This is a genomic window from Pontivivens nitratireducens, assembly GCF_014235845.1.
Lineage (GTDB): Bacteria > Pseudomonadota > Alphaproteobacteria > Rhodobacterales > Rhodobacteraceae > Pontivivens > Pontivivens nitratireducens.
Genome location: NZ_JACJUQ010000007.1, coordinates 56,016 through 112,060, shown reverse-complemented (window position 1 = coordinate 112,060; position 56,045 = coordinate 56,016). Strand labels below are relative to the sequence as shown.

Below are 56,045 nucleotides of genomic sequence, written 5' to 3'. Positions count from 1 at the left end.
CCCACGGTCAGGGGCATGAAGCACTGTTCCGCCGTGCGGCTGACCACGTCGAACATGGTGCCGCGATTTTCCAGAGTCGCCGCGATGTCGAGGAAACACAGCTCATCCGCACCGGCGGCATCATAGGCGATCGCCGCCTCAACCGGGTCGCCCGCATCCACGAGGCCCTCGAAGTTGACGCCCTTCACGACGCGTCCTGCCTTCACGTCGAGACAGGGAATAATGCGGGTCTTCAGCATGGGAACTCCTGACTTCACGAAGCGTTCATATTTCGAGATCAGTCTCAGCGCAAATGGAGGAAATCATGGCACTGAACGCGTTCGCACTCTTTTCGGCCTTCGCACTTCTGGCGACCGTCATTTTCTACTGAGATTTCAGCAGGGCGACGGCCTCGGCCAGATCAATCTTGCCGTCGTAAAGCGCACGGCCCGAGATCGCGCCGTCCAGTGCCGCGCCGCTGCTCTTGAGCGCGCGCAAATCGTCGAGGGATGAGACACCGCCCGATGCGATCACCGGGATAGATACCGCATTGGCAAGCCCCGCCGTCGCCGCCACGTTCGGGCCCTGCATCGCGCCGTCCCGGTCGATGTCGGTGTAGATGATGGCGGCGACACCGGCATCCTCGAACTGGCGGGCCAGATCGGTGGCGGTGATATCGGTCGTTTCCGCCCAGCCCTCCACCGCGACCATGCCGTCGCGCGCGTCGATGCCGACAGCGACCTTGCCGGGGAAGGCTTTCGCGGCCTGTTTGACGAGTGCCGGATCGCGCACCGCGACGGTGCCCAGAATGACGCGGGCCAGGCCCCTGTCCAGCCAAGCCTCGATCGTTGCCATGTCGCGAATGCCGCCGCCCAATTGTGCGGGAACGTTTGTCGCGGCCAGAATCGCTTCGACCGCCGCTGCGTTCACCGGCTTGCCGGCGAAGGCCCCGTTCAGGTCCACAAGGTGCAGCCATTCGCAACCCGCATCCACGAAACTGCGCGCCTGCGCTGCCGGGTCTTCGCCGAACACCGTCGCCTTGTCCATGTCGCCTTTATAAAGGCGCACGCAGGCCCCGTCCTTCAGGTCGATAGCAGGGTAGAGGATCATCGCAGCGGCTCCATTCGCAAGGGTTGCTAGCACGTAACGGGCCGGGCGCGGTTTTGCAAAGCCTGCATGTCCCGTTACGTCGTAGTTGACCGCGCTGTGACAGCGCATCAGATTTCCTTGAAATAATAAACGGGAGGAAAAAATGAAGAAAATCATCTTGGCGACGGCTCTGGTTTTGGCCGCACCGCTGGCCGCGCAGGCGCAGGACATCAACGGAATGTGGCAATCCGAACCGGGTGAGACCGGCAGCTATGTCACGGTCGCCATCGACAATTGCGCCGCCAACACCGCACAGACCTGCGGAACGATCACCGGCGTGTTCGAGGCTGACGGTTCCGCCGGCGATCAGGCGATCGTCGGAAAGCCGATCATCTGGGACATGCAGCCGACCAATCCGGGCAACTGGGCGCAGGGCACGATCTGGGCGCCCGATCAGGACAAGACCTATGATTCCAAGATGTCCCTGTCAGGAAACACTCTGGAGGTATCGGGCTGCGTTCTGTTCATCTGCCGCTCGCAGAACTGGACGCGCATGAACTGATCCGGCGATTTTTGGGGCGGCGGGCGAGGGTCCGCCTCCCTTTTCATGAGCGGTCTAGCCGAAGATCGACCAGCCGGTGTCGCGGGCCAGTGTTTCCACCGCCAAAGTGCCCAGATGCGAGTTGCCGTAGTGGTTCAGCCCCGGCGACCAGACCGCGATTGAGGCCTGCCCCGGCGCGATCACCAGAATGCCGCCGCCCACACCGCTTTTCCCCGGCAGGCCGACGCGGTAGGCGAAATCGCCCGATCCGTCATATTGCCCGCAGGTGATCATCAACGCATTGATCCGGCGCACCCGACCCGGCGACAGCATCCGCACCAGCTCGGGGGAGTTCATGAGGAAACGCCCCGCCCGCGCCAGTTGCGCGGTGTTCATCGCGATGGCGCATTGGTGAAAATAGGTGCCCAGCGTCAGGTCCGGCGCGTGGCGCAGATTGCCGTGGGACAGCATGTAATGTGCCAGCGCGAAGTTGCGGTGGCCGGTCGCGATCTCGGACCGGGCGACCGAATCGTCGATGTGGATGTTCTCATCATCCGCGGCCTCGCGCACGAAGCGCATCAGGCCGCCGAGCGCCTCCGCCGGGCTGTGACCTTCGAGATAGGTGTCTGTGGTGACGATGGCGCCCGCGTTGATGAACGGATTGCGGGGGCGGCCTTTTTCCTGCTCCAGCAGCAGGATCGAATCGAAGGCCTGACCCGAGGGTTCGCGCCCGACGCGGGTCCATAGATGATCGCCCACTCGCCCAAGCGCCAGGGCGAGGGCGAAGACCTTGGACACCGACTGGATCGAGAACGACGTATCCGCATCGCCGCAGGAATATTGCGTCCCATCCGCGAGGCAGACGGAAATCGCGAACTGATCGGGATCAATGCAGGCGAGCTGCGGAATATAGTTGGCGACGCGCCCACGATCAGGCCGTGTGGCCATGTCCTGCGTGATCTCGTGCAGGATCTGCTGAAGGTCCATCTAGGGCGCCCAGTTCAGGAAATTCGCGATGACATGAAGCCCGGTTCGCTGGCTTTTCTCGGGGTGAAATTGCGTGCCGACGATGTTGTCCCGACCGATGGCGGCGGTGACCTTCGTGCCATAGTTCACGTGCGCCAGACGGTGGGAGATGTCGTCAGGGGTCACGTGATACGAGTGCACGAAATAGGCATGCTCCCCCGGTTCCACCCCGTCGAAGATCGGGTGGGGGCGGTCGATATGCAGTTCGTTCCATCCCATATGCGGCACCTTCAGCGCCGGGTCCGAGGGCTGTAATGCCGTAACCGCGCCGGGTATCCACCCCAGGCCGGGCGTGTCGCCGAACTCCCGCCCGACGGTGGCCAGCAGTTGCATGCCGACGCAGATCCCCATGAAGGGCGTGCCCGCCTCGACCCGCTGGCGCAGGACCTCGACCATGCCGGGTACGGCCATCAAGCCCGCCTGACAGTCGGCAAAGGCGCCGACGCCGGGCAGGACGATCCGTTCGGCACGCAGCACGGCCTCGGGGTCGGAGGTGACGGTGATCTCGGGTCCGCCAGCCTCACGCCGCATCCGCTGAAAGGATTTCTCGGCGGAGTGCAGGTTGCCCGAGCCGTAGTCGATGATCGCGCAAGTCACAGCATTCCCTTTGTCGAGGGGATCGCGTCGCCCTTGCGCGGATCGGTTTCCAGCGCGTCGCGCAGGGCACGGGCCACGGCCTTGAACGCGGCCTCTGCGATGTGGTGGGAGTTGATGCCGTCCAGTTTCTCGACATGCAAGGTGATACCGCCATGGGTCGCGAAGGCCTGAAAGAATTCGCGCACCAGCTCGGTGTCGAACCCCTTGATCGCGGGGGCGGTGAAATCGACCTTCCACACCAGATAGGGCCGCGCCGATAGGTCCAGCGCGGCACGTACCAGCGTATCGTCCATCGGCAGCAGGCACGCGCCGTAGCGTACGATGCCGCGCTTGTCGCCCATGGCCTGCGTCAGGGCCTGACCCAGCGCGATGCCCACATCCTCAACCGTGTGGTGGTCGTCGATGTGCAGGTCGCCCTGGCAATTGACCGTCATGTCGATCAGCGCGTGGCGCGACAATTGGTCAAGCATATGATCGAAGAATCCGACGCCGGTCCGGTTGTCGTACCGACCGGTTCCGTCCAGGTCGATTTCGACCGTGATGTCCGTTTCCGCGGTCTTGCGGGTGATGGTGGCGCTGCGCATGGGGGCCTCCGTTGCGATCTGCGCGCCTTATAGGGCAGGGCGCGGCCGGTCGCAAAGACTTCCCGCGTCTTGCAGTGGCGGCGGAACCTTCTGACCGCGAACGAGGTTGATAGTCACATCGCATGGAGGACGACATGGCAGACGACACAAAGCTGGGACGGGCTTACCCGGGCCGCCCGCCCAACAGGCTGATGCTGGGCATCTGTGCGGTATTGGGTTTCGCGGGGATCGTGACGCTGCTGCTGGGCAACATCATCGGCAGTATCGTCGTGCCCGGTCACGATTGGGTTGCCGATACGATCAGCGATCTGGCCGCAGGACGGTACGAGATCATTCAGGACGTGGCCCTGTACGGTTATGCGGCGGGGCTGCTCGGCATCGGTCTGGGCGCGGCGCATATTCACCCAGGCGGGCATCGCTGGACGCTGGGCGTGTTCGCGCTGGCATGCCTTGCCGCCATCGTCGTGGTGGTCGGTGCGCGCAACGAATACGGCGACAGCGATCAGGAGGGCGTCGTCATCCATATCTATCTGGTCTACGGGCTGGGGATTCTGTTTGCTGCTGCGATGATCGCCATGGCCCAGGATCTGGACAAGTATCGTCGGGGAATGGCTATTTTCAGCTATACCTGCGCCGGGCTTTGGGTGATTGGCGCAATCATATTCTTCATGCTGCCGACGGGTTACGACGGTGCGTGGGAACGGGGGCTGGGCCTGGTTACCATGGTTTGGCTGGGGGCCGTAGCAGCGACGATGTGGCGCGAGGTCTCTTGATACGCAATGGTCTGAAACGGGGTCGCACAAGCTGGTTGCCAGATAACTGAACATATGTTCATATCCCCCGAAAGCGGCCATGATCGCATCTGGAGGAAAGCAATGTTCAACGCATCCATGAATTTCGCATTGGGTGAGGAAATCGAAGCGCTGCGCGATATGGTGCACCGCTGGGCACAGGACCGTGTGGCCCCTATGGCCGCCGAGATTGATCGCAAAAATGAATTTCCCGCCGAGCTGTGGCGCGAAATGGGCGATCTAGGCCTGCTGGGCATCACAGTGTCTGAGGAGGACGGCGGCGCGGGAATGGGCTATCTGGCTCATGCCGTCGCGGTGGAGGAGATCGCGCGGGCGTCGGCCTCCGTCAGCCTCAGCTACGGGGCGCATTCCAACCTGTGCGTCAACCAGATCTCTCTGAACGGCAATGCCGCGCAGAAGGCAAAATACCTGCCGAAGCTTATCAGCGGTGAGCATGTCGGATCGCTGGCCATGTCCGAGGCAGGCGCCGGATCCGACGTCGTTTCGATGAGCCTTCGTGCTGAGAAGCGCAACGACCGCTTCGTTCTGAATGGCAACAAGTACTGGATCACCAATTCGCCGCAGGCCTCGACCCTCGTGGTCTATGCCAAGACCGACCCGGATGCGGGACCGCGCGGCCTGACGGCTTTCCTGATCGAAAGGGAAATGAGCGGCTTCAGCGTCGGTCCGCATTTCGACAAGCTGGGAATGCGCGGATCGGACACGGCGGAATTGATATTCGAGGACGTCGAAGTGCCGTTCGAGAATATTCTGGGTGAGGAAGGCAAGGGCGTGAACGTTCTGATGTCGGGACTGGATTATGAGCGTGTGGTGCTGTCGGGCATCGGTGTCGGATTGATGCATGGCATCCTCGACCACGTCATGCCCTATATGCATGAGCGTAAGCAGTTCGGGCAGAAGATTGGCGATTTCCAGCTGATGCAGGGCAAGATCGCGGACATGTACACCGCGATGAACACCGCGCGGGCCTATCTCTATGCCGTCGCGGCAGCGTGTGACCGTGGGCAGGTGACCCGGCAGGATGCAGCGGCCTGTGTGCTGTACTGTTCCGAACAGGGGATGATGCAGGCCATTCAGGGTGTGCAGGCCATGGGCGGGGCAGGGTTCCTGAACGATTCGCCGCTGGCCCGGATCATGCGTGATGCCAAGCTGATGGAAATCGGTGCCGGCACCAGCGAGATTCGCCGGATGCTGTGCGGTCGGGAATTGATGAAGGCCACTGCCTGATGGAAAGCCTTCCCGAACAATCGCCGGGCATTTTGCACGGTCCGTTGTCCGGGTTGGCACACGGGCTGGAATGGATCGCGGTCGGGATAGATCTGCTGGCCATCGCGCTGATGCTGATCGGGGCCGTGCGGTTTGTCCTCGGCGTTGTGAAGGCGGAGTTCAGCAAGCAGTCGGCACGGCGGGTGGACGGCATCAACCATGAACGGCAGGAGCTGGGTCGCTATATCCTGGCCGGGTTGGAGCTGCTGATCGTGTCGGACATCATCCATACGGCGTTGAGCCTGAAGCTGTACGATCTGCTGTTTCTGGGCCTGTTGGTGATCATCCGATCCGCGATCAGTTTCTTTCTCGACCGGGAAATACGGGAGATCAGAGAAGAGCAAGCACGCTCATGACCGTTGCCTTGCGGGGTATGCCTTGTGGGGCGCACTCCCCGATGACATCGTGAAAGAGCTCTCTCTCTTTCGGATCGGAGGTTCGTAGATGGTGAATGATATTTCCACCCCGCGTGAGGAGGAGGTCGCCGCACCGCGACGGACCCCCCTGTCGGTGGAGGCTTACCGTGCCGTCATGGCACAGCAATCGCTGTATCGTGCGCAAAGGCCTGCAATTCTGCCCCGGTTCGCGCGCGCGATCTCTCGCCCTGCGGGCTGGATCGCGTCACGTCTGCTTCCGATCGAGGCGATTGAACTGGCGCTGACCGGCGCGGATTTCGCAGCGAACGCCACATTGCGCCGTGCGCTGCTCGATCACGATTTCAATGATCTGAACGCATGTGACGACGCCGCGCACGAGGCTCGCCGCTGGGCAATCGGCTACGGCATGACATCAGGCGGCGCGGCAGGGGCCGTGGGGGCGGTGGGATTGATGGTGGACGTGCCGACATCCATCGCGCTGGCGATGCGCACCGCACGGTCCGTCGGGCTGTGCTACGGATTCGGCGAAAGCGGCGAGGCAGAGCGCAGTTTCGTCCTGAGCATCCTGTCGCTGGCCGGTGCGAACGACCGCGCGGACAAGGAAAAGGCCCTGCGCTTCGTCGATGCCGTCAACCGTCCCGAGGCGATTCAGGATCACGATTATCAGGCCATCGCCCGCATGGGCGGCCCGGGCACCGCCAGTGTCGCCGCGATCCGCAAGCTGTCCGAACAGCTTGGCGTGAACCTGGCGCAGCGCAAGGCCGGACAAATCGTTCCGATCTTTGGCGCGGTGATCGGGGCATCGGTGAATGCAGCCTTTCTAAGCGATGTGGCACTGGCCGCAAAATATGCTTACCGCGAACGCTGGCTGGCGACACGCGGTTATGCCGAAACGATTGAGGAAACGCAGGAATGAAAGAACGAGTGAGCACATGAGCAGGTTAAGCACGGACGCATTGCCCGGTTCCGACGCATATGAGGCAAACCGCGCCGCCCATGCGGCAGCAGCGGCTGATATCGCCGAAGCAGCCCGGATCGCCGCCGCGGGTGGCGGACAAAAGGCGCTGGAGCGGCACATCTCCCGCGGGAAGATGCCCCCGCGTGAGCGTGTGGCGAATCTGCTGGACCCCGGCACGCCGTTTCTGGAGGTCGGCGCCACCGCCGCGCACGGCATGTATGACGGCGTAGCCCCCTGCGCAGGCGTGATCGCGGGGATTGGACAGGTCGCCGGGCGGCAATGCATGGTTTTGTGCAACGATGCCACGGTCAAGGGCGGCACATACTACCCCATGACGGTCAAGAAGCACCTGCGCGCGCAGGAGATCGCGGAACAGAACCGCCTGCCCTGCGTCTACCTCGTCGATTCGGGCGGGGCGAACCTGCCCAATCAGGATGAGGTGTTCCCGGACCGCGACGATTTCGGACGCATCTTCTTCAATCAGGCGAACATGTCCGCGGCCGGGATTCCACAGATCGCTGTGGTGATGGGATCGTGCACCGCCGGCGGGGCCTACGTGCCCGCGATGTCGGATGTCACGATCATCGTCAAGGAACAGGGGACGATCTTCCTCGCCGGTCCGCCATTGGTAAAGGCCGCAACCGGTGAGGTCGTCACGGCCGAGGATCTGGGCGGCGGCGATGTGCACACCCGCCTGTCGGGCGTCGCGGATTATCTGGCGGAAGACGACGCGCACGCTCTGGCGCTGGCCCGGCAGGCGGTTGGCAACCTCAATCTGACGCCGCCCGCCACGGTGGAATGGCAGCAGCCCGAGCCGCCGGCATTCGCGCCTGAAACGATAACGGGCGTCGTGCCCGCCGCGCTGACCACGCCCTACGACATCCGCGAGGTGATTGCCCGGATCGTGGACGGGTCACGCTTCGATGAGTTCAAGGAGCGGTTCGGCAAGACGCTCGTCACGGGCTTTGCCCATATCGAGGGCTGCCCGGTGGGCATCATCGCCAACAATGGCGTGCTGTTTTCGGAGGCCGCCCAGAAGGGCGCGCATTTCGTGGAGCTGTGCAGCCAGCGCAAGATTCCGCTGATCTTCCTGCAAAACATCACCGGCTTCATGGTGGGCCGCAAATACGAGAATGAGGGGATCGCCCGGCATGGTGCCAAGCTGGTGACGGCTGTGGCGACCACTCGCGTGCCCAAGATCACGGTGCTCGTCGGCGGCAGCTTTGGCGCCGGCAATTACGGCATGGCGGGGCGGGCCTATTCGCCGCGCTTTCTGTGGACTTGGCCCAACAGCCGCATCTCCGTCATGGGGGGTGAACAGGCGTCCGGCGTGATGGCCACCGTTCGCCGCGAGGGGATCGAGCGCAAGGGCGGCACCTGGACGGAGGAGGAGGAGCAAGCCTTCCGCCAGCCGATCCGCGATCAGTTCGAGGAACAGTCCCATCCGCTCTACGCCTCCGCCCGATTGTGGGATGACGGCGTGATTCCACCTGAAAAAACCCGCGACGTGCTGGCGCTTTCCCTGCGTGCCTGCCTGAATGCCCCGATAGAGGAGACACGTTTCGGCGTGTTCCGGATGTGACCATGTTCAGCAAAATCCTGATTGCCAACCGGGGCGAAATCGCCTGCCGGGTCATCGAAACGGCCCGTAAAATGGGTGTCGCCACCGTCGCCGTCTATTCGGACGCGGACGCGCGGGCCAAACATGTGCAGATGGCGGATGAGGCGGTGCATATCGGCGCCTCACCCGTCGGGGAAAGCTACCTCAAGGGTGACCGGATCATTCAGGCCGCGCGCGACACCGGGGCGCAGGCGATCCATCCCGGTTATGGCTTCCTGTCCGAGAATCCCGATTTCGTGGATGCGGTGCAGGCGGCGGGCCTGACCTTTATCGGGCCGAGCGCTGATGCGATCCGCGCGATGGGCCTCAAGGACGCGGCCAAGAAGCTGATGGAGGAAGCGGGCGTTCCCGTTGTGCCGGGTTATCACGGGGCAGAGCAGGACGCCGATTTCCTGGCCGCAGAGGCGGACAAGATTGGCTATCCCGTCCTTATCAAGGCGCGCGCCGGCGGCGGCGGCAAGGGGATGCGAAAGATCGACACCCCCGCCGGTTTCAAGGCCGGTCTGGAAGGTGCGCAGCGGGAGGGGCAAGCTTCCTTTGGCGATGCGGCGGTCCTGATCGAAAAATGGATCACCACCCCCCGGCATATCGAGATGCAGGTCTTTGGCGACGGAACCCAGGCCGTACATCTGTTCGAGCGTGACTGCTCGCTGCAACGTCGCCATCAAAAGGTGATCGAGGAGGCCCCGGCCCCCGGCATGACGGATGAGATGCGCAGCGCAATGGGTGCCGCCGCAGTCAAGGCGGCGGAGGCGATCGGCTATTCCGGCGCGGGCACCATCGAGTTCATCGTCGATGGCTCTGACGGGCTGCGCCCCGACGGGTTCTGGTTCATGGAGATGAACACCCGCCTTCAGGTCGAACATCCCGTGACGGAGGAGATCACGGGCATCGATCTGGTGGAATGGCAGCTTCGGGTCGCCTCGGGGGAGCCGCTGCCCGCCGGGCAGGACGACATTTCGATCAGCGGTCATGCCTTCGAGGCGCGGCTATATGCGGAGGACGCCTCCAAGGGCTTCCTGCCGGCGACGGGACGCCTTGGTGCATTGCAGTTCCCGGACGGGGTGCGCGCGGATAGCGGTGTGCGGGCCGGGGATGAGATCACGCCGTTCTACGATCCGATGATCGCAAAGCTGATCACCCACGGTCCCACGCGGGAAGTCGCGCTGGGCCAGTTGCGCCGTGCCCTTGAACAGACGGTGGTTGCCGGTTCGGTCACGAACCTGCCGTTTCTGGCGGCGCTGACCCGGCACGAGGGCTTCGCCGCGGGTGAGGTCGATACCGGGCTGATCGAGCGGGATCAGGCGGCGCTGACCGCCATCCCGGACGCCCCGGCGGACGTGGTGGCGATTGCCGCGATCGCGGCGCTGGGTGTGGCGGACGGTCAGACCGGGTTCACGTTGTGGACCCCGCTGACACACAGCGTCACGCTGGACGACCGGCTCGTGCGGGTCACGGTGCTGGGAGGGGGCGATTTCGATGTCGAGATCGATGTTCTAAATGAAGGGCAGGGCGGGCAGAACGTGCCCATCCGTGGCCTCGTCACAACCGGCACCGATATACGTTACGAGGGCGGCAGCTACCGCGTGGTGTGCGAAAATGATATCGTAACCGTGTTCGACCGCGCGGTGCCGCATGTCTTCACCCGGATCGACCCGCTCAGCCGTGCGGCGGAGGCCGGGGCTGGCGGTGATGTTCTGATCGCCCCGATGCCGGGCCTCATCAAGGTGGTGAACACCGAGGCTGGTGCGACGGTCACTCAGGGCGACGCGCTGATCGTGATGGAGGCGATGAAGATGGAGCACACACTGACTGCCCCCCGCGACGGCATCGTCGCACAACTGGCCGCGAAGCCGGGTGGCCAGGTCGCGGATGGCGATGTTCTGCTCAGCCTTGAACCGATGGAGGAGTGAACATGCAGTCACCTTCTCTCACCCACCCACGCCGGAGGCATCATGGCTGATCACGTTACATTGTTCGAGGTCGGCCCCCGCGATGGCCTGCAAAACGAATCGCGGATGATCCCGACAGCGGACAAGATCGCGCTGACGGACATGCTGTCCGCCTCAGGTCTGACCCGGATCGAGGCGGCCAGTTTCGTCAGCCCCAAATGGGTGCCGCAAATGGCGGACGCGGCGGATGTGATGGCCGGGATCAAGCGCCGGGAGGGGGTGCGCTACGCTGCGCTGACCCCGAACCTGCGCGGTTTGGAGGGCGCCCTGGCTGCCGAGGCGGACGAGGTTGCGATCTTCGTCTCGGCGTCCGAGGGATTCTCCAAGGCGAACATCAACGCCACCATGGCGCAGAGCCTGGACCGCCTGAAACCTGTGGCGCAGGTCGCGTTGGAGGCAGGTGTCCTGCTCAGGGGCTATGTGTCGTGCGTGACGGATTGTCCGTTCGACGGCCCCGTGCCGCCGGAAAACGTGGCGCGGATGGCCGAGGCTCTGATGGAGATGGGCTGCTACGAGGTCTCGCTGGGGGACACGATCGGCCATGCGAACGCGGACAGCACGAACCGGATGCTGGACGCTGTCCTGCCAGTCGTTCCCGCCGCGCAGCTCGCTGGCCATTTCCACGATACGAAGGGCACAGCGCTGGAAAATATAGATGTATCGCTGGAGCGGGGCTTGCGCACGTTCGACGCCGCCGTGGGCGGGCTGGGCGGGTGCCCCTATGCGCCCGGTGCATCGGGCAACGTCGCGACGGAGGCCGTCGTTGACCATCTGGCGCAGCGTGGCTTTGTAACAGGCATCGACCCCGCCGCGCTGGCAAAGGCGGGGGCCTTCGCGCGCAGTCTGGTAAGTGGAGGCTGAGATGATCCGGGCCTTGACCACTGCCATTCTGGTTTTCTGCGGTCAGACGGCGGTGGCGCAGTCCTTCGATACGGCGTTGGCGGACTGGTTGGACGGGCAGGACCTGCCCGCCTTGCAAATCATCGCAGAGGCTGCGGCCGAAGGCGATCACGAGGCCCGCCTGTTTCTGGGCACGGTCGAGCATATGGCGGAACTGCATGGCCCCGCCGTCGCCGCGCTGGACCGGGCCGAGCGCATCGCGCTGTTCCGCGCGCCTGGTGGTCTGTCGGGAACCTCGTGGCTCGACGGCCTCACCGGTGATCTGGCCGAACTTCTGCGCGATCTGGACCGGGTTCCGACCGCGCCGCAGACCGTGGCCACACTTTACGATATGGGTGAGGGGCGCCTCTCGCGCGAGGCGATACGGGCGCAGGCGAAGCGGGAACATTACGATCTGGTGGCGGCCTCGCTGGCGCTGGTGCCTTCGCTGAGCGATGCGGTGGCCGGTCATATGCCGGGGGCGTCCAGTGATCCGGTTCTGGACGATCTGGCCACCGATCCCCGTGCGGTGTTGCCCCGCGCGGTTTGTGGCGCGGAGTGCAGCGCGGCCTGCCTGTCGCAGATTGTCGTCGCGATCGGCGGCCATCAGGGCTTGATGCAACTCGGCTCCCCCATCTCGGCGCTGATCCCCGAGCAGGTCTGGAACGAAAGTGCGCGCGCGCGGATGAGTGTCGCCGGGCTGGCCCGCGCACGCGCGACGCCGCTGCCGTCCTGCGCTGATTGAGCCGTTCAATGTTCGGGCATCGGCTATGATCCTCAACTGACCGCCCACGCGGCCTTCGGGGGATGAGCGTGCAGTCCTGCCTTATCCGGCTGCGTTCCCGGTCCGAGGCGTTTTCTGCGTGCAGGATCCAAATCGGATCAGCGGAAAAGAACGGATGGGCCGGCCCCACCCCTGTTCCCGCGCCATAAACATCCCATCTTTGGCATAGAGTTTAGGCGGGGAACGTAACCATGGATGTCGCTGTCATCGGGGCCGGGCTGGCCGGTCTGAGTTGTGCGCGTGCCCTCGTTGCGGCGGGGCTTCATGTAGAGGTGTTCGACAAGGGCCGTGGTCCGGGCGGGCGCGTGGCGACACGGCGCACTGATTTCGGTGCGTTCGATCACGGGGCAGCCGCTCTGCACGGATTGCCTGCGGATATGATCGCCACCTATCAGGAATGTCTGTCATCGGTTCCCGGTGGGGTGGTCGCGCATCCGCGCATGTCCTCGCTTCCCCGCGCCATGGAGGCGGGTGTGACCGTGCATCATGGCACGCGGTTGACGGCGTTGCAGCGACGCGCGGACAAATGGAGCCTGGCGATGGAGAACGCGCGCGGTACGGTTTCGGCCGACAAGGTCGCGCTGTGCATTCCCGCACCACAAGCGCTGGAACTTCTGCCCGGTGGTGTGTTCGCGGAAATCTCCAGGGTTCAGATGTCACCGATCTGGACATTGATGCTCGCCTATGACGGTCCGCTCGACATGCGTAGCGATCTGCTGGAAACGGAGATCTTCACGGCGATCCATCAATCGTCCCGCCCGGGGCGGGAACCGGTTCCCGAACGCTGGGTGGTCCATGGCGCACAGGGCTGGTCGCGCGCGAATGTCGATGCGGATCCCGCTTCGGTCGAGGCGGAGTTGCTGGCCGCGTTTGGGCAGGTTGCCACGGGCGCTGAAATCACGCATCGCGCCTTGCATAGGTGGTTGTACGGGCGTGTGCGAACGCCAGCGGGCAAAGCCTGTTTCTGGACTGACGAACGGGCCATCGGGGCCGCGGGGGATTGGTGCCTTGGCCCCAATGGCGGCCATGCCGTTGAAAGCGGACAGGCGCTCGCAAGGGAGATTTTGAAATGAGTATGCTGGACGACCCGCGCGAGGATCATTTGCGTCAAAGCTGGCGCGACCTTGTTGAACGGCGGATGCCACGCTTTGCCGTGAAACGGGCGTGGCCGGTTGCGGATGCAAATGACCTTGCCCGGATTCTGCTGGATGTGGCGGCGCAACGCCCCTGGGCGAACGAAACGCGGCGTCCGGCGGGCATCGACGCCCCCAACGCGGTGCTGGAAGATGCGATCGCCCTGGGCGAAGCCGTTCTGGAAGGGTCGGCGGATTTCGTGGCGCTCAACCGGGTGTCCCTGCAAATGCGCGGAAAGCTGAGGCAATCCGCTTGACGCCCTGCACGGGGGCGGATAAGTCAACCTCCGTTGTGGCTGGGTAGCTCAGCTGGTTAGAGCGCGCGACTCATAATCGCGAGGTCGGGAGTTCAAGTCTCCCCCCCGCCACCACAATTTCCTTCGATTTTACAAATTTGCGCCATCGGGGAGAAGCGGCGGGAACTTTTGCGCTGTCCCGCGCGTTTAGCTTGCGTCGGCATAACGACCTGAATGGAGAAGATTGCATGGCACAGACTCCCGCAAAAACGACCAACGATACGGCTTCCGCCCCCAGCACCAGCGACCTGTCGCGGCAGGTAGAGGCGCTGAAAGCCGACATCGCCGGTCTGACGGAAACGATCTCCGCTCTGGGCAAGCAAAAGGCCAACGAGACGAAGGAAGAGATCGAGCTGCGCGCCCAATTGCTCAAGGAGCGTGGAAAGATGGCGGTCGATCAGGCCGGCAACGAATTCGACCGGTTGAGCAGCGAGGCGGAGCGTTCAATCCGCGAAAAGCCGATGACCGCGCTGGCAATCGCGGCGGGCGTGGGACTGGTGGTCGGTTTCCTCACATCCCGGAAGTAATCCCATGCTGATGGCGATGATTACACGGTTCGCCGCGAAGGTCGAAATCAAACGGCGGCGTCTGGTGGCGACCGCCGTGGCTGGCGTCTTTCTGCTGGCCGCGCTCGTCTTTGCCGTATCTGCGGTCTGGCTGGCTTTGGCCGCCGAGTTGGGCGCGATCTTCGCGAATATGATCTGCGCTGCGGTGCTGGCGCTGGTGGGGATCATCATCCTGCTGGTGGGCAGGCCACGGCGTCTCAAAGCCGTGCCGCCGGTTGCGACGACAACGGCGGTGCCCCCTGCGGCCCCCGGTGCCCCGGTGGCCCCGGTTGCAAGCTCCACTCTGTTTGGGGAGATTATGGGAGCTTTCGCAGCGGGATCAGAGCTTGGCCGGTCTATGCGGCGCTAACCTGCGACCCCGGCCGACTGCACGGCCGGGGCGCAAGTGATACAGCACCACCTTTCCGCTAAGCAGGAATGGCACCGACAGAAATGCCCCCGGCGCCCCCCATAACCACAGACAGAATGTCAGCGTGCAAAATACCAGAAACGGGTTGAGCAGCAGGGTCCGCCCCACGACGGAGGGGGTGACGAACTGACCCTCCAGCAGGTTGAGCATTACGAAACCTGCGGTCAGGAAAACCGCCGTTTCGATATTGTCGAACACCACCAACCCTATCGAGAACAGGATCGCCGCCATCAGCGCGGGTCCGATATAGGGCACGAAGTTCAGCCCCGCCGCCAATCCGCCCCAGACATAGGGTGTCGGCATGCCGAAGCTCCACGCCAGCAATCCGACAGCGCAGCCGAACACGACGTTGATGGCCGCGATCGTCCCGAAATAATGCGAGAATCCTGCCTCGATATCGCGAAAGATCCGCGCGACCCGCCACCGCGCACGCCGGGACAGGCAGAACGACAGCACGAAATCGCGGATCTGATGACGTGTCGCGATAAAGAAGTAGACTGTTCCAAAGAAGATCACGAACTGCCCGACCAGCGCCGGGGCCAGTCTGAGGGCCGGCAGGATCGAACTGAGAGGGTCGATGGCTTGCCCCCCGGACGGCGCATCCGCACCCATCGCCTGCGAGATATCGACCGCCGCGCTTTCGATTTCCCGCCACCGGGCTTGCAGGGACCAACTTAGCCTTTCCAGCCGCTGCCAGATATCTGGTGAACGGTCGATCCAGTCATTGATCGGCAGCACGATGCCGCTGACAAAGGCGGCCAGTCCAATCAGCACCAGAACGGTCATTAGTCCTGCGGACAGCGGGGCGGGCATGCCACCGCGTTCCAGACGCGTGGCGACCGGGCCCAAGACCAGCGCCGCCGTAACGCCCAGACAGATCGGCGCCAGCACGAAATACGCGCTTTTCAGACCTGTGATCAGAACGATGATGAACAGCCCGATCACCGACAGCCGCGCGGCGAAGCTCAGCACCTGTGCGGCGCGGGAATCGCGGGCGGGCATCTCGGGAAAGGCGGACATGTGCCTCGTCTGTTCGTGCATCGGGGCCGCCATAGGTTGGATGAAGAAGGAGTGTACGCTTTAACGTATAGGCATGAGAGTCGTTCCGGGACAATATGTGCACTTGATGTCGCACACGGCTTGCGTCACTTGATGCGGCATGATGATGGGGCTGAAAAATCGATTGCTGAATTGCGCACTGGCGGCGACGGTGATCCTTGCCCTGTCGCTGCTATCGTTCGGGCATCGGGTGAATGTGGTCGAGGGACCGCTGGTTTTCGGCCCGGATGGCAGTGTCGCGGTGCTGTGTCTCGCCTCCTCCGAAGGGGGGACAGACCCGCATGTGACGCAGAAATGCGATGTCTGCCGGATCGCGCAGGCGATGCTGTGTCCCTCGGTCGGGTCTGTTTCCGTCGCCCTTGCGTGGGAACCGGTGGAGGTCGTTGCCACCGACGCTTCTGTCGCGGGGCATGTCCTGCGGGATTACGATGCAGCGCCCCGCGCGCCCCCGGTTTGAGAACGTCTTAATCTTTTCAGACAATCTCAAAACGGAGCTTTCAATGTTCAAGACACTTGCCCTTGCCGTAACCCTCGGCATGACCGCCCTTCCTGTATTCGCCGAGCATATCACGGCAGGCGAACTGACGATCAGCGACCCATGGGTCCGGGCCACGACGTCCGTCGCGCGATCTTCCGGCGGTTTTCTGACTGTTCACAACCACGGCACGGTCGATGACCGCTTGCTGTCGGCCAGTGCCGATTTCGCTATGGTTCAGGTCCATGAAACCGTTCAGGTGGACGGCGTGAACCGGATGCAGGAGCAGACCGACGGCATCGTCATTCCCGCAGGGGAAAGCGTAACCCTCGCCCCGGGTGGCTATCATTTGATGCTGATGGGACTGGAGCACGGCCTGGAAATGGGATCGGAGCAGGACGTCACGCTGCACTTTGAGCAGGCGGGCGATGTCACCGTGGTGTTCGAGGCCGAAATGCGCCGTCCGACCGATCAGGCGGACGGGGAGGATATAAGTGGACATGGCAGTGACGCCGACGGCCACGGGGATCACTGAGGGTCAGAACCTAGTGCCCTCGACGCTCGGATGGGCTTGTCCAGTCCGAGCGTCGGTAGGGTGCGGTACGACGGTGGCGCCGATTAATTAGCGGCGCCACCAAGTATCAGCCTTCCAGATGCGCGCGCAGCATCCAGGCGAACTTCTCATGAACCTGGGCGCGGGCAATGGCCAAATCCTCGGTCAGCGGGTCGCGCTGTTCAGCGGCTTCGTTGGCCAAGCTGCGCAGGGTCGCCGCGATGGTTTCCTCGGCTTCCTTCATATCCGCGACCATATCCTTGGCGGAGATGACTTGGGTTGCCTCCTTGATCCGGGTGCGCTCCAGGAACGACTTGTAGCTGCCCTCGACCGGTTCACCCAATGCGCGGACGCGTTCGGCCAGATCATCCTGACCGGCGAAGTGATCCTCGTAGATCTCCTGAAACATCGCATGAAGGGAGCCGAAAGACATGCCCTTCACGTTCCAATGGAAAAACTGCGACTTCATCGTTGCGACGGATGTATCGGCGAGCGCCTGATGCAAGCCCTCGATGATCGCTGTCTTTTCGTTCTTCTTAAGCTCGTGTGCGGTATCTTCCATGACATCCTCCGATTGCGCTGCGTATAACTTAGAACGATTCTAATGTATGGCGCGGTCCAGCAATTTCAACATTCGCCCGGGGTCATAACGCCGAATTCCGAAGGGAAGTTCCGGGCGGCGCGCGACCGCCCGGAATTCGCTGTTATTCCGCCGCTTCCATATAGTCTTCCAGCGGCGGGCAGGAGCAGACCAGATTTCGGTCGCCCCAGGCGTTGTCCACGCGGTTTACCGGCGCCCAGTACTTGTCCACGCGGAAGGCACCGGCGGGGAAACACGCGGCCTCACGCGTGTAGGGACGGTCCCAGTCGCCGACCAGATCCTCCATCGTGTGGGGGGCGTTGGTCAGCGGGTTGTTCGCGCGGTCCAGCGTGCCGCCCTCGATGGCCTGCGCCTCCGCCCGGATGCTCAGCATCGCGGCGATGAAGCGGTCCAGCTCGGCCTTCGGCTCACTCTCCGTCGGTTCGATCATCAGGGTGCCCGCGACAGGCCAGCTCATCGTGGGGGCGTGAAAGCCGCTGTCGATCAGGCGCTTGGCCACGTCGTCCACCGACACGTCGGCGGCGTCCTTCAACGGGCGGGTGTCGATGATGCATTCATGCGCGACGTAACCCGAAGCGCCGCGATACAGCACATCGAACGCGCCTTCCAACCGCTTCGCGATATAGTTCGCGCTGAGGATGGCGACCTTCGTCGCTTGGGTCAGGCCATCGCCGCCCATCATTGCACAGTAGGCCCATGAGATCGGCAGCAGCGAGGGGGAGCCGTAGGTCGCCGCACTGACCGCGCCCGCCGACCCCTCATCCGTGTGGCCGGGCAGGTATGGCGCAAGGTGCGACCGCACGCCGATGGGGCCCATGCCGGGGCCACCGCCGCCATGCGGGATGCAGAACGTCTTGTGCAGGTTCAGGTGGCTGACATCGGCTCCGATCTTTCCCGGACGGCTGAGGCCGACCATCGCGTTCATGTTGGCCCCGTCCAGATAGACCTGACCGCCATGCTCATGCGTGATCTCGCAAACCTCGCGCACCGTATCCTCGAACACACCGTGGGTGGAGGGATAGGTGATCATGCACGCGGCGAGCTTGTCTCCCGCCGCCTGCGCCTTGCTGCGGAAATCCTCGACGTCGATATTGCCCAGATCGGTGCACTTCACCACGACGACCTTCATCCCGACCATCTGCGCGGAAGCAGGGTTCGTGCCATGCGCGTTGACAGGGATCAGGCAGACATCGCGATCATCGCCATTCGCGGCGTGATAGGCGCGGATGGTCAGCAGGCCGGCATATTCGCCCTGCGCGCCTGAATTGGGCTGCATCGAAATCGCGTCATAGCCGGTGATCCGGCACAGCTTGTCGCTGAGATCGTCGATCAGTTCCTTGTAGCCCTGCCGCTGATCGGCGGGGGCGAAGGGGTGGATGTTGGAGAATTCCGGCCAGCTGACCGGCATCATCTCCGCCGTGGCGTTCAGCTTCATGGTGCATGAGCCCAGCGGGATCATTGCGCGGTCCAGCGCCAGATCGCGGTCGGCGAGGCGGCGCATGTAGCGGGTCATCTCCGCCTCGGCCCGGTTGAGGTGGAAGGTCGGGTGGGTCAGGTATTCGGATGTGCGGACCAGGGCGTCAGGCAGGCGGTACTGCGTCGCCTCACCCCCGTCGCTGCCGCCGAAGACGGCGATCAGGCGGGCGATATCCTCGGGCCAGACGGCCTCATCCAGGGTGATGCCGATCTTGGTCTCACCGACGCGGCGCAGGTTGATGCCTGCCTCAACGGCGGCGCGCAGGATCGCCTCACGCGGGGCGCCGACCTCGACCGTCAGGGTGTCGAAAAAAGCCTCCGGCTCGACCGAATAGCCCGCCGCTTGCAGGGCATCTGCCACGCGAACCGCCTTCAGATGTACGCGCTGCGCGATGGCCCGCAGGCCCGCAGGCCCGTGGAACACCGCATACATCGACGCCATGACGGCGAGCAGAGCCTGCGCCGTGCAGACGTTCGAGGTCGCCTTCTCACGCCGGATATGCTGCTCGCGCGTTTGCAGGCTGAGGCGGTAGGCCCGGTTGCCCCGCGCATCAATGGAAACACCAACGATCCGCCCGGGCATCGCGCGTTTATAGGCGTCACGACAGGCCATATAGGCCGCGTGAGGCCCGCCCGCGCCCAGCGGCACGCCGAAGCGTTGCGTGTTGCCGATGGCAATGTCCGCGCCCATCTCTCCCGGTGCCTTGAGCACGCACAGGGCCAGAGGATCGGCGGCTACCACGGCCAGCGCCTTGGCGGAATGCAGCGCCTCGATCACATCGGTGAAGTCGTGCACGTGGCCATGCGTTCCGGGATATTGGAAGATCGCGCCGAACACTTGATCCGGTTGCAAATCCGTGAAGGGATCGCCCACGATCACGTCCCAGCCCAGCGGGGCGGCGCGGGTGCGGATCACGTCGATGGTCTGCGGATGGCAATGGTGATCGACGAAGAACGCCGTGGCCTTGGATTTACCGGCCCGCTGCGCCAGCGCCATCGCCTCCGCCGCGGCGGTCGCCTCATCCAGCAGAGAGGCGTTGGCGATCTCCAGCCCGGTCAGGTCGGCGATCATGGTCTGGTAGTTCAGCAATGCCTCCAACCGGCCCTGCGAAATCTCGGGCTGATAGGGGGTATAGGCGGTGTACCAGGCCGGGTTCTCGAAGATATTGCGCGCGATAACCGGCGGCGTGACCGTGCCGTGATAGCCCTGACCAATCAGCGAGGTCATGACCTTGTTCTTCTTCGACATCTGCCGGAGGGCGCGCAGGGCCTCCTGCTCCGACAGGGCGGGGCCGAAATCGAGGGCCTCCTTCTGGCGAATACCGGCGGGGACGATCCGGTCGATCAGCGCGTCGAGGCTGTCGGCACCCAGCACGTCGAGCATCTCCTGCATTTCCGCCGGAGAGGGGCCGATATGGCGGCGATTGGCGAAATCATAGGGGGCGTAATCGGTGGGGGAATAGCTCACGGGGATCATCCTGTCTGTGGGCGGAATGGTCCCGGCACAGGGCCGGGACCGAATGGGATCAGCCGATGAAGGCCTTGTAGGCCTGTTCGTCCATCAGGTCGTCGAACTCGCTGGGATCGTCCAGCGTCATGCGGAAGAACCAGCCTTCTTCCAGCGGATCCTCGTTCACCAGGCTGGGCGTCTCGACGATCTTTTCGTTCACGGCTGTAACCTCCCCGTCGAGCGGGGCCATGATGTCGGACGCGGCCTTGACGCTTTCGATCACCACGATCTCATCATCCTTGGCCACCTTGATGCCCGGCTCGGGCAGTTCGACGAAGACCAGATCGCCCAGCTGGGCCTGCGCGTGTTCGGTGATGCCGACGATGACCTCATCGCCGTCCTGCTTCAGCCATTCATGCTCTTCGGTATATTTGACTGTCATTTAAGTTACCTCTTGTAGGTCTGTTGGACGAAGGGAAGCGTCGCGACGCGGATCGCCACGTATTTGCCGCGCAGATGAGCGTAGAGCATGGTGCCCGGCTGCGCCTGCGATGTTTCGACATAGCCCATCGCAACGGGGCCGCCAACGGAGGGGCCGAACGTGCCGGAGGTGACGGTGCCGATGACCGGCCCGTTCTCGACCGCGTGCAGCGTCGTGCCGGCGCGGACGGGCGCGCGTCCCTCGGGCTGCAATCCGACACGCTGGCGGGTTGTGCCCTCGGCCAACTGACGCTGGATCACGTCGGCACCGGGAAAGCCGCCCTGTTCGCGCCGCCGTTTCTGCATGGCCCAGATCAGGCCGCCCTCGACCGGGGTGGTCGTCTCGTCGATATCGTTGCCGTACAGGCATAGCCCGGCCTCCAACCGCAGGCTGTCGCGCGCGCCCAGCCCGATGGGGGCCACGCCCTCCTGCTCCAGCAAGGCCTCGACCACGGCGACGGCCTCAGCCTTGGGCACGGAAATCTCGAAGCCGTCCTCACCGGTATAGCCTGAGCGGGTGACGATGCAGTCCCCGTCGATCAGGGGCATGACGCGGGCATCCATGAACCGCATGTCGCGCACGGCGTCATTGAGCGCGGCCAGCGCGTCCTCCGCCTTCGGTCCTTGCAAGGCGATTAGCGCCCGGTCCAGCACCTCAACCGAGGTTGCGGACTGGATGTGCGGAATGTCGTGATCGGCGCGCGCGGCGTTGACGACCACATAAATCCAGTCGCCCATATTGGCGAACATCAGATCGTCCAGAATGCCGCCATCAGCTGCCGTCAGCAGGCCATATCGCTGACGACCGGGCTTCAGCTCCGCCACGTTGACGGGCATCAGGCGTTCCAGCGCCTCGACCCGGTTCGCGCCCTCCAGCCGCAACTGCGCCATGTGGCTGACATCGAACAGGCCGGCATGTGCGCGGGTGTGCAGATGTTCCTGCATCACGCCCATGGGGAACTGCACCGGCATCTCCCAGCCTGCGAACGGCACCATCTTTCCGCCCAGCGTCCGGTGAAGTTGTGCCAGCGGTGTCGTCTTCAAATCGGTCATGCGATAGCCCCGTTGCATCTGGCCGCGCGAGGATCGCACGGTCCGTGATGCCCCCTCTGTCCTGTTGCCTGAGATCGTTATCCCGTCGGCGGGCGTGAATGCCACTCTCCAGAGTATTAGCTATCCCACCGGTCCTGTGACCTGAAAGTTTCCGGGGCGGTTGCTTCTTCGGCAGCGGCGGGGCCGCGTTCTCCCGGTGAGACAACGTCATGATATTCTGCTGTCGGGACACGGGCAAGTTTTTTTGCAGCGCCTTTTTCTGATGCGGTTGCGGGCGCGGCAGTGTATCGCGCGTGCATGGAACAGATCACGATAGACAGGCTCGGCCATCAGGGCGACGGCGTGGCACAGGGCAGGGGCGAGGTTTTCGTCCCCTACACCCTGCCCGGTGAGGTGGTGGAACTGACGGCGGAGGGCGATTTGCACGCGGTGTTGCAGCCGTCGGAGCAGCGGATCACCCCGGTTTGCAAGCATTTCGGCACCTGCGGCGGTTGCGCGGTTCAACATGCCTCGGACGCCTTCGTGGCGGAGTGGAAGGTGAACGTGGTGCGCCGCGCCCTGTCCGCGCGGGGCATCGACATGAAGGTCGGCGGGATCGCCACCTCTCCCCCCCGGTCGCGCCGTCGTGCCGTCTTTGGCGGACGGCGCACGCGCAAGGGGATCACCGTCGGATTTCACCAGCGGGGCAGCAACACCCTGATCGCGATCGAGGAATGCGCGGTCATCGACCCGAAGATTTTCGCCGCCATCCCCGTATTGGAGGAGCTGACCGCCATCGGCGCATCCCGCACGGCGGCGATCCGTCTGTCCGTGACGCTGTCCGCCGCAGGGCTGGACGTGCTGGTCGAGGAGGCGCGCGAGCTGGAGCCGACGATGCTGCCGCAACTGGCGGAGATCGCAGGCCGCCACGACCTCGCCCGGCTGACATGGAACGACGAGGTGATCGTCAATGCCAGCCCCCCGATGCAGCGCATGGGCAAGGCGCGCATCGTGCCGTCCCCCGGCGCGTTCCTGCAAGCGACGCCGCACGGGCAGGCGGCTCTGGTTGCCACGGTAAAGCAGGCGGTCGGCAATGCGTCCCGCGTGATTGACCTCTTCGCCGGATGCGGCACATTCGCCCTGCCATTGGCGGAACAGGCGGAGGTTTTGGCGGTGGAGAACGACGGCCCGATGCTGGCCGCGCTGGATCTGGCATGGCGGCGCACCGATGGTGCCTTGCACCGGATCACCACCGACCGCCGCGACCTGTTCCGCCGCCCGCTCCTGGCCAGTGAGATGAAGGGCTACGACGCCGTGGTCATCGACCCGCCACGCGTTGGCGCAGCGGCACAGGTGCAGGAACTGACGTTGAGCGCGGTGCCCGTCATCGCCTTCGTGTCATGCAACCCCGTGACCTTCGCCCGCGATGCGGAGGTTCTGATCAAGGCGGGATACCGCATGGGTCCGGTGCGCGTGATCGACCAGTTCCGCTGGTCGCCGCATGTCGAGCTGGCCGTCACCTTCACACGCTGATCTGCCGCGCCCCGGCGAACCGGGGCGGGCCGCCTGCACCTCAAGCCTTGACGATGGTCCGTGTGGGGAAGGGGATGTCGATCCCGGCCGCGTCGAACGCTTCCTTGACCGCTTGCAACAGGGCGCATTTCACGTCGAGGTAATCCGCCCGCGCCACCCAGACCCGCACCGTCAGATCGACGGAACTGTCACCCAGGGCCGTGACCTTCACGAAGATCGGCTTGTCATCGTGAATGCGCAACTCTTCGGCCAAGGTGTCGCGGATCACCTGCTCCGCTTCCTTGAGGTTCACGCCGTAGCCGACCCCGAACACCAGATCGACGCGCCGTTCGTCATGGGCGCTGTAGTTCTGGATCGGCCCGGACCAGATATCGCTGTTGGGTACGAATACCTGCACGTTGTCGGGTGTGGTCAGCTCGCATGTGAACAGCCCGATCTCCTTGACCGTGCCGCCTTGCCCCCCGGCGGAGACGTAATCCCCGATCTTGAACGGTCGGAACGCCAGCAGCATCAGGCCCGAGGCCAGGTTGGACAGCGTGCCCTGCAAGGCCAGCCCGATGGCCAGACCAGCCGCACCGATGACGGCGATCAGCGATGCCGTCTGGATGCCGAACCGTGCCAGAATGAAGATCAGCGCGAATGTCAGAACCGTATAGTTAGCGACCGTGCCAAGGAAGTTGAACAATGTCTCATCGAAGCGGTCATGCCGCCTGCCGATATTGCGCACCTGCCGCTTGACGAAACCGGCGAGGAAGACCGCCACCACCGCGATGATGCACGCCACCAGCATATCGAAGATCAGATCGAGCCACCACCATTCCATTGCGCATACTCCTGTCGCTGCATGTCGCGGCCCGCCTTAGCCCCTATCGGCCCGAATGCAAAGTCCGACATGCCGGATCGCAATCCGAAGCGCCTTCGCATCTGGAAGCCTCGGGCAAAGGCGGGTAGACCCGGCGCCATGCAGGATATGACCCCCCTTCTTTCATCCGTCTTCGGTTTCGACGCCTACCGTCCGGGGCAGGAGGAGATCGTCACCGCCGTCGCGGCGGGTGAGGATGTTCTGGCCATCATGCCCACGGGGGGTGGCAAGTCGCTGTGCTATCAGCTGCCCTCGCTGGCGCGCGATGGCGTGACGGTCGTGATCTCACCCCTGATTGCGCTGATGCGCGATCAGGTCCGCGCGCTGCACGCGGCGGGCGTCGTGGCGGGTGCGCTGACCTCGGCCAATACCGAGGAGGAGAACGAGGAGATCTTCGCCGCCATCGACGCGGGCACGCTGCGTCTGCTCTACATCGCGCCGGAACGTCTGGCCGCAGGCGGCACCGAACGGCTGCTGCGCCGCGCCGGGGTCAACATGATCGCTGTGGATGAGGCGCATTGCGTCAGCCAGTGGGGCCATGATTTCAGGCCTGACTATCTGCGGATCGGTGAATTGCGCCGCGCGCTGGGCGTGCAGACCACGGCCTTCACCGCCACCGCCGATGCCGAAACCCGTGCCGAGATCGTCGAGCGGCTGTTCGACGGGACGCAACCGCGCACCTTCCTGCAAGGGTTCGACCGCCCCAACCTGACCCTCGCCTTTCAGGCCAAGAACCAGCCCCGGCGGCAGCTTCTGGACTTCGCCGTCGCGCGCAATGGCCGGTCGGGCATCATCTATGCGGCCTCTCGCAACAAGACCGAAGTGCTGGCCCAGGCCCTGCGAGAGGCGGGTGTGAGCGCGATCAGCTATCACGCCGGCATGGACCCCGACGACAGGCGGCAGGCGGAGGCCCGGTTCCAGACCGAGGACGGCCTCGTCGTCGTCGCCACCATCGCCTTCGGCATGGGCGTGGACAAACCGGACATTCGCTACGTCCTGCACGCCGACCTGCCAAAGAGCATCGAGAGTTATTATCAGGAGATCGGGCGCGCGGGCCGCGATGGTGATCCGGCGGAAACCCTGACCCTCTACGGCCCCGACGACATCCGCTTGCGCCGCGCGCAAATCGAGGAGGGGTTGGCGAATGTGGATCGGAAACAGGCCGATCACGCCCGCCTCAACACCCTGCTGGCCTTGGCCGAGGCGCCCGTTTGCCGTCGGCAGACCCTGCTGACCTATTTCGGCGAAACCCTGCCGCAGCCCTGCGGCAACTGCGACCTGTGCATCGACAAGCCCGAGACGTTCGACGCCACTGACGCAGCGCGCAAGGCGCTTTCGACTGTGTTTCGCGCCGATGAATGGTTCGGCGCAGGTCATCTGATTGACATCCTGCTGGGGGAGGAGACGGAGAAAGTCCTCGCCCGGGGGCATGACAAGATTTCCACCTTCGCCATCGGGCGCGAATACAGCCGCAAACAATGGCAGACCCTGTTTCGCCAGTTGATGGCGCTGGATCTGGTGCGCCCCGACCCGGCCCGCCACAACGCGCTGCGCCTGACCGAGGCCGCGCGCCCCGTTCTGAAGGGGGAGCAGAGCCTGACCCTGCGCAAGGACAGCCTCGACCGCCGCGACCGCAAACGTCCGAGGGTCGAGGCGATGGTGCAGCAGGCCGATGAACCCCTGTTGTGGGCGCTGAAATCCAAACGACGCGAATTGGCGGAGGCCGCGAAGGTCCCGGCCTATGTCATTTTCCCCGACCGGACGCTGGTCGCGATGATCGACGCGAAACCGCAAAGCCTGGATGCCTTCGCCGCCTTGCCCGGTGTCGGCGCGAAGAAGCTGGAAAAATTCGGTCGGATTTTTCTGGAGGTCCTGACCGGAGCGCCGGAGCCGGAGGTGCACCCGGCCAAAATGAAGGCCGCCGCCAGCGGCTCCGCCGACCTGCTGGACCGATTGCACATGCTGCAACGCGATCTGGCCTACGGGATCGACGGCACGGCGAAGCGGCTGGATTGCCCGACCACGACCCTCGCCCGGATTGCGGAGGCCAGGCCCGACAGTCGTGAGGCCCTCGCCCGGATCAAGGGAATGGATGAGGCCCGGCTGGAGCGTTTCGGGCCGGACTTCCTGAACGCGATTGCCGAACATGGCTGAGGCCTGAGCCTCCGGCGGGGATATTTAACGAAAGTGAAAGCTTTGGCGCGCCACGATGCCATCACGGTACAGGCGGGGACGCCGATGATCGTGAAAGTGAAAGCCGCTCCGGGCGACCTTGCCTTGCTTTGGCCCCCGTGCCTTGTCTTGGCATAGCGTCGCGGAGCGGTGGCTTCACTTTCTGAAAATATCCCCGCCGGAGGCGTTTTTTAAAGCCCGGCTTCCTCGGCGATCTGTTTGCGCGATTTGCGGGCCCGCTCCGTTGCGGATTTCAATTGACCGCAGGCGGCCATGATATCCTCGCCGCGTGGACGGCGGACCGGGCTGGCATAGCCTGCCGCGTTGACGATATCGCCGAACGCCTCGATCCGCTTGCGGGTGGAGCGTTCATAGGGCGCGCCCGGCCACGGGTTGAACGGGATCAGGTTGATCTTGGCGGGGATGCCCTCGATCAGCTTGACCAGCCGTCGCGCGTCCTCATCCGTATCATTGATGCCGCGCAGCATGACATATTCGAAGGTGATCCGTTCGGAATTGCTGAGGCGCGGGTAGTCACGGCATGCTTGCAGCAGCGCCTCGATATTCCAGCGCTTGTTGATCGGGACCAGCTTGTTGCGCACCTCATCCGTGGTCGCGTGGAACGAGATGGCCAGCATGCAGCCCAGTTCGTCGCCTGTGCGCGCGATCTCGGGCACCACGCCGGAGGTGGACAGCGTGATGCGGCGGCGGCTCAGGGCCACGCCCTCAGGGTCCATCGCGATTTTCATTGCGTCGCGCACGGCGTCGAAGTTGTAGAGCGGTTCGCCCATGCCCATCAGCACGATATTGGACAGCAGACGCTTGTCGTCCGGTCCCTTTTCCCACTCACCCAGATCGTCGCGGCACAGCAGGACCTGGCCGATAATCTCACCCGGTGTCAGGTTGCGGACCAGCTTTTGCGTGCCTGTATGGCAGAACGAACAGGTCAGAGTGCACCCGACCTGGCTGGAAATGCACAACGTGCCGCGGTCCTTTTCAGGAATATAGACCGCCTCGACCTCGTGCCCGCCCTCGATGCGCAGCAGGTATTTGCGGGTGCCGTCGGTGGAGACCTGCTTGGTCACGACCTCGGGCAGGGTTACGCGGAACTGTTCGGCCAGCATAGTGCGGAACGGCTTGGCCAGGTTGGTCATCGCGTCGAAATCGTAGACGCCCTTGTTGTAGATCCAGCTCCACACCTGACCGACGCGCATCTTCGCCTGTTTTTCCGGCGTACCGGCACCGATCAGCGCATCGCGCAATTGCAGGCGCGTCATGCCGACCAGATTCGGCAGGCCGGTAATCGGTGCACGCTTGATCGTCATCAGATCTTGCGTGATGGGGGCGGTAGCATCGGTCATGTCTCAACTCCAACAAAGACGCCTCCCGGATGAAGGGGAGGCGTTGGTGCTGAATAGCAAATTTATCGCGCCTTGACCAGACAGCCCTGCCAGACAGCCCTTGTGAGCGGACAGCACGTATCCGCTCAGCATTTCGACACCGCTGATCAGCGAGCGGAGACGAACCGTTCGATGGCCAGACGGGTCACGCCGGGGGTGCCATAATATCCGCCGGGCCGTCCAACGGCGAGCATGTAGGTGCCCGCATTCACGCGTGCGGCGATCTGGGCGTCATAGGTCCCGCCGTAATCGTCATTCTGGTCGAGACGGCGCCCCAGATCGTCGAACAGCGTCAACATCGGGTCGTTTCCGGCGGTGGCGATACCCTCGATCAGGACGAGGCCAGGTTCGGCCACGTCGAAGCTGACCCAGACCATATCGTCCCCTTCACGAATGTCGCGGCGCATCCTGGTTTCGAGTTGGCCCAGTGCCACGACCGGATAGCTGCCATCCAGCGGCGGGCTGGCCTCGGCGTTGTTGTAGAGGCCCTGCATGTATTGCTCTTCGCTGAAGGCACTGACCGTCACGGTTACAGGCACGTTCGCATCACCAAGGGAATCGAGCGCGATGCAATAGGAGCCCGCAGCCAGTCCGTCGATGAAATCAACGCGGGAATTCAGACCGTCGAAATCGTCATTCTCCGCCAGCAACTGCCCGGAGTCGTCATAGAGCGACAGCACCGGGTCGGCTTCGGGGTTTTCGGCGGTGATGCTGAGGCTCTGCATTCCGTCGAGCGTGAAGCGGTAGAACGGCTCCGCGTTGATCGAGGCCGTGCGCGCGACACCGTCCTCAAGGGCGGAATCAAGGGCACCCTCCGGGTAGAACGGCGATGCCTCCGTCTCGGCCGAGCAGGCTGCACCGTATCCGCCGGTATCCTCACCCACCGTCAGGGCCTCCTGCTCCAACCGGGAGACGCGCAGCTCGGCCATCATGTCCGCCCCGTCATAGCTGGACGTCACGAGGCAGTAGGTGCCCGGATCGACGGAGATCTCACCGCGTGAGGCGAGGAACCCGCCCCCGTCATCGTCCGACATGATGACCGTCCCCGTCGCGTCGAGCAGGTCGATCACCGTATCGCCGGCATCGGTCGGCTGCGCTTCGAGCCGGATCATCATCGGGGAACTGACTGTGAACAGGGTGGTCAACTGTCCCCCGGCCGGAATGTTCCCGGTCAGCCCGAGATAGTCGGCCGCCGACGCGATGTCGGATGCATCCTGCGTTCCGCCTGCCCATTGCGCACCCGCGCCAGCGCCGGCACATAGCGACGACGTATCCTCCTGCGCCAGCACGGGAAGCGCGGAGGCCCCCAGCACCAGGCAGCTCGTGGCGGTAAGTCTCTTCAGATCCATGGTCGTCTCCCTACATGTTCCAGTCCAGTAACGGGTCGTTCCGGCCTTATGTCCGTATCAGGACGCACATCGTGTCGATGCGTCGCTCAATGCGGCGGTAAACCCGATGAGGGAGACTGTATCAGTTGTTGTCGTGCCGCGCGCGGATGTTCCGACCAGGCGCGCGTCTGCCCCGGCCCGCATGGCCGCGACGATGCGCTGGTCATCCGCAGGCGAGGAGGGCCACGCCCATTCACCGCGCGTGTAGAATTCGTATTGCTGCCCGCCAACCGTGACCGTGACGGAGGAGCCGTCGCGGAAGGGGTAACCGCCGGTAAAGCTGACCTCGTTCGCGACGTTCTGGCCCGGCCTGTTGGTGACCATCAGCCTGATTTCGCCCCGATTGACCTGCACCGTCGAACCGTTGCGCGTCGCGCGGCTGCTGGTGGGGGCGGATGCGATCCAGCATTCCTTCGTGCTGCCGCTGCTTTCAAACACGCTCCACCGGTCATGCGAATCGACGCGGGTGGTTTGCTCCTGTGCCGCGACGCCTGTCGCCGCAGCGACGCCGAGCGTCGCCAGAACCGTGACCGTCGCGATGAAACTGGCTTTCATATCCTGCTCCTTCGTTGCTGCGCGCTGCCGTCTCGTACCTGGACGACTTGGTGCGCAATACGCCTCATACCATGGACCTTGCCAACGCCTGGTCCCACTCCGATAATAGTAGCGACAAGGGGTCGGGATGCGCCACCCCGCAAGCGGATTTTTCACCTTACGTGTGGGGGTTCGTGCGATGCAGTGAGGACTTCGCGCCAGTGTCAGATTCCGACCCGGCCCAGTTTACCCGCCCCGCCGATCCAGATGGCGCAGCGCGGGCTGACGATTCGGACCTGCTGTGCCGGATCGCGAACCGGGATCGCGGCGCGTTTGCCGAACTGTTCGAACGCTATGCCGGGCGGGTCAAATCCTTTCTTCTGCGCTATGCCCTGCCGGACGATCAGGCGGAGGAGATCGCGCAGGAGGTCATGGTGCAGGTCTGGCGCAAGGCGGCAAGCTATGATCCCGCACGGGCGGCGCCCTCGACCTGGATATTCGCGATCGCGCGCAACAAGCGGATCGACGCGGTGCGCCATGGCGCGCGCCGGCAGGCCGATCCGCTGGACCCCGGTTTGCAACCCGAACCGGAACCGGATGGGCGTGAGGTCCTGTCGCGCAGTGATCGCACCCGGATTGTGCGTGAGGCGATGCACGATCTGACGGAACCGCAGCGGGCGGTGCTCTACGCGACGTTCTTCGAAGGGTTGAGCCAGAGCGAGATCGCCGCCCGCGACGGGTTGCCGCTGGGCACCGTGAAATCCAGAATACGTCTGGCCTTCGCCAATATGCGCGAACGGTTGGGTGAAAGCACGATAGGAGAGCTGCGCGATGACTGACCGTTCCACGGATGCCGCCGAACTGGTCGAGGTCTGGCGGGGCGATATCCTCGAATCGACGCATCGCGGACATGCCGTGATCTGTCGTGCGGATGGGGAGGTCGTGGCCGCGTGGGGTGCTCCCGACGCGATCATCTATCCACGCTCGTCTTGCAAGATGCTTCAGGCGCTGCCCCTCGTCGAAAGCGGGGCGGCCGATGCCGCCGGTCTGGGGGTCGAGGAACTGGCCCTGTCCTGCGCCTCGCATCAGGGCGCGCTGCTGCACACGGAGCGGGTTGCGGACTGGCTGGCCGGTCTGGGACTGGGGGAGGGCGATCTGCGCTGCGGCACGCAATTCCCCCGCGACAAGGCCGAGGCGGAGCGGGTGCGTCGGACGGGCGAGGGCGCATGTCAGCTTCACAACAATTGTTCGGGCAAGCATGCGGGCTTCCTGACCCTCAACCGACATCTGGGCGGCGGCGCTGAATATCATGAGATCGACCATCCCGTGCAGCGCGCGGTCAAGGATGCCTATGAGGAGATGACCGGCGAAACCTCACCCGGATACGGTATCGACGGCTGCTCCGCCCCGAACCATGCCAGCACGCTGCACGGGTTCGCCCGTGCAATGGCGCGCATGGCTGATCCATCCGGCCTGGGCGCCGTCCGCCGCGATGCCGCGACCCGTTTGGTCGCCGCGATGCGCCGGTTTCCGTTGCTCGTCGCGGGGGAGGGGCGCGCCTGTTCCGAGATGATGGCGGCCATGCCCAATGCCACCGCGATCAAGACCGGGGCGGAAGCTGTCTTCGTGGCCATCCTGCCCGAACGCAAGCTGGGCGTCGCGCTCAAGATAGAGGACGGCACCACCCGCGCCGCTGAATGTACCATCGCCGCTCTGCTGGCACGTCTGGGCGTCGCGGACGCGGAACATCCGCTGATCGCCTCCCGGCTCAATCCGACGCAACGCAACTGGAACGGCATCGCCACCGGCTTCGTTCGGCCCGCACCGGGTCTGTGGGCGGGCGGCACAGCTCTGTAAGGGGTATGCGGAGCGGTTCTTTGCCCCTTGTCATCGGGGGCGAACATGCTTTTGATGCGGGCAGTTCAACAGAAATCAACGGGAGATCACATCATGAAGACGTTCCTGATCGGCACGGCCATCGCGGCGTTGGCATCGTCGGGCGCGCTGGCCGAGGGCCATGCTGACTCCGCGAATATCGGCATTGTCCTGGGTTTCACCGGTCCCATCGAATCGCTGACGCCGGACATGGCGTCCTCCGCCGAACTGGCGATCGCGGAGGCAAACGCCTCGGGGCTGTTCCTGGATGGCACGACCCTCGCCGCCATTCGGGCCGATTCCACCTGCATCGACGCCGGTGCCGCCACAGCGGCGGCGGAACGTCTGGTCACGAGCGACAATGTCATCGGGATCGTCGGCGCGGATTGTTCGGGCGTGACCACCGCAATTGCCAGCAACGTGGCCGTCCCGAACGGTGTCGTGCTGATCAGCCCGTCTGCGACCTCACCCGCGCTGTCCTCGATCGAGGATAACGACCTCTTCTTCCGCACCGCGCCCTCGGATGCCCGTCAGGGACAGATTCTGGCCGATATCGTGACCGAGCGTGGGATCGATTCCGTCGCAATCACCTATACCAACAACGATTACGGCTTGGGCCTGGCCGATGCGTTCCAGGCCGCATTCGAAGCGGCTGGCGGCACGGTTGAGATCGTCGCCGCGCATGAGGACGGCAAGGGCGACTATTCCGCCGAAGTCGGTGCTTTGGCCGCTGTCGGTGCCGATGCGCTGGCCGTATTGGGCTATGTCGATCAGGGCGGGCGCGGGATCATCCAATCCTCCGTCGATACGGGAGCGTTCGATACATTCATCCTTGGCGACGGCATGATCGGGGAAAGTCTGACCGACGCGTTCGGCCCGGATATCGAGGGCACGTTCGGCACCGCGCCGGGATCGGACAGTGAGGGCTTCGCGGTCTTCGAGACGATGGCGCGGGAGGACAACATCACCGGGGACGGCCCCTACCGGGGTGAAAGCTATGATGCCGCATCGCTGATCATCCTCGCCGCACAGGCGGCAGGGTCGCTCGATCGCGGTGATATTCAGGCGAATATCCTCAACGTCGCCAATGCGCCGGGTGAGCCGATCGGACCGGGTGAATTGGCCAAGGCGCTGGAGATCCTCGCAAAGGGGGGCGAGATCGATTTCGTCGGTGCGACCGGTGTTGAACTGATCGGACCGGGTGAGGCGGCAGGCTCCTACCGCGAACTCGAAGTCATCGACGGCGCGTTCCAGACTTTGGGCGTGCGCTGATACCGTCCTGAGTTCCCTGTGAAAATGGCCCGGAGGAAACTCCGGGCCTCTTTGTTGAAATCGGAGTGCGCACATGATCCGGGTCGAAGACCTCCACATGCATTTCGGTGGTATCCGTGCCGTGGACGGTGCCAGTATCGAGATCGAAGAAGGCTCCATCACCGGGCTGATCGGGCCGAATGGCGCGGGAAAAACCACTCTTTTCAATGTGGTGGCGGGCCACTACACGCCGACCTCGGGCCGGGTGTTCCTGGATGGTGAGGATATCACGGGGCTGCCCCCGCATGCGCTGTTTCACCGTGGGCTGTTGCGCACGTTCCAGATTGCCCATGAATTCTCAACGCTAACGGTGCGCGATAACCTGATGATGGTCCCCCCCGCGCAAAAGGGGGAGAGGCTGCTGGACGCGTGGTTCCGCCCCGGTGAGGTTCGTGCGCAGGAACGTGCAATCCGTGAAAAAGCGGAAGATGTCATTGATTTTCTTGAGATCAGCCACGTCGCGGATGAACTGGCGGGAAACGTGTCTGGCGGTCAGAAAAAGCTGCTGGAACTGGGGCGCACCATGATGGTGGACGCCAAGATCGTATTTCTGGATGAAGTCGGCGCAGGCGTCAATCGCACGCTCCTCCATACGATTGGTGATGCGATCCAACGGCTTAACCGGGAACGCGGCTATACGTTCTGCATGATCGAGCACGACATGGATTTTATCTCTCGCCTGTGCGATCCGGTGATCGTGATGGCGGAGGGGCGCGTGCTGGCCAAGGGCGACGTCGCCTCGGTCAAGGCCGATGAGAGAGTGATCGAAGCCTATCTGGGCACCGGTCTGAAAAACAAGGTAATCGCGTGAATATCGTTCCGACCCGCCGCCGAAAGGCACAGACTGCGCTGACTGCGCCGTGCCCGCCCTGGGGGCGCACTGCGTCAGGCGGAATATGGTTCTTTTGCGAAGGGGACAGGTCATGAGTTTCCTGTCGGCACGCGACATGACCGGCGGCTACGGCGCGACGGACATTCTGCATTCGTGTGAGATCAACGTCGATCGCGGGCAGATCGCGGTCATCGTCGGGCCGAACGGCGCGGGCAAGTCCACGGCGATGAAGGCCGTGTTCGGGATGCTGCCGCTGCGTGAGGGGACCGTGACGCTGGACGGGCAGGACATCACCAGACTCAGCCCGCAGGAACGGGTGGCGATGGGCATGGGCTTCGTGCCGCAAACCGCGAATGTCTTCACCTCGATGAGCGTGCAGGAGAACCTCGAAATGGGGGCCTATCTGCGGCATGACGATTTTACCGGCACGATGGAGCAGGTGTTCGACCTGTTCCCGATCCTGCGCGAGAAACGCCGCCAACCAGCGGGAGAGCTGTCGGGCGGGCAGCGCCAGCAGGTCGCAGTCGGGCGCGCGCTGATGACGGAGCCGAAACTGCTGATGCTCGATGAGCCGACGGCCGGCGTCAGTCCCATCGTGATGGACGAATTGTTCGACCGCATCATCGAGGTCGCGCGCACCGGCATCGCCATCCTGATGGTCGAACAGAATGCGCGGCAGGCACTGAACATCGCGGACAAGGGATATGTGCTGGTGCAGGGGCGCAATGCGTGGACCGATACCGGTGAGGCCCTGTTGGCCAATCCCGAGGTTCGCCGGACCTTTCTGGGGGGCTGAGGGTGAGCAGGGCAAATCTCAGCTTTGCGAACTTCCTCACCGTGTTTTGTGCAGGAATTGGTGGAATCGTGTGGTGGAATGTTCAGCGCATAAGCCAGAACACGCGCCTGATGGCCGAGGCGGCATATGCGACTGGATCGTCGAGGAAGCCGCATGACCCGCCGCGTTCACATCCCAACGATATGCTGCGCCCACCGGCAACGGAGCCTTTGACATGATAGACATCCTCAACGGTATCGTGCTGTTCGCGAATTTCGTGATCATCCCCGGTCTGGCCTATGGCGCGCAGCTGGCGCTGGGGGCGCTGGGGGTGACGCTGATCTATGCCGTGCTGCGGTTCTCGAACTTCGCACATGGCGATCTGATGGCGTTCGGCACGGCGGCCACGGTCCTGTTCACGTGGTGGTTACAGTCGATGGGCGTCAGCCTCGGCGTGTTGCCCACGGCCCTGCTGGCGCTGCCTGTTGGGATTGTCGCGGCGGTGGCGATTTCGCTGCTGATGGACAGGGCGGTCTATAGCTTCTACCGCGAAAAACGCTCCGCGCCGGTGATCTTCGTCATCGTGTCTGTGGGGGTGATGTTCGTGCTGAACGGATTGACGCGACTGCTGATCGGTCCGGACGATCAGAGGTTCGCGGACGGTGCACGGTTCGTGATCCGGGCGCGCGATTTCGAGGCGTGGAGCGGCCTGGATGAGGGGCTGGCTCTGCGGTCCACCCAGGTTCTGACCCTGGTGGTTGCGGTGATCGTGGTGATCGCGCTGTTCCTGTTTTTGAACCGGTCGCGCATGGGCAAGGCGATGCGGGCCTATTCCGACAATGAGGATCTGGCGCTGCTGTCCGGGATCGACCCCAAGAAGGTTGTGTTCTGGACATGGGTGATCGCCGCCAGTTTGGCGACGATAGCAGGCACGCTCTATGGTCTGGACAAGTCGTTCAAGCCGTTCACCTATTTCCAGCTGTTGCTGCCGATGTTCGCAGCGGCCATCGTGGGTGGTATCGGCAATCCCGTGGGGGCCATCGCCGGGGGCTTCATCATCGCCTTTTCCGAGGTGACGGTGACATATGCCTACAAGCGCGTGCTCGACTATCTGATCCCGTGGTGGGAGCCTGAGGGCCTGATCCAGTTGCTGAGCACGGATTACAAGTTCGCCGTCAGCTTCGTCATTCTGGTCGTGGTGCTGCTGATCAGACCGACCGGACTGTTCAGGGGGAAAGTGATATGAGCCAGCCCGTGCGTATCCTGTCACTCTATGCGTTGATGTTCGCGGCCCTGCTGGCGCTGGGTTTCGTGCAAAGCTGGCCACTGGCGCTGTCGGTGCTGAACATGTGCCTGATCTCCGGCATCATGGCGCTGGGCGTGAACATGCAGTGGGGCTATGGCGGGCTGTTCAATGTCGGCATCATGGGCTTCGCGGCGCTGGGCGGCGTGGCGGCGGTGCTGGTCAGTGAGCCTGTGCGGGGTGAGGCATGGGCCGTGGGCGGTGCCGGGCTGGTGTCCGCCTTGCTGTCGATCGTGGTGACGGTTGCGGCGGTCGGCTGGGTGCGCAAACACCTGCCCAGACGCGGGCGCGGCGTGTTGACGGTGCTGTTGCTGGTGCTGGGGTATTTCGTGACCCGGCAATTCTTCGACCCGGCGGTGGACGCGATCGAGGCCCAGGATCCCACGGTGTACGGAAATATTGGCGGTGCCGGACTGCCCATCATCCTCAGCTGGCTGGTCGGTGGATTGTTCGCGGGCGGTGCTGCGTGGCTGATTTCGCGGATCGCGCTGGGGCTGCGCTCCGACTATCTTGCCATCGCGACGCTGGGCATATCCGAGATCGTGCTGGCCGTGCTGAAGAATGAGGATTGGCTGGCGCGGGGCGTCAAGAATGTCGCGGGCCTGGACAGCCCGGTTCCCAGCGCAATCGATTTGCAGGCCTCGGACTGGTTCGTCGCGTTCGCGGCGGATCTGGGGATGACGCCCATAGATGCGTCCATCGTGTTCGTCCGCGGCTCCTACACCATCCTGTTCGTCATCGTGCTGGCGATCCTGATGTGGTTGAGCGAACGGGCGCTGAAGTCGCCCTGGGGCCGGATGATGCGGGCGATCCGCGACAACCGCGACGCGGCGGAGGCGATGGGCAAGGACGTGGTGGCGCGGCACCGGCAGATCTTCGTCCTGGGCTCCGCCGTGGTGGGGATCGCCGGGGCGATGCTGGTGACGATGGACGGGCTGTTCTCGCCAGGTACATATAATCCGCTGCGCTTTACCTTCCTCATCTGGGTGATGGTGATCGTCGGCGGGTCCGGCAACAATTGGGGGGCTGTGCTGGGCGGATTCCTGATCTGGTTCACCTGGACACAGGCGGAGGCATGGGGCCCACAGGCGATGGAGTTCATCACCTCGGGCATGGCGGGGGACAGCGCGCTGCGCGCGCATCTGATGGACAACGCGCCGCATATGCGATTGCTCATCATGGGGCTGGTTCTGCTGGTGACGCTGCGCTTCTTCCCCAAGGGACTAATCCCCGAACAGATCAGACGCTAGCGGCGCGACCTGTCAGGCGCGCCTGAACACAGGTTTGCGTTTTTCGCGGCGGGCGGTCAGCGCCTCCGCATGATCGGCACTGGCAAAGCAGGCCGTGACCCGCGCATCGGAGGCGTCGGACTGAACCAGCGCGCGTTTCATCCCCTCCACCGCGAGAGGGGCAAGACCGGCGATCCGGGTGGCGAGCCTCAAGGCCTCATCGCTCAACATGGCGGGATCGTACAGGGCGCTGACCAGTTCGGTATCGCGGCACTGCGTATCGGACAGACGCTCCGCCGTCAGGAACAGGCGGCTGGCGATGGTTGGTCCCAGTGCCGCGCGGGCGCGCGCCAACGCCGGGCCGGGATAATGCACGCCGATGGCGGCGGCCGGAACCTGCGCGACCATGCCGTTCACCCCCAGCCGCAGATCGCAGGCCAGCGCCAGATCCAGCCCGGCCCCGAAGACACCGCCGTTCAACGCCCCTATGACAGGAACGCGCAGAGCAGCGATCCGGTCGGACAGGTCGGCCAAGGGCAGGTCAGGCCGCAGGCCCTGTTCCAGCTCCGCCAGATCGGCCCCGGCGCAAAAGACCGTGCCAGTTCCGGTCAGGATCGCGACACGCAGGGTGGTATCGTCCTCAATCTCGTTCAACAGCGTGGTCAGCGTTGTCATATCCGCGGTCTGCAAGGCGTTGCGCCGTTCGGGCGCGTCCAGCACGATGCGGGCGACAGCACCGTCGCGGTGCAGGCGGATCATGGGGCGAACCCCGCGATGATCGGCGCGTGATCCGAAGGTTTCTCCCATCCGCGAACGTCGCGCAGGATGCGGGTGGAGCCCGCCACGTGGCCCGCATCGGCGGTGGCCCAGACGTGATCCAGACGGCGGCCCTTGTCCGCGTTCGACCAGTCCTTGGACCGGTAGGACCACCACGAATAAAGCGGCCCCTCCGGTATGTCGGCGCGCGTGGTGTCGATCCAGCCACCATCGGTGCGGGCCTTTTCCAGCGCCTCGACCTCGACCGGGGTGTGAGACACGACCTTGAGCAACTGTTTGTGCGACCAGACGTCATCGGCGCGCGGGGCAATGTTCAGATCACCGACCAGCACGGATTTCGCGGGCGAGGTGCCAGCGCCCCACTTGGCCATATTGGCCAGGAATTCCAGTTTGTGCGCGAATTTCGGATTGGTCGCGGGGTCAGGCTCATCCCCGCCGGCGGGAACGTAGAAGTTGTGGACCGTCAGGCCGTTGGGCAGGGTCGCCGCGCAATGGCGGGCGTGGCCGGTATCGCAGAACGCCATGGTTCCAGCATCCACCAGCGGCAAGCGGGAGAGGATGGCAACGCCGTTATAGCCCTTGTTCCCCTCGGCCACGATGTGTCCGTAGCCCGCATCCGCAAAGACCTGCAGCGGGATCTTGTCCACCGGGCTCTTGGTTTCCTGCAGACACAACACGTCGGGCGCCTGTTCGGCCAGCAGGCGCAGAACGATATCGGCGCGCAGGCGGACGGAGTTGATGTTCCAGGTGCAGATCGTGGTGGTCATTGGACGCTCCATTCGGAATTGGTGCGCAGTGTCCGCGATGGGCGGCATCGCCTCAAGGCGAAAGTCCACCGCCACGGCCCGAAATAGATCTGAAGAGAAAGAACAGTCCTCAAAGAGAAAGCGCCCGATCCGTTTTTCGCGGATCAGGCGGCAATCCCTTATTCAGCCACTTTGGAGGGGGGGATAAAGTGGCCGGGTACGACCGTCATAAGTGGGGGGGACGGTCGGTACTCTATAATACGTCTTTCCGAATGCGTATTTCAACTGACAGAGCCACCTGAAACAGATTTGAATCACATTTTGTACGAAAATTCGTACATCTCGCTACGACACCAGGCGGTAACCGCCGGATTCGGTTACCAGCAGGGTTGCATTGCTGGGATCGGATTCAATTTTCTGGCGAAGGCGGTAGATATGCGTCTCAAGCGTGTGAGTCGTCACCGCCGCATTGTAGCCCCAGACTTCGTGCAGCAGGACATCGCGTGCGACCACGCCGTCATTCGCGCGGTACAGGAACTTGAGGATATTGGTTTCCTTCTCCGTCAGGCGAATTTTCTTTTCATCCTCGGTGATCAGCACCTTCTCGGACGGTTTGAACGTGTACTGCCCGACGGAGAAGACGGCATCCTCGCTTTGCTCATGCTGGCGCAGTTGCGCCCGGATCCGGGCCAGAAGCACCGGAAACTTGAACGGCTTGGTGATGTAATCATTGGCCCCCGAATCAAGGCCAAGGATCGTGTCTGCATCGGTAATGTGGCCGGTCAGCATGAGGATGGGACATTTCACGCCCTGCTTGCGCATCAGGCGACACACTTCGCGCCCGTCCATGTCGGGCAGACCGACGTCCAGGATCACGAGGTCGTAAAGGCTCTGCTTCGACTTCTCCAACCCGTCGGCACCGGTCTCGGCCTCGAACACGTCGAACTCCTCGGTCAGGACCAACTGGTCGGCCAGAACCTCACGCAGATCCAGATCGTCGTCGACCATCAGGATTTTCTTCAGATTGCTCATCGTCCCGCTCCCTTGTCTGTCGCTACACAAATGCGTCAGCAATGGCCGTGCAACAAGGTTCGTGGCAAACACTCACACAGCCGTGTGCCGCTATGGCGATTTGTTTCACATCCTGTCGCTGAGAGCCTATATATTGTGTGAAACCACGCGAGCGAGGCTGACGACATGACATTGCGCCCCACGGATCAGGAACGCATCGCAAGGGCGAGGAACGACCTGCGTCTGGGCATTCCGGTCTGCGTGGGCGGCAGCGTCGTCGCGGCGGTGGAGAATCTGACGCGTGAGCGGTTCGAGGCGCTGCTGGCGCTGGGGCCGGAGCGTGCGCGTCTGGTCCTGACCGCGCGACGGGCATCAACCTTGAATGCACGGGCCTATGATGGCGACCTGGCGCGGATCGAGCTGCCGTCTGACGTGACGCTGGCCTGGCTGCGCGCCAGTGCCGACCCTGCCAGCGACCTGGATCACCCGATGAAGGGGCCGTATGTCAGCGATCGGACGGGATCGGCGGATGTGCACCGCACGGCTGTCACATTGTGCAAGCAGGCGTTCCTGTTGCCGGCCGCGCTGGTGATCGAGGGCGCCGGGGATGCGGCGTTCGCTACGAAGCACGGTTTTGTCACCGCACCCTTGGTGGACCCGGATCCGGATGTGGTCATCCTCGATGAGACCTCGGCCGCGCGGGTGCCGCTGGCGGTGTCCTCCGCCGGGCGGGTGCACGTGTTCCGTCCGCGCGACGGGGCGGAGGAGCACTATGCCATCGAGATCGGACAGCCGGACCGGGCGATGCCGGTGCTGTCACGGCTGCATTCCGCCTGCTTTACCGGTGATGTCATCGGCTCACTGAAATGCGATTGCGGGCCACAGCTTCGCGCAGCACTCGCCCAGATGGGGGCGGAGGGGCAGGGCGTGTTGCTCTACCTCAATCAGGAGGGGCGCGGCATCGGGCTGGCCAACAAGATGCGCGCCTATGCGTTGCAGGATCAGGGATTCGATACGGTCGAGGCGAACCACAGGCTAGGATTCGAGGATGACGAGCGGGATTTTCGAATCGGGGCGCAAATCCTCAAGTTGCTGGGCTTCTCCGCAGTGCGCCTGCTGACCAACAATCCCGGCAAGGTCGCGATGATGCAGGCAACCGGCGTTCATGTCGCGGAGCGTGTGCCCCTGCGCGTGGGTGAAACGCCGCAGAACGCGGCCTATCTGGCGACCAAGGCGGCGAAGAGCGGCCATCTGTTGTGAAGCCAAGCCGCCGCGATCTGGTGGTGCGGGGCCGATCGGCCCGGTTCGGCGGTCGCAAATTCGTCTGCGCGATCGGGCGCGGCGGCATCGTCGCGGACAAGGTTGAGGGCGACGGGGGCACGCCGGTCGGGCGCTTCGCCCTGACCGGGGGACTGTGGCGGGCGGACCGTGTGGCCCGTCCTGCCAGCGTTTTGCCGCTGGCGCCTGCTGCGCGGCACGATATCTGGTCCGACGACCCGCGTGACCCGGCCTACAACCGGTTTCGCAAGGATGCGCTGCCCCGGTTCGGGCATGAGCGTTTGCGGCGGCGGGACAGGCTTTACGATATCGTGCTGTTCACCGACCAGAACAGTGCGCCGGTGGTGCCGGGGGCGGGGTCCGCGATCTTCGTCCATGTCTGGCGAGGGCCGCGCCGCGATACCGAAGGCTGCGTCGCCTTCGCGGAGGTGGACCTGCGCTGGATTCTGGCACGCTGGCGACCCGAAAGCCGCCTGATCGTTCAGCCGTAATCACGCTCACCGAAAATGGCGGAGCCGACGCGCACATGTGTGGCGCCGAACGCGATGGCCTGCTCGAAATCAGCGCTCATCCCCATGCTGAGGCCTTCGACGCCGTTGCGCGCGGCGAGTTTGGCGAGCAGAGCGAAATGCAGGCTGGGCGTTTCCTCGACCGGGGGGATGCACATCAGACCGGCGACGGTCAGGTCCATTACCCGCACGGTTTCCACGAAAGCGTCGGTTTCGGCGGGCAGGATGCCGGCCTTCTGCGGCTCCTCGCCGGTATTGACCTGAATGAACAGGTCAGGGCAGCGGCCAAGCTGCTGTGCCATGTCGGCGATGCGTCGGGCGAGTTTTTCGCGGTCCACCGTATGAATGGCGTCGAACAGCTCCATTGCCGGGCGGACCTTGTTCGATTGCAGCGGCCCGATGAGGTGGACCTGTGCGTCGGGGAAGTCCGTGCGGAAGTCGGGCCATTTGCCCTGCGCCTCCTGCACCTTGTTCTCACCGTATAGGGTGTGCCCCTGTTCCAGAACGGCGCGAACGCGGTCGTTCGGCTGTACCTTCGACACTGCGATGAGGGAGACGGAGGCCGGATCGCGCTGCGCGTTCTGGCAAGCAGCCTCGATTCGGGTGCGGATCTCGCTGAGTGACATATGCGCCTCCATCCTTCGCTGGAGTGTGAACCTGTGCAGCGTTATGGGGAGGGTTCGCACAAAAGAAAAGAGCGGACCAATGGCCCGCTCTTCCCAAACAGTTTCTGATCGGAAGGATCAGAATGCCATGCTGATACCAGCGCCGAAGCGGGTGTCTTCTTCGGTTACACCAGCCGAAGTGTCCAGCTCTTCGTAACCAGCAGCTGCGGTGAAGGTCGCACCACCGCCGAGGGAGTAGTTGTAGAACAGGCCGTATGCGGTCTGATCGTTGGTGCCGACGGCATCGTCCTGCTCAGACACGACGTAGTTCGCGCCGAGGGTGCCACCACCGAAATCAACAGTCACGGAGCCCTGGATGTTCTGACCGTCGAAGCCGCCAAATTCACCGTCCTGATACGCGATCACGAGACCTGCCTGACCGAGGTCGAAGCCTGCGGAAATACCGGCGCTTTCGTCGTCGTCCTGCGTAATATAGCCGATGCCCAGGTCAACCGTACCGAAGGCGAAGCTGGCACCGATGGCATAGACGTCTTCAACATCCGTTAGTGTTGAGGTCGTGTCGTAATCGGTTCCGTTCTCGTAGGAGAGGGAGAGCGTGGTGCCACCGAATGCGATGTCATAGCGACCGATTTGAGCAGCTGCGCCGCTGACATCGCCCGTGCCGGCCAGCTCGTCATACTCGCTCTCGTAGAACGCTGCTTCGTCGACGATGCCGCCCGTTGCGATATCGATCATTGCCTGCTCGTAAGCGTTGTCGGTGTCGCCGACAGTGATCGTACCGAAGGAGCCGGAGATGAAGACCGAGGCTTTTTCCTCATCGGGTGCTTCGTCCCAGTCGATGTTGGCGCCGAAGGAGATGCCGCCGTCGGTCATGCCGACCAGGGCCCAACGCAGGTCAACGTCGTTGTGAAGCTGCAGCTCACCGTCGGTGTTCGGGGCGGTGGAGTCGCTGTCGGTCGAAGTGATACCGATCTCGCCCATACCGGACAGGGTGATGGAAGTGGAAGAGTGTGCTTCGGCGAACGCGGCGCCCGCGAAGCCAAATGCTACAAGTGCCGTGGAGGCGAAGAGCACGTTTTTCATGGGAAGTCCCTCATGGTTTGAATGTTCCCGACACTCACACCCCTGTGAGCCGGATGAGGAGAACCTCACCAAAACCCCCCGACTCGTCAAAACCTTTCGAGCGAACAATTCGCTAATGGATCTTTCTGATGCGCCGATGCCACAGTCCGCCAATCGGCACATTGCCCCGGATCGGCCGCCGGATCGGCCCGAGGATCGGTGCCTGAGGCCCCAAAAGCCTTGTCGCTAGGCGGTCGCGCCGATATGAGGAACAGGACCTGTATATACGGAGGCTGCGCGGACCGATGTCAGCGAAACTGTTTATAAGCGTTACCATGGCAATGGGCGTCCTCGCCTCGTGCGGGGATCGAGACTTTCAACCCGAGCGTGACCGGATCACGGAACCGGAGGGAATCAGCCTCAACCGGCTGTTGTCGGGCGAACTGTTCCAGAATCGCGGACCGGCGCTGAACGTCAATCAATACCTGTGGCGGGCCACGCTCGACACGCTGGATTTCCTGCCGCTGGTGTCCACCGACCCGTTCGGCGGTGTCATTACCACTGATTGGGGCAGCCCAGCCGGTGTCACGACAGAACGGTTCCGCGCCACGGCGGTGATCGATTCGGACGCGCTTGCGGTGAACTCGCTGCGGTTGGCGCTGTACCGTCAGGTGCAGTCGAACGGATCCTGGGTGGATGCCCCCGTCGCGGATGAGACGGTGCGCCAGATCGAGGACGCCATCCTGCTGCGCGCGCGCCAGTTGCGCCGTGAGGGCGCGATCACAGACTGACCCCATGCGTGCGTGCGGCATATAGGTGCCGCGCGCCGTCTACATGAGAGAATGCAATGTCCCGTTACAATGCCCGCGTGGCCGAGCCGAAATGGCAGAAGGCCTGGGATGATGCCCGCGCGTTCGAGGCGGTCGCCGATCCGGACCGGCCCAAATACTACGTCCTGGAAATGTTCCCGTACCCTTCAGGCAAGCTGCACATGGGTCATGTGCGCAATTACACCATGGGCGACGTGGTTGCGCGCTACAAGCGGGCGACGGGGCATTCTGTGCTGCATCCGATGGGATGGGACGCATTCGGTCTGCCGGCGGAAAATGCCGCGATGGAACGTGGGGTGCATCCGGGCGACTGGACCTATGAGAACATCGACGCGATGCGCGGCCAGTTCGCCAGGCTGGGCTTCAGCCTGGACTGGTCCCGCGAATTCGCCACTTGTGACCCGGACTATTACGGCCAGCAGCAGGCGCTGTTCATCGACATGCTGGATGCCGGACTGATCACGCGCAAGAACGCTGTGGTCAACTGGGATCCGGTGGACATGACCGTTCTGGCCAACGAACAGGTTGAGGATGGCCGGGGCTGGCGATCGGGCGCGGTGGTCGAGCGCAAGGAGCTGACGCAGTGGTTCTTCAAGATCTCGGACATGGCGGATGAACTGCTGGCCGGGCTGGACGGGCTGGAGAAGTGGCCCGAGAAAGTCCGCCTGATGCAGTCGAACTGGATCGGCAAATCGCGCGGCCTGCAACTCGAATTCGAGTTTACCTCGGGGCTGGACGGTTTCGAGGCGCTAGAGGTGTACACCACCCGGCCCGATACGTTGATGGGCGCCAGCTTTGCCGCGATTTCCCCCGATCATCCGCTGGCAAAGGCGCTGGAGCAGCAGCGCGACGACATCAAGGCGTTCAATGAGGACTGCCGGCGCACCGGCACCTCGGAGGAGGCGCTGGAGAAGGCGGAAAAGCGCGGCATGGATACCGGCCTGACCGTGGCGCACCCGCTGGACCCCGACTGGCACCTGCCGGTCTGGATCGCGAATTTCGTGCTGATGGATTACGGCACTGGCGCGATCTTCGGCTGCCCGGCGCATGACCAGCGCGATCTGGACTTCGCGCGGAAATACGAATTGCCGGTCCATGATGTGTTCCTGCCCGTCGAAGGGGGCGAACCGGTGGAAAACACCGCCTTCGTCCCGTTCAAGACGGATGCCGTCCGCTATGTCCGTCCCTTGGGCGCGGCCGGAACCATGACCGGCGAGGACGCGATCGTGCAGGCCATAGATTTTTGCGAGGCGCAGGGCGTGGGCCACGGCGTCACGAAATTCCGCCTGCGCGACTGGGGGTTGAGCCGCCAGCGCTACTGGGGCTGTCCGATCCCGGTGGTGCATTGCGACACCTGCGGCGTGGTGCCCGAGGCGAAGGAAAACCTGCCTGTCGAACTGCCCAAGGACGTGACCTTCGACCGTCCGGGCAATCCGCTGGACTGGCACCCGACCTGGCGCGATACGGCTTGCCCGAAATGCGGTGCCGCGGCGAAGCGTGAGACGGACACGATGGACACCTTCGTCGATTCGTCCTGGTACTATGCGCGCTTCACCTCTCCGAACGCTGACACGCCGACGGATGTGGATGCCGCGAAATACTGGATGAACGTGGATCAGTATATCGGCGGGGTGGAACACGCGATCCTGCATCTGCTGTATTCGCGCTTCTTCGCCCGCGCGATGGAAAAGACCGGGCACCTGCCTGCCTCGGCCAACGAACCGTTCGATGCGCTGTTCACGCAGGGCATGGTCACGCATGAGACCTATGCAACCAAGGGCAAGGACGGGCGCACCGTCTGGCATGAACCGGGTGACGTCATTCGCGAGGGCGACGCGGCCCGGCTGGAGGATGGCACAGAGGTCGAGATCGGCCCGGTCATCAAGATGTCGAAATCCAAGAAGAACACGGTCAACCCGCTCGACATCATCGACCAGTACGGCGCCGACACCGCCCGCTGGTTCGTCATGTCCGACAGCCCGCCTGAGAGGGACGTGGAATGGACCGCCGCCGGTGCGGACGCGGCCTGGAAGCACTTGCAACGTGTCTGGCGTCTGGTGGTGGAGCTGGAGGACACGCCCCCCGCGCTCGATACGCCGGACGGGCCGGATGCGATTGCGCTGCGCCGGGTGCTGCACCGGACGATCGCGGATCTGACCGCCTCGATCGAGGGGTTCGCCTTCAACAAGGGGGTGGCCAAGCTCTATGAACTGACCAACGCCATAGCGAAGGCGAAGGGCGGTGCCGACGTGGCGCGTGCCAAGCGTGACGCCCTGATGACGCTCGCCCGTCTGATGCAGCCGATGACGCCGCATCTGGCCGAGGAGATGTGGGCGACGCTGGGGGGCGAGGGGATGGTGCTGCACGCCCCCTGGCCCGTGGCGGACGAGACCTATCTGGTCGAGGATAGCGTGCTGATGCCGATCCAGATCAACGGCAAGAAACGCTCGGAGATCACCGTCGCGAAGGACGCGGACAAGGCCACGATCGAGGCACTGGCACTGGCCGATCCCGCCGTCGTCAAGGCGCTGAATGGCGGTGCCCCGCGTAAGCTGATCGTCGTACCGGGGAGGATCGTGAATGTCGTTGCATAGGCGACAGATACTGTCGGCGTTGTTGTTGAGCCCATTGCTGGTGCCACTGGCGGGATGCGGGTTCGAACCGCTCTACGGCTCCGACGGGGCGGCGGCACAATTGCGGGGTCAGGTCCGGGTGACGGCCATCGACGGGCGGATCGGCTATTTCCTGCGTGAGCGGCTGCTGCAACGCTTCGGCCACCCGGCTGCGGATGCGCCGCTGACACTCTCCGTCACGCTGGTGACGGAGGCGGAGGCACTGGCGATCCGGCAGGGCAACGACGTGTCGCGCTATAATCTGAGCGGCGTCGCCTTGATCGCCTTGCGCAGAAGCGGGGTCGCTGAACCGATCTTGCTGGATGAGGTTTCGGGCGATGCCAGCTATAACGCGCCGTCCTCGGTTCCGCCCGCCCCGCCCAACGCCTCCGACGTGGCGGCCCGCGCGGCGGAGCAGGATGCCGGACGGCGATTGGCCGAGTATCTGGCCGAACAGATCGCGGATCGTGTGCTGATCGCATCGGAACAGCTGTCCCAATGAAGCTGGCGCCGCGTGACGCCGCCGTCTTCCTCGCGCGGCCCGATCTGACGCGGAGCGGCATTCTGATCCATGGCCCGGATGCGGAACGTATCGCCCAGCGGCGGCGGGCACTGACCCTGGCGGTCGTCGGGCCGAACGGGGCCGAGGACATGCGGCTGGAACGACTGACCGGCGCCGATCTACGCTCCGACCCTGCGAAGTTGAGCGATGCCATGAAGGCGCAGAGCTTCTTTCCCGGGCCGCGCGCCGTGGTCGTGGAGGACGCGACTGATGGTCTGGCCAAGGGCATCGCCCCGGTGCTGGAGGATTGGCGCGAGGGCGACGGCTTCCTGATCTTTACCGCCGGACAATTGACCGCGCGATCCGCCTTGCGAAAGCTGTTCGAGGGCGCCCGAAATGCACTGTCCCTCGCCGTCTATTCCGATCCGCCGGGCCGCGCGGAAATCGAGGCAGCCATTGCGAGGGTCGATCTCAACCCCTCATCCGATGCGCTGGCCGATCTGACCGCGCGGGGGCGCGGAATGCCCGAGGGGGACTTCGCCCAGCTTCTGGAAAAACTGTCGCTCTACAAACGCGGTGATGCGCGCCCGTTGAGTGTGGAGGAGATCGCCCAGCTTGCACCGCAAAGCACGGACGCCGCCGTGGACGATCTGGTCGCCGCCGTCGCGAACGGTGCCGTGCCGCGGATCGGCCCCGCAATGATGCGATTGACCGCGCAGGGCACCAATCCCACTACTTTGTGCATCGGTATGACACGGCATTTCCGCCAATTGCACGCGGCGGCAAGCATGGGTGGTCGGCCCGAGGAAGCACTGGGCCGGTTGCGCCCGCCCGTTTTTGGCCCGCGACGCGATGCGATGGCCGCGCAGGTGCGGGCGTGGGGAACGCCCCGCCTTGAACGCGCCTTGACGACACTGACCGATGCCGACCTTATGCTTCGCTCCTCCAGCCGGACACCGCAGGAGGCGATGCTGGAGCGTGCCCTGATTCGCATCGCCATGATGCGCCCTCGCAATTAAAGGACCCCGCCATGACCCTGACCCTGATCGGATACCCGCAAAGCCGCGCCATGCGCGTGATGTGGATGTTGGAGGAGCTGGAGCTGGACTACGATCTGGTGCCCGCCCGCCCCCACGCGCCCGAGATTTGCGCCGTGAACCCCAGCGGCAAGGTGCCCGCGCTGCGCGTGGACGATGTCGTGCTGACCGATTCCGTTGCCATCTGCCAGTTTCTGGCGGACCGGGAGGGCAAGCTGACCGCCCCCGCCGGAACCATCGCCCGTGCGACGCAGGACGGACACACGCAATTTATCTGCGACGAGGTGGACGGCGCGCTGTGGATCGCGGCGAAGCACAGCTTCGCCCTGCCTGAGGAGTTGCGGATCAAGGGCGTGAAGGACACCGCGCGGTTCGAGTTTTCCCGCGCCATGGAACGGGTGGAGACCCGGCTGGGGCAGGGGCCGTATCTGGCGGGCGAGGCGTTCGCCGTGCCGGACGTGATCCTGGCCCATTGCCTGTCCTGGGCCAAATCCGCGAAGTTCGAAACCGGCAGCGAAATCGTCGATGCCTACGGCAAGCGGTGCCGTGCCCGCCCCGCATTCCGCAGGGCGCTGGAGCGGGCGGCGGCGTATTGACCTAGTCGATCAGGCCGACCCGGCGGCGTATGTCCGGGTCACGCAGGCTGACATCCTCACCCGCGTATTGCGCGCCTTCGGGTCCGCACAGCCATGCGATTGCGGCGGCAGGCCATTGCGGGGGAACGTGATCCTCCCAATCCAGCCGGGACACCGCATTGATGCCAGAGGCGCTGATTTCGCGCTGCATCTGCGTGGCGACGGTGCCGGGGCTGAGGCCGACACAGGTCAGGCGGTGGCCTTCCTCGATCTGGACGCAGGCGGTCAGCATCTTTGCCGCAGCCTTGGATGCGCAATAATGCGACCAGCCTTCTAGCGCGGAGGTCGCGGCCCCTGATGAGATGTTCACGATCGTCCCGCCCTTTGCCATTACCGGCAGGACGGCGCGAATGGCGTGGTAGGCCCCGACGGAGTTGATCCCGAACGCCTGCGCCCATGCGGCCGGATCGCTGTCCGCGATGGTGCTGATCGGCTCGATCACGCCGGCATTGTTGACGAGGATGTCGAGCCGCCCGAATTCGGTGGTGGCGGCGGTCACGACCTCAGCCAGTTGGGTATAGTCGGAAACGTCGCAGGTCACGGCGATGGCCTTGCCGCCGGCGGCGCGAATCTCCTCCACGATCGTTGTGATCGCATCGCTGGATCGTGCGGTCAGTACGACGTTGGCGCCCTGTTCGGCGAACAGACGGGCCGTCGCCTCTCCTATGCCGCGCGACGCGCCTGTGATGATGGCGGTCTTGCCTTGTAGATGCATGGGATCCCCCCGGGGTTATGGTTGCGATCGGATGTCCCGTTCAACATAGGTTGACCCTCGCAAAGCACTAGTCGTGCGGGCCGCATCCTGCGTTGTTCGCATTTGCGGTAGCGATCCGGAGAACAGGGGGAGACAGACCCATATCTTCGGCGTTATAAGCAGTTATTAGATTATTGTGCGATTGCTAACACTTCGAGATCGTGACCCTCAACCGGGAGCCGTCCATGCCTGACTTCAAGAAAATCCTCATCGCCAACCGCGGTGAAATCGCGATCCGCATCATGCGTGCGGCCAATGAGATGGGCAAGAAAACCGTCGCGGTCTTCGCGGAGGAGGACAAGCTGGGCCTGCACCGGTTCAAGGCGGATGAGGCCTATCGCATCGGTGAGGGGCTGGGCCCCGTCGCCGCCTATCTGAGCATCGACGAGATCATCCGCGTGGCGAAGCTGTCGGGCGCGGACGCGATCCATCCCGGTTACGGGCTGCTGTCGGAAAACCCCGAATTCGTGGACGCCTGCGTCGCAAACGGCCTCACCTTCATCGGCCCCAAGGCGCAGACGATGCGCCAGTTGGGTGACAAGGCCTCGGCCCGCCGGGTCGCGATGGAGGCGGGCGTGCCGGTCGTCCCAGCGACGGAGGTTCTGCCCGACGACATGGATGAGGTCCGCCGCATGGCCGATGAAGTCGGCTATCCCTTCATGCTCAAGGCCAGCTGGGGCGGCGGCGGTCGTGGAATGCGCCCGATCATGGGCCCGGACGAGCTGGAGGAGATGGTCTTGGCCGGGAGGCGCGAGGCCGAGGCGGCTTTCGGCAATGGTGAGGGCTATCTGGAAAAGCTGGTGCGCAATGCCCGCCACGTCGAAGTGCAGATTCTGGGCGACAGCCAGGGCAACATCTATCACCTGTACGAGCGTGATTGCTCCGTCCAGCGGCGCAATCAGAAGGTGGTGGAACGCGCGCCCGCGCCCTATCTCTCGGACACGCAGCGGGAGCGTATCTGTGAGTTGGGCCGTAAGATCTGCGCGCATGTGAACTACGAATGCGCGGGCACCGTCGAGTTCCTGATGGATATGGATTCGGGCGAATTCTATTTCATTGAGGTGAACCCCCGCGTGCAGGTCGAGCATACCGTGACCGAGGAGGTGACCGGCATCGACATCGTGCGCGCGCAAATTCTGATCGCCGAGGGCAAGACCCTGACCGAGGCGACCGGCTGCGCCAGCCAGTATGACGTCAAGCTGGACGGCCACGCGCTGCAATGCCGGATCACGACCGAGGACCCGCAGAACAACTTCATCCCCGATTACGGGCGCATCAGCGCCTACCGCACCGCGACCGGGATGGGCATCCGTCTGGATGGCGGCACGGCCTATGCGGGCGCGGTCATCACCCGCTTCTACGATTCGCTGCTGGTCAAGGTCACGGCATGGGCCCCCACGCCCGAGGCCGCGATCGCCCGGATGGACCGTTCCTTGCGTGAGTTTCGGATTCGCGGCGTGGCGACAAACATCGCCTTCGTCGAAAACCTGCTGAAGCATCCGACATTCCTCAACAACACCTACACCACGACCTTCATCGACAACACGCCTGAGCTGTTCGAGTTCAAGAAACGGCAGGACCGCGCGACGAAGATTCTGACCTATGTGGCGGACATCACCGTCAACGGCCACCCGGACGTGGAGGGTCGGCCAAGACCGCCCGCCCATGCCAAGCTGCCCAGTGCGCCGCGCCAGCCGGTCGATGCACCGCCCGCCGGAACCAAGCAGATTCTGGAGGCGAAGGGTGCCAGCGGCCTCGCCGACTGGATGCTGGACCAGCCACAACTGCTGATTACCGACACCACGATGCGCGACGGGCACCAGTCACTGCTGGCCACGCGGATGCGCAGCGACGACATGATCGCCATCGCGCCGACCTATGCGCATGAGCTGTCGGGCCTGTTCTCGGTCGAGTGCTGGGGCGGTGCGACCTTCGACGTGGCGTATCGTTTCCTTCAGGAATGCCCGTGGCAGCGCCTGCGCGACATCCGGGCGCGGATGCCCAACATCATGACTCAGATGCTGCTGCGCGCCTCGAACGGTGTCGGCTACACCAATTATCCCGATAACGTTGTGCAAAGCTTCGTCGCGCAGGCGGCGGAATCCGGTGTGGACGTGTTCCGCGTCTTCGACAGCCTCAATTGGGTCGAGAACATGCGCATCGCGATGGATGCGGTGATCGAGAGCGGCAAGGTTTGTGAGGGGACGATCTGCTATACCGGCGACATCCTCGATGCGGATCGCGCGAAATACGACCTGAACTACTATGTCGAGATGGGCAAGGCGTTGCGCGATGCGGGTGCGCATGTGCTGGGTCTGAAGGATATGGCCGGCCTGCTGAAACCCGCCGCCGCCCGCGTTCTGGTCAAGGCGTTGAAGGAGGAGGTCGGCCTGCCGATTCACTTCCACACGCATGACACGTCGGGCATTTCGGGTGCGACGGTTCTGGCCGCGGCAGAGGCGGGCGTGGATGCGGTCGATGTGGCGATGGATGCATTTTCCGGCCTGACCTCGCAGCCGCCGCTCGGCTCGATCGTCGAGGCTTTGGAGAATACCGACCGGGCCACCGGGCTGGACCGCGCCGCATTGCGCCGCGTCTCGGAATATTGGGAGGACGTGCGCGATCAGTACGCCGCGTTCGAGACGACGATGAAGTCCGGCTCCTCGGAGGTCTGGTTGCATGAGATGCCCGGCGGACAGTTCACCAACCTCAAGGCGCAGGCCCGCTCACTGGGGCTGGAGGAACGCTGGCACGAGGTCGCGCAGACCTATGCCGATGTGAACCAGATGTTCGGTGACATCGTGAAGGTCACGCCCTCATCCAAGGTGGTGGGCGACATGGCGTTGCTGATGGTCTCGCAGGGGCTGACCCGTGAGCAGGTCGAGGACCCGGAGGTCGATGTCGCCTTCCCTGATTCGGTGGTAGACATGATGCGCGGCAATCTGGGCCAGCCTCCGGGCGGCTGGCCGCAGAAGTTGCAGGCGAAGATCCTCAAGGGCGAAACCGCTTCGACCGAGCGCCCCGGCGCCCATCTGCCCCCCGTCGATCTGGAGGCGACCCGCGCCGAACTGTCCGCGCAACTCGACGGGATGGAAATCGACGATGAGGATCTGAACGGCTATCTGATGTATCCCAAGGTTTTCATGGACTATATGGGCCGTCATCAGGAATACGGCCCCGTGCGCATCCTGCCCACAAACGTGTATTTCTACGGGATGGAGCCGGGTCAGGAGATCCAGCCCGAACTGGACCCGGGCAAGACCCTGATCATCCGCTTGCAAGCCATAGGTGAGACGAACGAAGACGGTGACGTCCGCGTGTTCTTTGAGATCAATGGCCAACCGCGTGTGATCCGCGTGGCCAACCGCAAGGCCGTGGCGAGCGTCGCCAAGCGCCCGAAAGCAGAGCTGGGCAATGCCGATCACGTGGCCGCACCGATGCCCGGTGTCATCGCTTCCGTCGCGGTGACGGTCGGGCAGGAAGTGGCAGAGGGCGACATGCTGCTGACCATCGAGGCGATGAAAATGGAAACGGCGATCCACGCGGATCGCGCCGGAACCATCGCGGCGATCCATGCCCCTGCGGGCAGTCAGGTCGATGCCAAGGATCTGCTGATCGCGTTCGAGTAAACGGAGGCGGTCTGGATCGGGGGGAACCGGCCCGTGGGTGCCCCGCGGGCCGTGCGTCACCTTGGGATTAACGTGCGCAGGTCTGGCTGCGCACGCCCATCGCGTGGGTCACCTTGAACTGGTCGGATGCTGCGTGCGGTCTGGTCTGTGGTGCGGCTGCACGTCTTGAATTATGCGAACACAGTTCCGATATCGTGTTTCCGGCTGCGATACGGGGCAGTGGTTCGGGGCGCTTGGTCGCAGGGCGGATCGCTCAGTTTACGGTGATTGCGGGCATTTACCCCTTGATCCTCACCCGATGAAGTCGAAATGTATAAGGAGCGCCTGCGTCGCGCTCGTCCGTCGTGCCATCACGCGCGACGGCAGACGAAAGGATTTGCGGTATGCCGTCATTCTCCAACACTCTCGAAGCCGCAATTCATAATGCGCTGGCACTGGCCAATGCACGCAGACATGAACTTGCCACACTCGAACACCTGCTGCTCGCCCTGATTGACGAGCCGGATGCCGCACGTGTCATGACCGCATGTTCCGTCGATCTGGACCGGTTGCGCGCAACGGTGACCGATTTCCTGGATGAGGAGCTCGATGCCCTGGTCAGTGATATCGAGGGGTCCGAGGCCGCTCCCACCACCGGTTTCCAGCGTGTGATCCAGCGCGCGGCGATTCATGTGCAAAGCTCGGGCCGGACCGAGGTGACAGGCGCAAATGTGCTGGTCGCCATGTTTGCCGAGCGGGAAAGCCATGCGGCCTATTTCCTGCAGGAGCAGGACATGACCCGCTATGATGCGGTCAACTATATCAGCCACGGCGTCGCCAAGGACCCGACCCATTCCGATACCCGGCCCGTTCTGGGGGCCGAGGAGGTGGGCAATGAAAGTGGTGAGCAGACCGGCAACCCGCAGGGCGGCAAGGAAGAGACCGCACTGCAAAAATACTGCGTCGATCTGAACGCGAAGGCTCGCAAGGGCGATGTCGACCCGCTGATCGGTCGCGCGGATGAGGTTGAGCGTTGCATCCAGGTGCTGTGCCGCCGGCGCAAGAACAACCCCCTGCTGGTGGGCGATCCGGGCGTGGGCAAGACCGCCATAGCCGAGGGGCTGGCCCGCAAGATCGTCGATGGCGAAACGCCGAAAATCCTGTCGGAGGCGACGATCTATTCGCTCGATATGGGCGCGCTGCTGGCCGGAACCCGCTATCGCGGCGATTTCGAGGAGCGGCTCAAGGCCGTGATGAAGGAGTTGGAGGAGCATCCCGATGCGGTGCTGTTCATAGACGAGATCCACACGGTGATCGGCGCCGGTGCCACGTCTGGCGGCGCGATGGATGCGTCCAACCTGCTCAAGCCCGCCTTGCAGAACGGTGGCCTGCGCTGCATGGGATCGACGACCTACAAGGAATTCCGTCAGCACTTCGAGAAGGACCGCGCGCTGAGCCGCCGGTTCCAGAAAATCGACGTGAAGGAACCGACGGTGGACGATACCGTCAAGATCCTGCGTGGGCTCAAGCCGATCTTCGAGGAGCACCACGAGATCCGCTATACGCAGGAGGCGATCAAATCCGCCGTCGAACTGGCCGCGCGTTATATCCACGACCGCAAGCTGCCCGACAAGGCCATCGACGTGATCGACGAGGCGGGTGCCGCGCAGCATCTGCTGCCCGACAGCAAGCGGCGCAAGACCATCACCGCCAAGGAGATCGAGGCCGTCGTGGCCAAGATCGCCCGCATCCCGCCGAAATCCGTCAGCAAGGACGACAGTGCAGTGCTCAAGGATCTGGAGGCCTCGCTCAAACGTGTCGTCTTCGGTCAGGATGAGGCGATTGAGGCGCTGTCCGCGTCGATCAAGCTGGCGCGGGCCGGTCTGCGCGAACCGGAAAAGCCCATTGGCAACTACCTGTTCGCTGGTCCGACCGGCGTAGGCAAAACCGAGGTTGCAAACCAGTTGGCCAGCACGCTGGGCGTGAAACTGCTGCGTTTCGACATGTCGGAATACATGGAGAAGCACGCGGTATCGCGCCTGATCGGTGCCCCTCCGGGCTATGTCGGGTTCGATCAGGGCGGTCTGCTGACCGATGGCGTCGATCAGGATCCGCACTGTGTCCTGCTGCTCGATGAGATCGAGAAGGCGCACCCGGATGTGTTCAACATCCTGCTTCAGGTGATGGACCACGGCAAATTGACCGACCACAACGGGCGCCAGGTCGATTTCCGCAATGTGGTGCTGATCATGACCTCGAACGCCGGTGCGGCGGAACAGGCGAAATCTGCCATGGGCTTCGGTCGTGAGCGGCGTCAGGGTGAGGATACAGCTGCGATCGAGCGGACGTTCAGCCCCGAATTCCGCAATCGTCTGGACGCGGTGATTTCTTTCGGGGCCCTACCGAAAGAGGTAATCCTGAAGGTGGTCGAAAAGTTCGTGCTGCAACTCGAAGCACAGCTGATGGATCGCAACGTGACCTTCGAGCTGACCCGAGGCGCTGCCGAATGGCTGGCCGACAAAGGCTACGACGACCGGATGGGCGCGCGTCCGCTGGGGCGTGTCATTCAGGAGCACATCAAGAAGCCGCTGGCCGAGGAATTGCTGTTCGGCAAACTGGCCAAGGGCGGTGTGGTCAAGGTCTCGGTCAAGGATGACAAGCTGACGTTGGACATCGCGGATGACAACAAGAAGCTGTCGAACGACAGGCCGCCGTTGCTGACTGCGGAATAGGCTGATCGCCGGAAACGAGAAGGGCCAGCGTCACGCGCTGGCCCTTTTTTTGCGGGCTGTGTCCCGCGCCTAGCGCTCGGTGAATTTCAACTCGATCCGCCGATTGCGGGCGAGGGC

54 protein-coding genes, 1 tRNA gene and 1 riboswitch (2 of these 56 cut by a window edge) are annotated in these 56,045 nt (G+C 63.8%); of the genes, 34 read left to right on the top strand and 21 right to left on the bottom strand.

Features of this window, described 5'->3' with window-relative positions:
- Together hisF and hisA are read right to left on the bottom strand one after the other, a co-directional pair.
- Window positions 1-239: the 5' end (the start) of an imidazole glycerol phosphate synthase subunit HisF gene (hisF, locus tag H1S03_RS10005; RefSeq protein WP_166187711.1), read on the bottom strand. 523 nt of this gene lie to the left of the window's left edge; 239 of the gene's 762 nt are visible here — the first part of the coding sequence; its start codon is at window positions 237-239; its stop codon lies beyond the left edge, outside the window.
- A 124-nt stretch (window positions 240-363) separates the two neighbouring features.
- Window positions 364-1,089 (bottom strand): 1-(5-phosphoribosyl)-5-[(5-phosphoribosylamino)methylideneamino]imidazole-4-carboxamide isomerase, encoded by a 726-nt coding sequence (gene hisA / locus H1S03_RS10000; RefSeq protein WP_185804314.1) that lies wholly within the window; start codon window positions 1,087-1,089, stop codon window positions 364-366.
- 142 nt (window positions 1,090-1,231) lie between these two features.
- On the opposite strand from hisA, the gene H1S03_RS09995 reads away from it, so the two are divergent.
- On the top strand, window positions 1,232-1,630 hold the full coding sequence (locus H1S03_RS09995) for a DUF2147 domain-containing protein (RefSeq protein ID WP_185804313.1): 399 nt from the start codon (window positions 1,232-1,234) through the stop codon (window positions 1,628-1,630).
- A 54-nt stretch (window positions 1,631-1,684) separates the two neighbouring features.
- Here the strand turns inward: H1S03_RS09995 and H1S03_RS09990 are convergent, their stop codons facing one another.
- The 3 genes from H1S03_RS09990 to hisB are packed head-to-tail and all read right to left on the bottom strand — an operon-like array spanning window position 1,685 to window position 3,816.
- Complete coding sequence (locus H1S03_RS09990) at window positions 1,685-2,596, bottom strand: glutaminase (protein WP_185804312.1); 912 nt, start codon at window positions 2,594-2,596, stop codon at window positions 1,685-1,687.
- Entirely contained in the window at window positions 2,597-3,232 is a 636-nt protein-coding gene (gene hisH, locus H1S03_RS09985; RefSeq protein WP_185804311.1) for an imidazole glycerol phosphate synthase subunit HisH, read from the bottom strand.
- Window positions 3,229-3,816, bottom strand: coding sequence for an imidazoleglycerol-phosphate dehydratase HisB (gene hisB, locus H1S03_RS09980; protein ID WP_185804310.1), 588 nt, complete (start codon window positions 3,814-3,816; stop codon window positions 3,229-3,231). Before hisB ends, hisH begins: the two co-directional genes overlap by 4 nt.
- A gap of 134 nt (window positions 3,817-3,950) precedes the next feature.
- On the opposite strand from hisB, the gene H1S03_RS09975 reads away from it, so the two are divergent.
- The 13 genes from H1S03_RS09975 (at window position 3,951) to H1S03_RS09915 (ending at window position 14,809) form a co-directional block, all read left to right on the top strand.
- The gene (locus H1S03_RS09975) at window positions 3,951-4,589 is read left to right on the top strand and encodes a DUF998 domain-containing protein (RefSeq protein ID WP_249777875.1); all 639 of its coding nucleotides are present in this window, start codon (window positions 3,951-3,953) and stop codon (window positions 4,587-4,589) included.
- 102 nt (window positions 4,590-4,691) lie between these two features.
- Window positions 4,692-5,855, top strand: coding sequence for an isovaleryl-CoA dehydrogenase (locus H1S03_RS09970; RefSeq protein ID WP_185804309.1), 1,164 nt, complete (start codon window positions 4,692-4,694; stop codon window positions 5,853-5,855).
- Window positions 5,855-6,250 (top strand): DUF1622 domain-containing protein, encoded by a 396-nt coding sequence (locus H1S03_RS09965; RefSeq protein WP_185804308.1) that lies wholly within the window; start codon window positions 5,855-5,857, stop codon window positions 6,248-6,250. Before H1S03_RS09970 ends, H1S03_RS09965 begins: the two co-directional genes overlap by 1 nt.
- 88 nt (window positions 6,251-6,338) lie before the next feature.
- Window positions 6,339-7,187 (top strand): EcsC family protein, encoded by an 849-nt coding sequence (locus H1S03_RS09960; RefSeq protein WP_185804307.1) that lies wholly within the window; start codon window positions 6,339-6,341, stop codon window positions 7,185-7,187.
- 16 nt (window positions 7,188-7,203) lie between these two features.
- On the top strand, window positions 7,204-8,811 hold the full coding sequence (locus H1S03_RS09955) for a carboxyl transferase domain-containing protein (RefSeq protein ID WP_185804306.1): 1,608 nt from the start codon (window positions 7,204-7,206) through the stop codon (window positions 8,809-8,811).
- A gap of 2 nt (window positions 8,812-8,813) precedes the next feature.
- Window positions 8,814-10,763: an acetyl/propionyl/methylcrotonyl-CoA carboxylase subunit alpha gene (locus H1S03_RS09950; protein WP_185804305.1), complete on the top strand. Its 1,950-nt coding sequence runs from the start codon at window positions 8,814-8,816 to the stop codon at window positions 10,761-10,763.
- A gap of 42 nt (window positions 10,764-10,805) precedes the next feature.
- Window positions 10,806-11,663, top strand: a complete 858-nt coding sequence (locus H1S03_RS09945; RefSeq protein WP_185804304.1) for a hydroxymethylglutaryl-CoA lyase — start codon at window positions 10,806-10,808, stop codon at window positions 11,661-11,663.
- Between the two features lies 1 nt (window position 11,664).
- Window positions 11,665-12,426 carry a hypothetical protein gene (locus H1S03_RS09940; protein WP_185804303.1) on the top strand — a complete coding sequence of 254 codons (762 nt, stop codon included), beginning with the start codon at window positions 11,665-11,667 and terminating at the stop codon, window positions 12,424-12,426.
- Window positions 12,427-12,656: 230 nt separating this feature from the next.
- Window positions 12,657-13,538: an NAD(P)/FAD-dependent oxidoreductase gene (locus H1S03_RS09935; protein ID WP_185804302.1), complete on the top strand. Its 882-nt coding sequence runs from the start codon at window positions 12,657-12,659 to the stop codon at window positions 13,536-13,538.
- Window positions 13,535-13,855 (top strand): GCN5-related N-acetyltransferase, encoded by a 321-nt coding sequence (locus tag H1S03_RS09930; RefSeq protein ID WP_185804301.1) that lies wholly within the window; start codon window positions 13,535-13,537, stop codon window positions 13,853-13,855. Before H1S03_RS09935 ends, H1S03_RS09930 begins: the two co-directional genes overlap by 4 nt.
- A gap of 37 nt (window positions 13,856-13,892) precedes the next feature.
- Window positions 13,893-13,969 (top strand) — tRNA-Met (locus tag H1S03_RS09925).
- A 113-nt stretch (window positions 13,970-14,082) separates the two neighbouring features.
- Window positions 14,083-14,421: an ElaB/YgaM/YqjD family protein gene (locus tag H1S03_RS09920; protein WP_185804300.1), complete on the top strand. Its 339-nt coding sequence runs from the start codon at window positions 14,083-14,085 to the stop codon at window positions 14,419-14,421.
- A gap of 10 nt (window positions 14,422-14,431) precedes the next feature.
- Window positions 14,432-14,809 (top strand): FXYD domain-containing ion transport regulator, encoded by a 378-nt coding sequence (locus tag H1S03_RS09915; protein WP_185804299.1) that lies wholly within the window; start codon window positions 14,432-14,434, stop codon window positions 14,807-14,809.
- On the opposite strand, the gene H1S03_RS09910 is transcribed toward H1S03_RS09915, so the two are convergent.
- On the bottom strand, window positions 14,780-15,889 hold the full coding sequence (locus H1S03_RS09910) for an AI-2E family transporter (protein ID WP_185804298.1): 1,110 nt from the start codon (window positions 15,887-15,889) through the stop codon (window positions 14,780-14,782). The genes H1S03_RS09915 and H1S03_RS09910 overlap by 30 nt on opposite strands.
- Window positions 15,890-16,034: 145 nt before the next feature.
- Here H1S03_RS09910 and H1S03_RS09905 point away from each other — a divergent pair, with 145 nt between their 5' ends.
- Together H1S03_RS09905 and H1S03_RS09900 are read left to right on the top strand one after the other, a co-directional pair.
- Window positions 16,035-16,385: a hypothetical protein gene (locus H1S03_RS09905; RefSeq protein WP_185804297.1), complete on the top strand. Its 351-nt coding sequence runs from the start codon at window positions 16,035-16,037 to the stop codon at window positions 16,383-16,385.
- 43 nt (window positions 16,386-16,428) lie between these two features.
- Entirely contained in the window at window positions 16,429-16,938 is a 510-nt protein-coding gene (locus H1S03_RS09900; protein ID WP_185804296.1) for a copper chaperone PCu(A)C, read from the top strand.
- A gap of 106 nt (window positions 16,939-17,044) precedes the next feature.
- Here H1S03_RS09900 and H1S03_RS09895 read toward each other — a convergent pair whose 3' ends face one another.
- The 4 genes from H1S03_RS09895 to gcvT form a co-directional block, all read right to left on the bottom strand.
- The gene (locus H1S03_RS09895; RefSeq protein WP_185804295.1) at window positions 17,045-17,518 is read right to left on the bottom strand and encodes a Dps family protein; all 474 of its coding nucleotides are present in this window, start codon (window positions 17,516-17,518) and stop codon (window positions 17,045-17,047) included.
- Window positions 17,519-17,660: 142 nt separating this feature from the next.
- Window positions 17,661-20,501: an aminomethyl-transferring glycine dehydrogenase gene (gcvP, locus tag H1S03_RS09890; RefSeq protein ID WP_347339225.1), complete on the bottom strand. Its 2,841-nt coding sequence runs from the start codon at window positions 20,499-20,501 to the stop codon at window positions 17,661-17,663.
- Between the two features lie 58 nt (window positions 20,502-20,559).
- Entirely contained in the window at window positions 20,560-20,925 is a 366-nt protein-coding gene (gene gcvH / locus H1S03_RS09885; RefSeq protein ID WP_166187659.1) for a glycine cleavage system protein GcvH, read from the bottom strand.
- 5 nt (window positions 20,926-20,930) lie between these two features.
- Window positions 20,931-22,016 (bottom strand): glycine cleavage system aminomethyltransferase GcvT, encoded by a 1,086-nt coding sequence (gene gcvT, locus H1S03_RS09880; protein ID WP_185804293.1) that lies wholly within the window; start codon window positions 22,014-22,016, stop codon window positions 20,931-20,933.
- A gap of 119 nt (window positions 22,017-22,135) precedes the next feature.
- Window positions 22,136-22,222: riboswitch (glycine riboswitch) on the bottom strand.
- A gap of 91 nt (window positions 22,223-22,313) precedes the next feature.
- Here gcvT and H1S03_RS09875 point away from each other — a divergent pair.
- On the top strand, window positions 22,314-23,528 hold the full coding sequence (locus H1S03_RS09875; RefSeq protein WP_185804292.1) for a class I SAM-dependent RNA methyltransferase: 1,215 nt from the start codon (window positions 22,314-22,316) through the stop codon (window positions 23,526-23,528).
- A gap of 40 nt (window positions 23,529-23,568) precedes the next feature.
- Here the strand turns inward: H1S03_RS09875 and H1S03_RS09870 are convergent, their stop codons facing one another.
- Window positions 23,569-24,351, bottom strand: coding sequence for a mechanosensitive ion channel family protein (locus H1S03_RS09870; RefSeq protein WP_185804291.1), 783 nt, complete (start codon window positions 24,349-24,351; stop codon window positions 23,569-23,571).
- Between the two features lie 138 nt (window positions 24,352-24,489).
- Here H1S03_RS09870 and recQ point away from each other — a divergent pair, with 138 nt between their 5' ends.
- The gene (gene recQ, locus H1S03_RS09865) at window positions 24,490-26,544 is read left to right on the top strand and encodes a DNA helicase RecQ (protein ID WP_185804290.1); all 2,055 of its coding nucleotides are present in this window, start codon (window positions 24,490-24,492) and stop codon (window positions 26,542-26,544) included.
- A 209-nt stretch (window positions 26,545-26,753) separates the two neighbouring features.
- On the opposite strand, the gene rlmN is transcribed toward recQ, so the two are convergent.
- The 3 genes from rlmN to H1S03_RS09850 form a co-directional block, all read right to left on the bottom strand.
- Entirely contained in the window at window positions 26,754-27,923 is a 1,170-nt protein-coding gene (gene rlmN, locus H1S03_RS09860) for a dual-specificity RNA methyltransferase RlmN (protein WP_185804289.1), read from the bottom strand.
- Window positions 27,924-28,069: 146 nt separating this feature from the next.
- Window positions 28,070-29,311 (bottom strand): DVUA0089 family protein, encoded by a 1,242-nt coding sequence (locus tag H1S03_RS09855; RefSeq protein ID WP_185804288.1) that lies wholly within the window; start codon window positions 29,309-29,311, stop codon window positions 28,070-28,072.
- A gap of 57 nt (window positions 29,312-29,368) precedes the next feature.
- Entirely contained in the window at window positions 29,369-29,905 is a 537-nt protein-coding gene (locus H1S03_RS09850; protein WP_166187643.1) for an invasion associated locus B family protein, read from the bottom strand.
- 200 nt (window positions 29,906-30,105) lie between these two features.
- Here H1S03_RS09850 and H1S03_RS09845 point away from each other — a divergent pair, with 200 nt between their 5' ends.
- The 7 genes from H1S03_RS09845 to H1S03_RS09815 all read left to right on the top strand — a co-directional run bounded on the left by H1S03_RS09845 (window position 30,106) and on the right by H1S03_RS09815 (window position 37,230).
- The gene (locus H1S03_RS09845; RefSeq protein ID WP_347339224.1) at window positions 30,106-30,723 is read left to right on the top strand and encodes a sigma-70 family RNA polymerase sigma factor; all 618 of its coding nucleotides are present in this window, start codon (window positions 30,106-30,108) and stop codon (window positions 30,721-30,723) included.
- A complete protein-coding gene (locus H1S03_RS09840; protein WP_185804286.1) occupies window positions 30,716-31,741 on the top strand; it encodes an asparaginase in 1,026 nt (341 codons plus the stop codon). Before H1S03_RS09845 ends, H1S03_RS09840 begins: the two co-directional genes overlap by 8 nt.
- A 93-nt stretch (window positions 31,742-31,834) precedes the next feature.
- Window positions 31,835-33,031: an ABC transporter substrate-binding protein gene (locus H1S03_RS09835; RefSeq protein WP_185804285.1), complete on the top strand. Its 1,197-nt coding sequence runs from the start codon at window positions 31,835-31,837 to the stop codon at window positions 33,029-33,031.
- A 73-nt stretch (window positions 33,032-33,104) separates the two neighbouring features.
- Entirely contained in the window at window positions 33,105-33,881 is a 777-nt protein-coding gene (locus tag H1S03_RS09830; protein ID WP_185804284.1) for an ABC transporter ATP-binding protein, read from the top strand.
- 112 nt (window positions 33,882-33,993) lie between these two features.
- Window positions 33,994-34,698 (top strand): ABC transporter ATP-binding protein, encoded by a 705-nt coding sequence (locus H1S03_RS09825; RefSeq protein WP_166187631.1) that lies wholly within the window; start codon window positions 33,994-33,996, stop codon window positions 34,696-34,698.
- Between the two features lie 217 nt (window positions 34,699-34,915).
- A complete protein-coding gene (locus tag H1S03_RS09820) occupies window positions 34,916-35,923 on the top strand; it encodes an ABC transporter permease subunit (protein WP_185804370.1) in 1,008 nt (335 codons plus the stop codon).
- A complete protein-coding gene (locus tag H1S03_RS09815) occupies window positions 35,920-37,230 on the top strand; it encodes a branched-chain amino acid ABC transporter permease (protein WP_185804283.1) in 1,311 nt (436 codons plus the stop codon). The genes H1S03_RS09820 and H1S03_RS09815 overlap by 4 nt, the downstream gene beginning before the upstream one ends.
- A 12-nt stretch (window positions 37,231-37,242) precedes the next feature.
- On the opposite strand, the gene H1S03_RS09810 is transcribed toward H1S03_RS09815, so the two are convergent.
- The 3 genes from H1S03_RS09810 to H1S03_RS09800 all read right to left on the bottom strand — a co-directional run bounded on the left by H1S03_RS09810 (window position 37,243) and on the right by H1S03_RS09800 (window position 39,764).
- A complete protein-coding gene (locus tag H1S03_RS09810; RefSeq protein WP_185804282.1) occupies window positions 37,243-37,968 on the bottom strand; it encodes an enoyl-CoA hydratase/isomerase family protein in 726 nt (241 codons plus the stop codon).
- Window positions 37,965-38,753: an exodeoxyribonuclease III gene (locus tag H1S03_RS09805; protein WP_185804281.1), complete on the bottom strand. Its 789-nt coding sequence runs from the start codon at window positions 38,751-38,753 to the stop codon at window positions 37,965-37,967. The genes H1S03_RS09810 and H1S03_RS09805 overlap by 4 nt, the downstream gene beginning before the upstream one ends.
- 324 nt (window positions 38,754-39,077) lie before the next feature.
- Window positions 39,078-39,764, bottom strand: coding sequence for a response regulator transcription factor (locus tag H1S03_RS09800; RefSeq protein ID WP_185804280.1), 687 nt, complete (start codon window positions 39,762-39,764; stop codon window positions 39,078-39,080).
- Window positions 39,765-39,929: 165 nt separating this feature from the next.
- Between H1S03_RS09800 and ribA the strand changes: the two genes are divergently transcribed.
- Window positions 39,930-41,003, top strand: coding sequence for a GTP cyclohydrolase II (gene ribA, locus H1S03_RS09795; RefSeq protein WP_185804279.1), 1,074 nt, complete (start codon window positions 39,930-39,932; stop codon window positions 41,001-41,003).
- Window positions 41,000-41,512, top strand: coding sequence for a L,D-transpeptidase family protein (locus tag H1S03_RS09790; protein ID WP_185804278.1), 513 nt, complete (start codon window positions 41,000-41,002; stop codon window positions 41,510-41,512). Before ribA ends, H1S03_RS09790 begins: the two co-directional genes overlap by 4 nt.
- On the opposite strand, the gene H1S03_RS09785 is transcribed toward H1S03_RS09790, so the two are convergent.
- Together H1S03_RS09785 and H1S03_RS09780 are read right to left on the bottom strand one after the other, a co-directional pair.
- Window positions 41,503-42,156: a YggS family pyridoxal phosphate-dependent enzyme gene (locus H1S03_RS09785; RefSeq protein ID WP_185804277.1), complete on the bottom strand. Its 654-nt coding sequence runs from the start codon at window positions 42,154-42,156 to the stop codon at window positions 41,503-41,505. The genes H1S03_RS09790 and H1S03_RS09785 overlap by 10 nt on opposite strands.
- Window positions 42,157-42,273: 117 nt before the next feature.
- Complete coding sequence (locus H1S03_RS09780) at window positions 42,274-43,239, bottom strand: porin (RefSeq protein WP_185804276.1); 966 nt, start codon at window positions 43,237-43,239, stop codon at window positions 42,274-42,276.
- A gap of 284 nt (window positions 43,240-43,523) precedes the next feature.
- Here H1S03_RS09780 and H1S03_RS09775 point away from each other — a divergent pair, with 284 nt between their 5' ends.
- Genes H1S03_RS09775 through H1S03_RS09755 form a run of 5 tightly spaced genes read left to right on the top strand, consistent with a single transcriptional unit; the run spans window position 43,524 to window position 48,795 of the window.
- The gene (locus H1S03_RS09775) at window positions 43,524-44,009 is read left to right on the top strand and encodes a DUF3576 domain-containing protein (protein ID WP_185804275.1); all 486 of its coding nucleotides are present in this window, start codon (window positions 43,524-43,526) and stop codon (window positions 44,007-44,009) included.
- A 56-nt stretch (window positions 44,010-44,065) separates the two neighbouring features.
- Entirely contained in the window at window positions 44,066-46,642 is a 2,577-nt protein-coding gene (leuS, locus tag H1S03_RS09770; protein ID WP_185804274.1) for a leucine--tRNA ligase, read from the top strand.
- A complete protein-coding gene (gene lptE, locus H1S03_RS09765) occupies window positions 46,629-47,162 on the top strand; it encodes an LPS assembly lipoprotein LptE (RefSeq protein WP_185804273.1) in 534 nt (177 codons plus the stop codon). Before leuS ends, lptE begins: the two co-directional genes overlap by 14 nt.
- Window positions 47,159-48,181, top strand: a complete 1,023-nt coding sequence (holA, locus tag H1S03_RS09760) for a DNA polymerase III subunit delta (RefSeq protein WP_185804272.1) — start codon at window positions 47,159-47,161, stop codon at window positions 48,179-48,181. The genes lptE and holA overlap by 4 nt, the downstream gene beginning before the upstream one ends.
- 11 nt (window positions 48,182-48,192) lie before the next feature.
- Window positions 48,193-48,795, top strand: coding sequence for a glutathione S-transferase family protein (locus tag H1S03_RS09755; protein WP_185804271.1), 603 nt, complete (start codon window positions 48,193-48,195; stop codon window positions 48,793-48,795).
- Window position 48,796: 1 nt separating this feature from the next.
- Here H1S03_RS09755 and H1S03_RS09750 read toward each other — a convergent pair whose 3' ends face one another.
- The gene (locus H1S03_RS09750) at window positions 48,797-49,549 is read right to left on the bottom strand and encodes an SDR family oxidoreductase (protein ID WP_185804270.1); all 753 of its coding nucleotides are present in this window, start codon (window positions 49,547-49,549) and stop codon (window positions 48,797-48,799) included.
- Between the two features lie 224 nt (window positions 49,550-49,773).
- On the opposite strand from H1S03_RS09750, the gene H1S03_RS09745 reads away from it, so the two are divergent.
- The gene (locus H1S03_RS09745) at window positions 49,774-53,217 is read left to right on the top strand and encodes a pyruvate carboxylase (RefSeq protein WP_185804269.1); all 3,444 of its coding nucleotides are present in this window, start codon (window positions 49,774-49,776) and stop codon (window positions 53,215-53,217) included.
- Between the two features lie 383 nt (window positions 53,218-53,600).
- Window positions 53,601-55,928 carry an ATP-dependent Clp protease ATP-binding subunit ClpA gene (clpA, locus tag H1S03_RS09740; protein ID WP_185804268.1) on the top strand — a complete coding sequence of 776 codons (2,328 nt, stop codon included), beginning with the start codon at window positions 53,601-53,603 and terminating at the stop codon, window positions 55,926-55,928.
- Window positions 55,929-55,997: 69 nt separating this feature from the next.
- On the opposite strand, the gene H1S03_RS09735 is transcribed toward clpA, so the two are convergent.
- Window positions 55,998-56,045, bottom strand: partial view of a peptidoglycan -binding protein gene (locus H1S03_RS09735; RefSeq protein WP_185804267.1) — the final stretch only. The gene runs 1,932 nt beyond the window's last position; 48 of the gene's 1,980 nt are visible here — the last part of the coding sequence; its start codon lies beyond the right edge, outside the window; its stop codon occupies window positions 55,998-56,000.

Coding starts and splice junctions, on each gene's coding strand:
- H1S03_RS09910 (WP_185804298.1), bottom strand. CDS start 15,889: ATGTCCGCCTTTCCCGAGATGCCCGCCCGCGATTCCCGCGCCGCACAG.
- H1S03_RS09855 (WP_185804288.1), bottom strand. CDS start 29,311: ATGGATCTGAAGAGACTTACCGCCACGAGCTGCCTGGTGCTGGGGGCC.
- rlmN (WP_185804289.1), bottom strand. CDS start 27,923: ATGACCGATGCTACCGCCCCCATCACGCAAGATCTGATGACGATCAAG.
- H1S03_RS09850 (WP_166187643.1), bottom strand. CDS start 29,905: ATGAAAGCCAGTTTCATCGCGACGGTCACGGTTCTGGCGACGCTCGGC.
- H1S03_RS09940 (WP_185804303.1), top strand. CDS start 11,665: ATGATCCGGGCCTTGACCACTGCCATTCTGGTTTTCTGCGGTCAGACG.
- hisB (WP_185804310.1), bottom strand. CDS start 3,816: ATGCGCAGCGCCACCATCACCCGCAAGACCGCGGAAACGGACATCACG.
- lptE (WP_185804273.1), top strand. CDS start 46,629: ATGTCGTTGCATAGGCGACAGATACTGTCGGCGTTGTTGTTGAGCCCA.
- H1S03_RS09905 (WP_185804297.1), top strand. CDS start 16,035: ATGGGGCTGAAAAATCGATTGCTGAATTGCGCACTGGCGGCGACGGTG.
- H1S03_RS09785 (WP_185804277.1), bottom strand. CDS start 42,156: ATGTCACTCAGCGAGATCCGCACCCGAATCGAGGCTGCTTGCCAGAAC.
- gcvT (WP_185804293.1), bottom strand. CDS start 22,016: ATGACCGATTTGAAGACGACACCGCTGGCACAACTTCACCGGACGCTG.
- H1S03_RS09920 (WP_185804300.1), top strand. CDS start 14,083: ATGGCACAGACTCCCGCAAAAACGACCAACGATACGGCTTCCGCCCCC.
- H1S03_RS09830 (WP_185804284.1), top strand. CDS start 33,105: ATGATCCGGGTCGAAGACCTCCACATGCATTTCGGTGGTATCCGTGCC.
- H1S03_RS09990 (WP_185804312.1), bottom strand. CDS start 2,596: ATGGACCTTCAGCAGATCCTGCACGAGATCACGCAGGACATGGCCACA.
- H1S03_RS09805 (WP_185804281.1), bottom strand. CDS start 38,753: ATGACCACCACGATCTGCACCTGGAACATCAACTCCGTCCGCCTGCGC.
- H1S03_RS09965 (WP_185804308.1), top strand. CDS start 5,855: ATGGAAAGCCTTCCCGAACAATCGCCGGGCATTTTGCACGGTCCGTTG.
- H1S03_RS09800 (WP_185804280.1), bottom strand. CDS start 39,764: ATGAGCAATCTGAAGAAAATCCTGATGGTCGACGACGATCTGGATCTG.
- H1S03_RS09975 (WP_249777875.1), top strand. CDS start 3,951: ATGGCAGACGACACAAAGCTGGGACGGGCTTACCCGGGCCGCCCGCCC.
- hisA (WP_185804314.1), bottom strand. CDS start 1,089: ATGATCCTCTACCCTGCTATCGACCTGAAGGACGGGGCCTGCGTGCGC.
- H1S03_RS09815 (WP_185804283.1), top strand. CDS start 35,920: ATGAGCCAGCCCGTGCGTATCCTGTCACTCTATGCGTTGATGTTCGCG.
- H1S03_RS09955 (WP_185804306.1), top strand. CDS start 7,204: ATGAGCAGGTTAAGCACGGACGCATTGCCCGGTTCCGACGCATATGAG.
- H1S03_RS09810 (WP_185804282.1), bottom strand. CDS start 37,968: ATGATCCGCCTGCACCGCGACGGTGCTGTCGCCCGCATCGTGCTGGAC.
- holA (WP_185804272.1), top strand. CDS start 47,159: ATGAAGCTGGCGCCGCGTGACGCCGCCGTCTTCCTCGCGCGGCCCGAT.
- H1S03_RS09900 (WP_185804296.1), top strand. CDS start 16,429: ATGTTCAAGACACTTGCCCTTGCCGTAACCCTCGGCATGACCGCCCTT.
- H1S03_RS09870 (WP_185804291.1), bottom strand. CDS start 24,351: ATGGAATGGTGGTGGCTCGATCTGATCTTCGATATGCTGGTGGCGTGC.
- H1S03_RS09970 (WP_185804309.1), top strand. CDS start 4,692: ATGTTCAACGCATCCATGAATTTCGCATTGGGTGAGGAAATCGAAGCG.
- H1S03_RS09840 (WP_185804286.1), top strand. CDS start 30,716: ATGACTGACCGTTCCACGGATGCCGCCGAACTGGTCGAGGTCTGGCGG.
- ribA (WP_185804279.1), top strand. CDS start 39,930: ATGACATTGCGCCCCACGGATCAGGAACGCATCGCAAGGGCGAGGAAC.
- H1S03_RS09930 (WP_185804301.1), top strand. CDS start 13,535: ATGAGTATGCTGGACGACCCGCGCGAGGATCATTTGCGTCAAAGCTGG.
- H1S03_RS09950 (WP_185804305.1), top strand. CDS start 8,814: ATGTTCAGCAAAATCCTGATTGCCAACCGGGGCGAAATCGCCTGCCGG.
- recQ (WP_185804290.1), top strand. CDS start 24,490: ATGCAGGATATGACCCCCCTTCTTTCATCCGTCTTCGGTTTCGACGCC.
- H1S03_RS09945 (WP_185804304.1), top strand. CDS start 10,806: ATGGCTGATCACGTTACATTGTTCGAGGTCGGCCCCCGCGATGGCCTG.
- clpA (WP_185804268.1), top strand. CDS start 53,601: ATGCCGTCATTCTCCAACACTCTCGAAGCCGCAATTCATAATGCGCTG.
- H1S03_RS09915 (WP_185804299.1), top strand. CDS start 14,432: ATGGCGATGATTACACGGTTCGCCGCGAAGGTCGAAATCAAACGGCGG.
- H1S03_RS09935 (WP_185804302.1), top strand. CDS start 12,657: ATGGATGTCGCTGTCATCGGGGCCGGGCTGGCCGGTCTGAGTTGTGCG.
- H1S03_RS09995 (WP_185804313.1), top strand. CDS start 1,232: ATGAAGAAAATCATCTTGGCGACGGCTCTGGTTTTGGCCGCACCGCTG.
- H1S03_RS09960 (WP_185804307.1), top strand. CDS start 6,339: ATGGTGAATGATATTTCCACCCCGCGTGAGGAGGAGGTCGCCGCACCG.
- gcvH (WP_166187659.1), bottom strand. CDS start 20,925: ATGACAGTCAAATATACCGAAGAGCATGAATGGCTGAAGCAGGACGGC.
- H1S03_RS09835 (WP_185804285.1), top strand. CDS start 31,835: ATGAAGACGTTCCTGATCGGCACGGCCATCGCGGCGTTGGCATCGTCG.
- H1S03_RS09745 (WP_185804269.1), top strand. CDS start 49,774: ATGCCTGACTTCAAGAAAATCCTCATCGCCAACCGCGGTGAAATCGCG.
- H1S03_RS09750 (WP_185804270.1), bottom strand. CDS start 49,549: ATGCATCTACAAGGCAAGACCGCCATCATCACAGGCGCGTCGCGCGGC.
- H1S03_RS09755 (WP_185804271.1), top strand. CDS start 48,193: ATGACCCTGACCCTGATCGGATACCCGCAAAGCCGCGCCATGCGCGTG.
- H1S03_RS09875 (WP_185804292.1), top strand. CDS start 22,314: ATGGAACAGATCACGATAGACAGGCTCGGCCATCAGGGCGACGGCGTG.
- H1S03_RS09895 (WP_185804295.1), bottom strand. CDS start 17,518: ATGGAAGATACCGCACACGAGCTTAAGAAGAACGAAAAGACAGCGATC.
- leuS (WP_185804274.1), top strand. CDS start 44,066: ATGTCCCGTTACAATGCCCGCGTGGCCGAGCCGAAATGGCAGAAGGCC.
- H1S03_RS09775 (WP_185804275.1), top strand. CDS start 43,524: ATGTCAGCGAAACTGTTTATAAGCGTTACCATGGCAATGGGCGTCCTC.
- H1S03_RS09825 (WP_166187631.1), top strand. CDS start 33,994: ATGAGTTTCCTGTCGGCACGCGACATGACCGGCGGCTACGGCGCGACG.
- H1S03_RS09780 (WP_185804276.1), bottom strand. CDS start 43,239: ATGAAAAACGTGCTCTTCGCCTCCACGGCACTTGTAGCATTTGGCTTC.